Origin of the sequence: Alcaligenes sp. NLF5-7, from assembly GCF_024266725.1 — a bacterium.
Taxonomy (GTDB): Bacteria; Pseudomonadota; Gammaproteobacteria; order Burkholderiales; family Burkholderiaceae_B; genus Alcaligenes; species Alcaligenes phenolicus.
Map to the genome: position 1 here is coordinate 403,701 of NZ_CP100755.1, position 57,164 is coordinate 460,864.

General features: G+C 56.6%; 55 protein-coding genes, 3 tRNA genes and 1 pseudogene (2 of these 59 cut by a window edge). 33 read left to right on the forward strand and 26 right to left on the reverse strand.

Features of this window, described 5'->3' with window-relative positions; genetic code table 11:
* On the reverse strand, window positions 1-1,207 hold the 5' portion of the coding sequence (gene prpR / locus MID00_RS01925) for a propionate catabolism operon regulatory protein PrpR (RefSeq protein WP_254499593.1). 707 nt of this gene lie to the left of the window's left edge; the window shows 1,207 of its 1,914 coding nt (coding positions 1-1,207); its start codon is at window positions 1,205-1,207; its stop codon lies beyond the left edge, outside the window.
* Between the two features lie 254 nt (window positions 1,208-1,461).
* Between prpR and prpB the strand changes: the two genes are divergently transcribed.
* The 11 genes from prpB to efp all read left to right on the forward strand — a co-directional run bounded on the left by prpB (window position 1,462) and on the right by efp (window position 14,528).
* The gene (gene prpB / locus MID00_RS01930; RefSeq protein WP_026484284.1) at window positions 1,462-2,361 is read left to right on the forward strand and encodes a methylisocitrate lyase; all 900 of its coding nucleotides are present in this window, start codon (window positions 1,462-1,464) and stop codon (window positions 2,359-2,361) included.
* 104 nt (window positions 2,362-2,465) lie between these two features.
* Window positions 2,466-3,629: a 2-methylcitrate synthase gene (gene prpC / locus MID00_RS01935; protein WP_009457712.1), complete on the forward strand. Its 1,164-nt coding sequence runs from the start codon at window positions 2,466-2,468 to the stop codon at window positions 3,627-3,629.
* An 88-nt stretch (window positions 3,630-3,717) separates the two neighbouring features.
* Window positions 3,718-4,119, forward strand: coding sequence for a hypothetical protein (locus MID00_RS01940; RefSeq protein ID WP_009457714.1), 402 nt, complete (start codon window positions 3,718-3,720; stop codon window positions 4,117-4,119).
* Between the two features lie 11 nt (window positions 4,120-4,130).
* Window positions 4,131-4,406, forward strand: a complete 276-nt coding sequence (locus tag MID00_RS01945; protein ID WP_115634098.1) for a GNAT family N-acetyltransferase — start codon at window positions 4,131-4,133, stop codon at window positions 4,404-4,406.
* Window positions 4,407-4,545: 139 nt separating this feature from the next.
* A complete protein-coding gene (gene acnB, locus MID00_RS01950) occupies window positions 4,546-7,131 on the forward strand; it encodes a bifunctional aconitate hydratase 2/2-methylisocitrate dehydratase (protein WP_022983544.1) in 2,586 nt (861 codons plus the stop codon).
* 321 nt (window positions 7,132-7,452) lie between these two features.
* Window positions 7,453-8,619, forward strand: a complete 1,167-nt coding sequence (locus MID00_RS01955; RefSeq protein WP_009457721.1) for a TRAP transporter substrate-binding protein — start codon at window positions 7,453-7,455, stop codon at window positions 8,617-8,619.
* Window positions 8,620-8,757: 138 nt separating this feature from the next.
* Window positions 8,758-9,390: a TRAP transporter small permease subunit gene (locus MID00_RS01960; RefSeq protein WP_009457722.1), complete on the forward strand. Its 633-nt coding sequence runs from the start codon at window positions 8,758-8,760 to the stop codon at window positions 9,388-9,390.
* Complete coding sequence (locus MID00_RS01965) at window positions 9,387-11,309, forward strand: TRAP transporter large permease subunit (RefSeq protein WP_254499594.1); 1,923 nt, start codon at window positions 9,387-9,389, stop codon at window positions 11,307-11,309. Before MID00_RS01960 ends, MID00_RS01965 begins: the two co-directional genes overlap by 4 nt.
* A 236-nt stretch (window positions 11,310-11,545) precedes the next feature.
* A complete protein-coding gene (locus MID00_RS01970) occupies window positions 11,546-12,757 on the forward strand; it encodes a DUF2863 family protein (RefSeq protein WP_254499595.1) in 1,212 nt (403 codons plus the stop codon).
* 1 nt (window position 12,758) lies between these two features.
* Window positions 12,759-13,898, forward strand: coding sequence for an elongation factor P maturation arginine rhamnosyltransferase EarP (gene earP, locus MID00_RS01975; protein WP_254499596.1), 1,140 nt, complete (start codon window positions 12,759-12,761; stop codon window positions 13,896-13,898).
* A 72-nt stretch (window positions 13,899-13,970) separates the two neighbouring features.
* Window positions 13,971-14,528, forward strand: coding sequence for an elongation factor P (gene efp, locus MID00_RS01980; RefSeq protein WP_003802564.1), 558 nt, complete (start codon window positions 13,971-13,973; stop codon window positions 14,526-14,528).
* Between the two features lie 92 nt (window positions 14,529-14,620).
* Here the strand turns inward: efp and MID00_RS01985 are convergent, their stop codons facing one another.
* Window positions 14,621-14,821, reverse strand: a complete 201-nt coding sequence (locus MID00_RS01985) for an SDR family oxidoreductase (protein WP_254499597.1) — start codon at window positions 14,819-14,821, stop codon at window positions 14,621-14,623.
* A gap of 14 nt (window positions 14,822-14,835) precedes the next feature.
* Between MID00_RS01985 and MID00_RS01990 the strand changes: the two are divergent.
* From MID00_RS01990 to MID00_RS02010, 5 genes and pseudogenes are all read left to right on the forward strand, one after another.
* A pseudogene (locus MID00_RS01990) lies at window positions 14,836-15,338 on the forward strand (TRAP transporter large permease subunit); the annotation flags it as partial.
* 11 nt (window positions 15,339-15,349) lie between these two features.
* Entirely contained in the window at window positions 15,350-15,640 is a 291-nt protein-coding gene (locus MID00_RS01995) for an SDR family oxidoreductase (protein WP_254499598.1), read from the forward strand.
* Between the two features lie 158 nt (window positions 15,641-15,798).
* Entirely contained in the window at window positions 15,799-15,960 is a 162-nt protein-coding gene (locus MID00_RS02000) for an SDR family oxidoreductase (RefSeq protein ID WP_254499599.1), read from the forward strand.
* On the forward strand, window positions 15,957-16,181 hold the full coding sequence (locus tag MID00_RS02005; protein ID WP_254499600.1) for an SDR family oxidoreductase: 225 nt from the start codon (window positions 15,957-15,959) through the stop codon (window positions 16,179-16,181). The genes MID00_RS02000 and MID00_RS02005 overlap by 4 nt, the downstream gene beginning before the upstream one ends.
* A 177-nt stretch (window positions 16,182-16,358) precedes the next feature.
* The gene (locus MID00_RS02010; protein WP_144433386.1) at window positions 16,359-16,889 is read left to right on the forward strand and encodes a hypothetical protein; all 531 of its coding nucleotides are present in this window, start codon (window positions 16,359-16,361) and stop codon (window positions 16,887-16,889) included.
* An 841-nt stretch (window positions 16,890-17,730) separates the two neighbouring features.
* Here the strand turns inward: MID00_RS02010 and MID00_RS02015 are convergent.
* Both MID00_RS02015 and MID00_RS02020 read right to left on the reverse strand, forming a co-directional pair.
* On the reverse strand, window positions 17,731-18,879 hold the full coding sequence (locus MID00_RS02015) for an iron-containing alcohol dehydrogenase (protein WP_254499601.1): 1,149 nt from the start codon (window positions 18,877-18,879) through the stop codon (window positions 17,731-17,733).
* A 134-nt stretch (window positions 18,880-19,013) separates the two neighbouring features.
* Window positions 19,014-20,540, reverse strand: a complete 1,527-nt coding sequence (locus tag MID00_RS02020) for an aldehyde dehydrogenase family protein (RefSeq protein ID WP_254499602.1) — start codon at window positions 20,538-20,540, stop codon at window positions 19,014-19,016.
* 242 nt (window positions 20,541-20,782) lie between these two features.
* Between MID00_RS02020 and MID00_RS02025 the strand changes: the two genes are divergently transcribed.
* The gene (locus MID00_RS02025) at window positions 20,783-22,660 is read left to right on the forward strand and encodes a sigma-54-dependent Fis family transcriptional regulator (RefSeq protein WP_254499603.1); all 1,878 of its coding nucleotides are present in this window, start codon (window positions 20,783-20,785) and stop codon (window positions 22,658-22,660) included.
* On the opposite strand, the gene MID00_RS02030 is transcribed toward MID00_RS02025, so the two are convergent.
* From MID00_RS02030 to MID00_RS02070, 9 genes are all read right to left on the reverse strand, one after another.
* Window positions 22,611-23,087 (reverse strand): DUF1178 family protein, encoded by a 477-nt coding sequence (locus MID00_RS02030; protein ID WP_022983538.1) that lies wholly within the window; start codon window positions 23,085-23,087, stop codon window positions 22,611-22,613. The genes MID00_RS02025 and MID00_RS02030 overlap by 50 nt on opposite strands.
* A gap of 87 nt (window positions 23,088-23,174) precedes the next feature.
* Window positions 23,175-24,860 (reverse strand): ABC transporter ATP-binding protein, encoded by a 1,686-nt coding sequence (locus MID00_RS02035; RefSeq protein WP_254499604.1) that lies wholly within the window; start codon window positions 24,858-24,860, stop codon window positions 23,175-23,177.
* Window positions 24,857-26,311 (reverse strand): ABC transporter permease, encoded by a 1,455-nt coding sequence (locus MID00_RS02040; RefSeq protein WP_254002802.1) that lies wholly within the window; start codon window positions 26,309-26,311, stop codon window positions 24,857-24,859. The genes MID00_RS02035 and MID00_RS02040 overlap by 4 nt, the downstream gene beginning before the upstream one ends.
* Window positions 26,312-26,318: 7 nt before the next feature.
* Entirely contained in the window at window positions 26,319-27,296 is a 978-nt protein-coding gene (locus MID00_RS02045; protein ID WP_009457740.1) for an ABC transporter permease, read from the reverse strand.
* Entirely contained in the window at window positions 27,296-29,482 is a 2,187-nt protein-coding gene (locus MID00_RS02050; protein WP_083054027.1) for an ABC transporter substrate-binding protein, read from the reverse strand. The genes MID00_RS02045 and MID00_RS02050 overlap by 1 nt, the downstream gene beginning before the upstream one ends.
* Window positions 29,476-30,048 (reverse strand): thermonuclease family protein, encoded by a 573-nt coding sequence (locus MID00_RS02055; protein ID WP_254499605.1) that lies wholly within the window; start codon window positions 30,046-30,048, stop codon window positions 29,476-29,478. Before MID00_RS02055 ends, MID00_RS02050 begins: the two co-directional genes overlap by 7 nt.
* A gap of 102 nt (window positions 30,049-30,150) precedes the next feature.
* Window positions 30,151-30,489, reverse strand: coding sequence for a hypothetical protein (locus MID00_RS02060; RefSeq protein ID WP_254499606.1), 339 nt, complete (start codon window positions 30,487-30,489; stop codon window positions 30,151-30,153).
* A gap of 15 nt (window positions 30,490-30,504) precedes the next feature.
* Window positions 30,505-31,752: an acyl-CoA dehydrogenase family protein gene (locus tag MID00_RS02065; protein ID WP_254499607.1), complete on the reverse strand. Its 1,248-nt coding sequence runs from the start codon at window positions 31,750-31,752 to the stop codon at window positions 30,505-30,507.
* Window positions 31,753-31,793: 41 nt separating this feature from the next.
* Entirely contained in the window at window positions 31,794-32,798 is a 1,005-nt protein-coding gene (locus MID00_RS02070; protein ID WP_254499608.1) for a magnesium and cobalt transport protein CorA, read from the reverse strand.
* Between the two features lie 92 nt (window positions 32,799-32,890).
* Here MID00_RS02070 and MID00_RS02075 point away from each other — a divergent pair, with 92 nt between their 5' ends.
* The 7 genes from MID00_RS02075 (at window position 32,891) to MID00_RS02105 (ending at window position 37,570) form a co-directional block, all read left to right on the forward strand.
* Complete coding sequence (locus tag MID00_RS02075) at window positions 32,891-33,271, forward strand: DUF423 domain-containing protein (protein WP_009457750.1); 381 nt, start codon at window positions 32,891-32,893, stop codon at window positions 33,269-33,271.
* 57 nt (window positions 33,272-33,328) lie between these two features.
* The gene (locus MID00_RS02080; RefSeq protein ID WP_254499609.1) at window positions 33,329-34,366 is read left to right on the forward strand and encodes an adenosine deaminase; all 1,038 of its coding nucleotides are present in this window, start codon (window positions 33,329-33,331) and stop codon (window positions 34,364-34,366) included.
* Window positions 34,359-34,976, forward strand: a complete 618-nt coding sequence (locus MID00_RS02085; RefSeq protein ID WP_254499610.1) for a DNA-3-methyladenine glycosylase — start codon at window positions 34,359-34,361, stop codon at window positions 34,974-34,976. The genes MID00_RS02080 and MID00_RS02085 overlap by 8 nt, the downstream gene beginning before the upstream one ends.
* Before the next feature lie 58 nt (window positions 34,977-35,034).
* Window positions 35,035-35,349, forward strand: a complete 315-nt coding sequence (locus MID00_RS02090; protein ID WP_022983535.1) for an I78 family peptidase inhibitor — start codon at window positions 35,035-35,037, stop codon at window positions 35,347-35,349.
* Between the two features lie 6 nt (window positions 35,350-35,355).
* On the forward strand, window positions 35,356-35,763 hold the full coding sequence (locus MID00_RS02095; protein WP_035270861.1) for a PaaI family thioesterase: 408 nt from the start codon (window positions 35,356-35,358) through the stop codon (window positions 35,761-35,763).
* Between the two features lie 179 nt (window positions 35,764-35,942).
* Entirely contained in the window at window positions 35,943-36,542 is a 600-nt protein-coding gene (gene wrbA, locus MID00_RS02100; RefSeq protein ID WP_009457766.1) for an NAD(P)H:quinone oxidoreductase, read from the forward strand.
* Between the two features lie 14 nt (window positions 36,543-36,556).
* Entirely contained in the window at window positions 36,557-37,570 is a 1,014-nt protein-coding gene (locus tag MID00_RS02105) for a glutathione S-transferase family protein (protein ID WP_022983534.1), read from the forward strand.
* On the opposite strand, the gene MID00_RS02110 is transcribed toward MID00_RS02105, so the two are convergent.
* Entirely contained in the window at window positions 37,564-38,733 is a 1,170-nt protein-coding gene (locus MID00_RS02110) for an alpha-hydroxy acid oxidase (protein ID WP_009457768.1), read from the reverse strand. The genes MID00_RS02105 and MID00_RS02110 overlap by 7 nt on opposite strands.
* Window positions 38,734-39,024: 291 nt before the next feature.
* Between MID00_RS02110 and MID00_RS02115 the strand changes: the two genes are divergently transcribed.
* A tRNA-Arg gene (locus tag MID00_RS02115) sits at window positions 39,025-39,101 on the forward strand.
* Between the two features lie 201 nt (window positions 39,102-39,302).
* Here the strand turns inward: MID00_RS02115 and MID00_RS02120 are convergent.
* A complete protein-coding gene (locus MID00_RS02120) occupies window positions 39,303-39,776 on the reverse strand; it encodes a hypothetical protein (protein WP_009457769.1) in 474 nt (157 codons plus the stop codon).
* A gap of 320 nt (window positions 39,777-40,096) precedes the next feature.
* On the opposite strand from MID00_RS02120, the gene MID00_RS02125 reads away from it, so the two are divergent.
* Together MID00_RS02125 and MID00_RS02130 are read left to right on the forward strand one after the other, a co-directional pair.
* Window positions 40,097-40,173 (forward strand) — tRNA-Arg (locus MID00_RS02125).
* A 342-nt stretch (window positions 40,174-40,515) separates the two neighbouring features.
* Complete coding sequence (locus tag MID00_RS02130) at window positions 40,516-40,851, forward strand: hypothetical protein (protein WP_009457770.1); 336 nt, start codon at window positions 40,516-40,518, stop codon at window positions 40,849-40,851.
* An 81-nt stretch (window positions 40,852-40,932) separates the two neighbouring features.
* Here MID00_RS02130 and MID00_RS02135 read toward each other — a convergent pair whose 3' ends face one another.
* From MID00_RS02135 to MID00_RS02145, 3 genes are read right to left on the reverse strand one after another with little or no spacing between them, the layout of a single operon-like run.
* Window positions 40,933-42,369, reverse strand: a complete 1,437-nt coding sequence (locus MID00_RS02135; protein ID WP_009457774.1) for an NAD(P)(+) transhydrogenase (Re/Si-specific) subunit beta — start codon at window positions 42,367-42,369, stop codon at window positions 40,933-40,935.
* Window positions 42,366-42,686, reverse strand: a complete 321-nt coding sequence (locus MID00_RS02140) for an NAD(P) transhydrogenase subunit alpha (RefSeq protein ID WP_009457776.1) — start codon at window positions 42,684-42,686, stop codon at window positions 42,366-42,368. The genes MID00_RS02135 and MID00_RS02140 overlap by 4 nt, the downstream gene beginning before the upstream one ends.
* Before the next feature lie 4 nt (window positions 42,687-42,690).
* Window positions 42,691-43,809: an NAD(P) transhydrogenase subunit alpha gene (locus tag MID00_RS02145; protein ID WP_009457777.1), complete on the reverse strand. Its 1,119-nt coding sequence runs from the start codon at window positions 43,807-43,809 to the stop codon at window positions 42,691-42,693.
* A gap of 656 nt (window positions 43,810-44,465) precedes the next feature.
* On the opposite strand from MID00_RS02145, the gene MID00_RS02150 reads away from it, so the two are divergent.
* The 3 genes from MID00_RS02150 to MID00_RS02160 are packed head-to-tail and all read left to right on the forward strand — an operon-like array spanning window position 44,466 to window position 48,209.
* Window positions 44,466-45,515, forward strand: coding sequence for an ABC transporter ATP-binding protein (locus MID00_RS02150; RefSeq protein WP_022983533.1), 1,050 nt, complete (start codon window positions 44,466-44,468; stop codon window positions 45,513-45,515).
* A gap of 5 nt (window positions 45,516-45,520) precedes the next feature.
* Complete coding sequence (locus MID00_RS02155) at window positions 45,521-47,188, forward strand: iron ABC transporter permease (protein ID WP_254499611.1); 1,668 nt, start codon at window positions 45,521-45,523, stop codon at window positions 47,186-47,188.
* Window positions 47,189-47,204: 16 nt separating this feature from the next.
* Window positions 47,205-48,209: an extracellular solute-binding protein gene (locus tag MID00_RS02160; RefSeq protein WP_250756836.1), complete on the forward strand. Its 1,005-nt coding sequence runs from the start codon at window positions 47,205-47,207 to the stop codon at window positions 48,207-48,209.
* A 242-nt stretch (window positions 48,210-48,451) separates the two neighbouring features.
* Here MID00_RS02160 and MID00_RS02165 read toward each other — a convergent pair whose 3' ends face one another.
* Entirely contained in the window at window positions 48,452-49,045 is a 594-nt protein-coding gene (locus MID00_RS02165; protein WP_250756835.1) for a phenylacetic acid degradation protein PaaY, read from the reverse strand.
* A 113-nt stretch (window positions 49,046-49,158) separates the two neighbouring features.
* Between MID00_RS02165 and MID00_RS02170 the strand changes: the two genes are divergently transcribed.
* The 3 genes from MID00_RS02170 (at window position 49,159) to MID00_RS02180 (ending at window position 51,902) form a co-directional block, all read left to right on the forward strand.
* A complete protein-coding gene (locus MID00_RS02170; RefSeq protein WP_022983531.1) occupies window positions 49,159-49,416 on the forward strand; it encodes a hypothetical protein in 258 nt (85 codons plus the stop codon).
* Between the two features lie 220 nt (window positions 49,417-49,636).
* Window positions 49,637-50,707: a nitrilase gene (locus MID00_RS02175; protein WP_009457793.1), complete on the forward strand. Its 1,071-nt coding sequence runs from the start codon at window positions 49,637-49,639 to the stop codon at window positions 50,705-50,707.
* 211 nt (window positions 50,708-50,918) lie between these two features.
* The gene (locus MID00_RS02180) at window positions 50,919-51,902 is read left to right on the forward strand and encodes a helix-turn-helix domain-containing protein (RefSeq protein WP_254499612.1); all 984 of its coding nucleotides are present in this window, start codon (window positions 50,919-50,921) and stop codon (window positions 51,900-51,902) included.
* Window positions 51,903-51,942: 40 nt separating this feature from the next.
* Here MID00_RS02180 and MID00_RS02185 read toward each other — a convergent pair whose 3' ends face one another.
* The 7 genes from MID00_RS02185 to tilS form a co-directional block, all read right to left on the reverse strand.
* Window positions 51,943-52,302 (reverse strand): hypothetical protein, encoded by a 360-nt coding sequence (locus tag MID00_RS02185; protein ID WP_009457799.1) that lies wholly within the window; start codon window positions 52,300-52,302, stop codon window positions 51,943-51,945.
* A gap of 89 nt (window positions 52,303-52,391) precedes the next feature.
* Window positions 52,392-53,315 carry a prohibitin family protein gene (locus MID00_RS02190; RefSeq protein ID WP_009457801.1) on the reverse strand — a complete coding sequence of 308 codons (924 nt, stop codon included), beginning with the start codon at window positions 53,313-53,315 and terminating at the stop codon, window positions 52,392-52,394.
* A complete protein-coding gene (locus tag MID00_RS02195) occupies window positions 53,305-53,445 on the reverse strand; it encodes a hypothetical protein (protein WP_022983530.1) in 141 nt (46 codons plus the stop codon). Before MID00_RS02195 ends, MID00_RS02190 begins: the two co-directional genes overlap by 11 nt.
* Before the next feature lie 172 nt (window positions 53,446-53,617).
* Window positions 53,618-54,178 carry a hypothetical protein gene (locus MID00_RS02200; protein ID WP_230940584.1) on the reverse strand — a complete coding sequence of 187 codons (561 nt, stop codon included), beginning with the start codon at window positions 54,176-54,178 and terminating at the stop codon, window positions 53,618-53,620.
* A 415-nt stretch (window positions 54,179-54,593) separates the two neighbouring features.
* Window positions 54,594-54,686 (reverse strand) — tRNA-Ser (locus MID00_RS02205).
* A 60-nt stretch (window positions 54,687-54,746) separates the two neighbouring features.
* Complete coding sequence (locus MID00_RS02210; protein ID WP_022983529.1) at window positions 54,747-56,000, reverse strand: aspartate kinase; 1,254 nt, start codon at window positions 55,998-56,000, stop codon at window positions 54,747-54,749.
* A 167-nt stretch (window positions 56,001-56,167) separates the two neighbouring features.
* On the reverse strand, window positions 56,168-57,164 hold the 3' portion of the coding sequence (gene tilS, locus MID00_RS02215) for a tRNA lysidine(34) synthetase TilS (RefSeq protein ID WP_254499613.1). It continues 89 nt past the right edge of the window; 997 of the gene's 1,086 nt are visible here — the last part of the coding sequence; the start codon falls outside the window, past its right edge; the stop codon is at window positions 56,168-56,170.

A 57,164-nucleotide genomic window follows, 5' to 3' on the forward strand; every position in this document is an offset into this window, starting at 1 on the left:
CCACATACCCGAACAGCTCGCTTTCCAACAGGCTGTCCGGGAAAGCCGCGCAGTTCACGGCCACAAAGGGTTGCGCGCGTCTGGCGCTGGCGCTGTGAATGCCTTGAGCCAGCAATTCCTTGCCTGTGCCGCTTTCACCAATAATCAAGGTTGTGGCTGTACTTTGAGCGCAAGCCTGGGCTTGAGCACGCAGCTTGCGCATGGGCGAGCTTTGCCCCACCAGATCAGATAGCTCGTAACGGGCATGACGCGATGCGGCTTGCTGACTGCGTGAACGCAAGCTGCGGTCCAGTCGTTGAATCGCTGCCGGGTCCTGGCAAAGCAGCACTGCCCCGCTCAAGCGCCCCTGCTCCAGAATCGGCATGCGGGTCACGATCGCGGTACGGCCACCTACTTGCTGCACCGTATCCAACTGCACTTCCAGACTGCGCAGCGTGCCAGCCAGATCCAGCTCGGGATACAAGGAACCCAAACGACGGCCAATCATGGCTTGAGCCGGTTGGCCCAACCAGGCTTCCATCGCCGGGTTGACGGTTTCAATCCGCTCGTCCCTGTCCACTGACACCACGCCGTCACGCAACTGCGCCAGAATCGTATTCAAGCGATCCCGGCGAGCAGCCTCAGCGCGAGCCACACGAGCCAGTTCGATAGCGGATTCCAGGGCCTGTCGCACCGCTCCTTGTGAATACAGCAGCACGCCTTCCATCTGATTCTCGCGCGCCAGATCCACCACAAGACCGGGTGCCAGCACCCACTCCACGCCCAACTCTTTCAAATCCTGGACACAGCTACGTGCATCAGCCTCGCTGCGATAGCTGCGTAACTCCACAGGCAGATCAAAACGCTGCACGAACTCCATCAGCTCCAGCGGCATTTCACCATAGGTCACCACCGCTTTGCGCTCTGCCTGTGCCGAGGCCAGGCTGCCCATAATGTCGAAGCCACCGGGATGGACCAACACCACCGGCAAGTCCAGATGTTCGCGCAAATAACTGCCGTTGGAACCGGCGGACACCAGCACGTCGATTTCGCCTGTTTGTCGCAAAACCTGCACGGCCTCCACGGCCTCGCCATAGGCTTTGTCCACAATCAGTATTTCGGCCTGAGCGCGAAACTGCGGCACCAGCTCTTCCAATAGAGAACGCAGTCCATGCAAGCCAAAAGCTACCAGACGCAGACGCGCAGGCGGGGAGGAAGGATAAGGCATATGGTTTCACCCGGGCTTCAATAATGCGACATTGTTTCAAATTACGTTTCAATATTGAAACACAAAAAAGAAAAAGACAATATTCCTGGAAGGGAGCGACGACATCGCTCCACGCGAGAAATCCCCGCCTCCTCTGGGTTCAGGCTTTTCATCGCCCCCATATTTGAACTTGGCACAGCATTTGCTTTCGTAGAACCAACCCATCGCAGCACTACGCTGACGACATTTTTATATCTTGTGATCTGGAGCCCCAAATGAGCCAAAACCAACTGACATCGGCAGGCGCCCGTTTCCGCCAGGCCCTGCGTGAAGAACAGCCTTTGCAAATCATCGGCGCCATCAACGCCAACCACGCTTTGCTGGCCCAACGCGCCGGCTACCGCGCCATCTACTTGTCGGGTGGCGGTGTCGCGGCTGGCTCTTTGGGCTTGCCTGATCTGGGCATCAACACGCTGGACGACGTGCTGACCGACATTCGTCGCATTACCGATGTGTGCGATCTGCCTTTGATGGTGGACATTGATACCGGCTTTGGCGCTTCGGCCTTCAACATTGCCCGCACGATCAAAAGCCTGATCAAGTTCGGCGCTGCCGCTTGCCACATTGAAGACCAGGTGGGTGCCAAGCGTTGCGGTCACCGCCCCGGCAAAGAAATCGTCAGCACTGGTGAAATGGCCGACCGCGTGAAAGCCGCTGTTGACGCACGTACCGATCCAGAATTCTTCATCATGGCTCGTACAGACGCGATTGCCGTCGAAGGCGTGGACGCTGCTCTGGAACGTGCCCAGGCTTGCGTGGAAGCGGGTGCAGACGGCATTTTTGCTGAAGCCTGCTACGACCTGGACACCTACCGTCGCTTTACCGAAACCCTGAATGTGCCTGTGCTGGCCAACATTACCGAGTTCGGTCAGACCCCGCTATTCACGGTGGAAGAACTGGCGTCGGCCAATGTCGCCATGGTGCTCTACCCCCTGTCCGCTTTCCGCGCCATGAACAAGGCCGCCGAAACTGTCTACCAAGCGATCCGTCGTGACGGACATCAAAAAAATGTCATCGATTTGATGCAGACTCGTGAAGAACTGTACGATCGTATCGGCTACCATGCTTACGAGCAAAGCCTCGACAAGCTGTTCCAGAAAAACAAGAAGTCCTGAGCCACCACAGGCTCCCGCCCGGCCCCTTGACTGGGCCGTCGCGCGGGTAAAACCCCATTCAGCAGCCAGCCTCGTGCTGGCTGCCCAGCAACCAGGAGACCTTTATGAGCAGTACTGAGAACACCCCTAGCACTGGCTTCAAGCCCAAGAAATCTGTTGCCCTGTCTGGCGTTGTTGCAGGCAATACCGCCTTGTGCACGGTCGGTCGCAGTGGCAATGATCTGCACTACCGCGGCTACGATATCTTGGACCTGGCCCAGGCTTGCGAATTTGAAGAAGTGGCTCATTTGCTGATTCACGGCAAATTGCCCAACCGCGACGAACTGCGCGCGTACAAGCAAAAGCTCAAGCGTCTGCGTGGCCTGCCTCTGGCCCTGCAAACCGCGCTGGAAACCCTGCCTGCCCACAGCCACCCCATGGACGTGATGCGTACTGCCGTGTCGGTTCTGGGTTGCGTGCTGCCTGAAAAAGACGACCACAACCTGCCCGACGCACGCGACATCGCCGACCGTCTGATGGCTTGCCTGGGTTCGGCCCTGCTGTACTGGTACCACTACAGCCACAACGGCGAAATGATTGACGTCCAGACCGACGACGACAGTATCGGCGCGCACTTCCTGCACCTGCTCCACGGCGAGAAGCCATCGGCCGAGTGGGAAAAAGCCATGCATGTCTCGCTGAACCTGTACGCCGAGCACGAGTTCAACGCCTCCACCTTTACCAGCCGCGTTATCGCCGGTACGGGTTCGGACTTCTATTCCGCGATTGCCGGTGCGATCGGTGCCCTGCGCGGCCCCAAGCACGGCGGTGCCAACGAAGTGGCTTTTGAAATCCAGAAGCGCTACGAGAACCCCGACCAGGCAGAAGAAGACATCCGCAAGCGCGTGGAAAACAAGGAAGTCATTATTGGCTTCGGTCATCCCGTCTACACCATCTCCGACCCACGCAACGAAGTGATCAAATCGGTGGCCAAAGAGCTGGCCGTGGCCGATGGCAACACTCGCATGTTCGACATTGCCGAGCGTCTGGAAAGTGTGATGTGGGAAGTGAAGAAAATGTTCCCCAATCTGGACTGGTTCTCGGCCGTGTCCTATCACACCATGGGTGTGCCTACTGCCATGTTCACGCCTTTGTTCGTGATCGCGCGTACGGCTGGCTGGGCGGCTCACATCATTGAGCAGCGCGTGGACAACAAGATTATTCGTCCTACCGCCAACTACATTGGCCCTGAAAACCAGAGCTTTGTGCCTCTGGACCAGCGCCCATAAGTCACAGATCCTGGGCTATTATTTGCCTGTGATCTAACCCACGGCCCCGCTGCATTGCGCACGCGGGGCCGTCTTGCTGGTGACTTCCATGCTCTCTGAATTTGTACGCTACGCCCTGCCGCTGGCCGGCACCTTGATGATTGCCTGTGCCTTGACCAGTCTGGTCTCCGGTGCGTATTTACTGCTTTTCAATCTGCGCCGCAGCAACCAGGTGTTGCGTCATCCCTATCTGGATCAGTACCCCTGGGAAAAACTCAGTTTTTCGCTGAAGGCAGGCGTACTGCTGGATTATTTTTTACGTCTGAATTTCCCCAAACGCCAAAGCTCGCTGTTTGGCAATGCCAATCGTCTGCTCAAGCACGTACAGCCCGACGACGTTCCCATGGGCGTCAAATGGCCCCTGATGGGACTGTGGGGCGGCTGCTTTCTGGGCATGATCGCCATGCTGGCTGTTTGGATTCTGATCGCCCTGCACTCCAACCCCACTTGAAGGAGCCTGCCATGACTACCGAGATCCACCACGACCCGCAAGCGCGTCTGTTTTACTGCGACATTGAAAACCGCCGCAGCGTGATCGAATACGAACTGGACGATGCTGTCATGAGCATCACCCACACCCGTGTGCCGCCCGAGCTGGAAGGCCGCGGCATTGCGGGGCAACTGACCCGCTTTGCGCTGGAAACGGCAAAAAACCAACAGTGGAAAGTACGCCCCATTTGCAGCTATGCCGTGGTCTATTTCCGCCGTCACCCTGAATACGCCGACTTGCTGGCCTGAGCCCGATAACAGTCAGCTTCTCGTAAGTCTTATATAAGATATAAGACCATTGCTTCGCTGCGCGCTTCAAATTACAATTGGGGCAACACGCGATTTATTGCATTTTCATATCAACCATTTACCGATAGGCACCCGCACTATGCTGGACTCTTACCGCGAACATGTTGCCGAGCGCGCTGCTCTGGGCATTCCCCCGCTGCCTTTGTCGGCTCAGCAGACCGCCGAGCTGATCGAGCTCATCAAGAACCCACCTGCCGGTGAGGAAGCATTTCTGGTCGACCTGCTGACGCACCGCGTCCCCGCCGGTGTGGACGATGCTGCCAAAGTGAAAGCCTCCTACCTGGCCGCCATCGCGCTGGGCACAGAAACCTGTGCTTTGATCAGCCGCGAGCGTGCCACTGAGCTGCTGGGAACCATGCTGGGTGGCTACAACATCAGCCCGCTGATCGATCTGCTGGATTCGCCTGAACTGGGTCAGATCGCCGCCAACGGCCTGAAAAACACCCTGTTGATGTTTGACTCTTTCCACGACGTTCAGGAAAAAGCCGAAAAAGGCAATGCCTTTGCAAAAGAAGTGCTGCAAAGCTGGGCCGACGGCGAGTGGTTCACCAGCCGTCCTGAAGTTCCAGAAAGCCTGACCGTGACCGTTTTCAAAGTCACCGGCGAGACCAACACGGACGATCTGTCCCCCGCCCCTGACGCCTGGAGCCGCCCGGACATTCCGCTGCACGCTCTGGCCATGCTGAAGAACCCGCGCCCAGGTATCGAACCTGAAGAGCCCGGCAAGAAAGGTCCTGTCAGCTTTATCGAATCCCTGAAAGAAAAGGGCCACCTGGTTGCCTACGTGGGCGACGTGGTCGGTACCGGTTCTTCGCGTAAATCGGCCACCAACTCCGTGTTGTGGTTCACCGGCGAAGACATTCCTTTCGTTCCCAACAAGCGCTTTGGTGGCGTGTGTCTGGGCAGCAAGATTGCTCCTATCTTCTACAACACCATGGAAGATGCCGGCGCTTTGCCTATCGAACTGGACGTTTCCAAAATGGAAATGGGCGACGTGGTGGAACTGCGTCCCTACGAAGGCAAGGCCTTCAAGAATGGCGAACTGATCTCCGAATTCCAGGTCAAGTCCGACGTCCTGTTTGACGAAGTGCGCGCCGGTGGCCGTATTCCCCTGATCATTGGCCGTGGCCTGACTACCCGTGCTCGCGAAGCACTGGGTCTGCCCCCAACCACCCTGTTCCGCCTGCCACAAAGCCCTGCCGATTCCGGTAAAGGCTTCTCCCTGGCCCAGAAGATGGTTGGCCGTGCTTGCGGTCTGCCTGAAGGCCAGGGCGTGCGTCCCGGTACTTACTGCGAACCACGCATGACTACCGTTGGTAGCCAGGACACGACTGGCCCAATGACTCGCGACGAACTGAAAGACCTGGCTTGCCTGGGCTTTTCGTCCGATCTGGTAATGCAGTCCTTCTGCCACACCGCCGCTTACCCCAAACCTGTTGACGTTAAAACTCACCACGAACTGCCTGCTTTCATCAGCACACGCGGTGGTGTTTCCCTGCGTCCAGGCGACGGTATCATCCACTCCTGGCTGAACCGCATGTTGTTGCCCGATACCGTGGGCACTGGCGGCGACTCGCACACCCGTTTCCCTATCGGCATCAGCTTCCCCGCTGGTTCCGGTCTGGTGGCCTTTGCCGCTGCTACCGGCGTGATGCCTCTGGACATGCCAGAATCCGTGCTGGTGCGCTTCAAGGGCGAAATGCAGCCCGGCGTCACCCTGCGTGACCTGGTTAACGCCATTCCTCTGTACGCCATCAAGCAAGGCTTGCTGACCGTCGAGAAAGCCGGCAAGAAGAACATCTTCTCCGGTCGCATTCTGGAAATCGAAGGTCTGCCCAACCTGAAGATCGAACAGGCTTTCGAGCTGTCCGACGCTTCGGCCGAGCGCTCCGCTGCTGCATGTACCGTGCGCCTGAGCAAAGAGCCCATCATCGAATACCTGAACAGCAACATCACGCTGCTCAAGTGGATGATTGCCAATGGCTACGAAGACGAGCGCACTATCTCCCGTCGTATCAAGGGCATGGAAGCCTGGCTGGCCAACCCGGAACTGCTGGAGCCCGATGCAGACGCTGAATACGCTGCTGTGATCGACATCGATCTGGCTGAAATTCACGAACCTATCGTGGCTTGCCCGAACGACCCGGACGACGTGAAGACGCTGTCCGACGTGTCCGGCACCGTGATCGACGAAGTGTTTATCGGTAGCTGCATGACCAACATCGGTCACTTCCGTGCCGCTTCCAAGCTGCTGGAAGGCAAGCGCGACATTCCAACCCGTCTGTGGGTCGCTCCTCCGACCAAGATGGACCAGCAACAGCTGAGCGAAGAAGGCCACTACGGCGTTCTGGGCGTAGCTGGTGCTCGTATGGAAATGCCCGGTTGCTCGCTGTGCATGGGTAACCAGGCACAGGTTCGCGAAGGCGCCACCGTCATGTCCACCAGCACCCGTAACTTCCCCAACCGTCTGGGCAAGAACACCAACGTGTTCCTGGGTTCGGCTGAACTGGCTGCCATCTGCTCGCGTCTGGGCCGCATCCCGACCCGCGAAGAGTACCTGGCCGACATGGGCGTTCTGCAAGCCAATAGCGAAGACATCTATCGCTACATGAACTTCGACCAGATCGAAGAGTTCAAGGAAATTGCTGACTCCGTAGGTCTGTAAGCCCTAGCGCTTGCAAAAAACGCCTTCGCCGCTTCATGCGGCGAAGGCGTTTTTCTTTGCCTGTTTGAAATGACTTCCCTCTCAAGAGGCCTGTAAAAAGCCTGTTCAGCACAGCCCACCCGTCGCTAAAGGTGCACTCACTCACGCTTATCTGCCCACGGGTATACCCCTATCATCATTGTGGTTACTCCTTATGTACGGCCAGTGTTCGAATCGCATATAAAGCTGAAAGCAAACTGAAAGAAAACTGAAATAACGCTGAAAAATCAGATTGCTGCAGTTTGCTCTCGAACGCTCACAGCCACTTCGGAGACACACCCAATGAGAAACAGGATCAAAAAAAGCACCGCGCCTCAAGCACAAACTGGCGCATCCCGGCGCAAGTTCCTGAGCGGTGCTGCAGCCGGCACCGCGGCTGCAGCAACGATGGGCTTTCCTGCCATCGCTCGCGCGCAGGGTCCCATCAACTTCCGCTTCCAAAGCACTTGGCCCACCGTCGACATCTTCCACGAATTCGCTCTTGATTTCGCCAAGAAGATCAACGACATGACCGGTGGAGATCTGAAAATCGAAGTTTTGCCCGCAGGGGCTGTTGTACCGGCCTTTGGCCTGCTGGATGCCGTCTCCAAGGGAACGCTGGACGGGGGCCACGGCGTGCTGGGTTACAACTACGGCAAGCAGAACGCCCTGGCCTTGTTTTCGTCAGGACCGGCCTTCGGCATGGACGCCAATATGGTCCTGGCATGGCACAAGTATGGCGGTGGCAAGGAGCTACTGGCCAAGCTGTACGATGCCATCGGTGGCAATGTCGTCTCCTTCCTGACCGGCCCGATGCCCACGCAACCGTTCGGCTGGTTCAAAAAACCCATCACCAAGACTGAAGATCTCAAGGGTCTGAAGTTCCGCACCAATGGCCTGGCTATCGACCTGTTCACTGAAATGGGCGCGGCCGTCAATGCTTTGCCGGGCGGTGAAATTGTTCCGGCACTGGACCGCGGCCTGCTCGATGGTGCGGAGTTCAACAACGCCGCCTCGGACCGCGCTCTGGGCTTTCCGGACGTGTCCAAGGTCTGCATGTTGCAAAGCTTTCACCAGGCCTCGGAAACCTTCGAGATCATGTTCAACAAGGACAAGTACAACGCCTTGCCGACACAGCTGAAAGCCATCGTCGACAACGCTGTGGAGGCCGCATCGGCCGACATGTCCTGGAAAGCAGTTGACCGTTACTCGCAGGACTACCAACGCCTGCAAAAGGAAGACGGCGTCAAATTCTACAAAACGCCCGACACCATCCTGCAGCAACAGCTGGTCGTGTGGGACCAGATCGTTGCCAAGAAGGCCGAAACCAACCCCCTTTTCAAGGAAATCGACGCATCGCAACGAGCGTTCGCGGCACGCGCCATGGCGTGGGACATGGACACCAACAATAACCGCCGTATGGCCTACAACCACTACTTCGGTCGCAAGGCTCCCCAAGCCAAGAGCTGACCCCTAACGGCAATTGCACTGCGTCATCCCGTCCAGCCGGATGTGGATGACGTCTCCTTCCCCACTCCAGGCCGGCCGCGCCCCAAGCCGCAGCCGACACGCATCAGACCCTTTCCGCGCTAGCAAGGTGAACCTACCATGCAGAAAATTCTGGTCTTTATCGACCGGTTCAATACGTGGATAGGCCAGTTGTTCGGCTGGCTAGTCCTGGCATTGACCCTGTTCGTTTCCTTCGAGGTCTTCTCTCGATACGTACTCTCCAACCCGCACGCCTGGGCCTTTGACATGATGAACATGCTGTACGGTGGCCTGTTCATGATGGCCGGTGCCTACACGCTCTCCAAGAACGGCCATGTGCGCGGGGATGTGCTGTACGGCTTTTTTCCACCCCGCCTGCAGGCAGCCCTGGATCTGATCCTGTACATCCTGTTCTTCATCCCTGGTGTGGTCGCCATGTTCTGGGCCGGTTACTACTTCGCAGCCGAGTCCTGGGCCATCACGGAGCACTCCAATATCACGGCCAACGGACCGCCCATCTACCCGTTCAAGGCCATCATCCCGCTGGCCGGTTTCTGCCTTCTGCTGCAAAGCTTCGTGGAAATGGTGTATTGCGTACGCTGCCTGCGAGACGGGAAATGGCCTTCGCGCGACAAGGACGTTGAGGAAGTCGATGTCGACAAGCTCATGGATATGGTGGACGTCAAAAGCGATGACATTGAGAAACTGGATGCCTTTGTCACAGGCGACGGCAAGAAAGGGAGTCCAACATGAGAAAAGAAATCTGGTTCGGGCTCACCCTACTGATCAGCATCGTCCTGAGCATTGCCATCCTCATGCCAGCGCCAGCAGACATGAGCAACGGCCATTTGGGCCTGCTCATGCTGGCGCTGATTGTCGTTACCATCATGCTGGGCTTTCCCACCGCCTTCACCCTGATGGGGATGGGGGTGATCTTTACCTGGCTGGCCTATCGCGACATGGGCACGCAGCAAGCAATCCAGCAGACCCTGGACCTGATGGTTCTGCGCACCTACGCCGTCATGACCAACGACGTACTGATTGCGGTGCCTCTGTTCATCTTCATGGGTTACCTGGTTGAACGCGCCAACCTGATCCAGAGCCTGTTCCAGGGCATGCACCTGGCCATGGCACGAATTCCAGGTTCGCTGGCTGTAGCCACCATTGCCACCTGTGCCATCTTTGCCACGGCCACGGGCATTGTGGGGGCCGTGGTGACTCTGATGGGGCTACTGGCCATGCCCGCCATGCTGCGGGCGGGTTACAGCGTGCAGCTAACGGCTGGCTCCATTACCGCTGGGGGCTGCCTGGGCATTTTGCTGCCCCCCTCCGTACTCCTGATCCTGTACGGCGCCGTCGCGGGTGTCTCGGTCGTGAAACTGTATGCCGGGGCCTTTTTCCCCGGCCTGATGCTGGCTGTCCTGTACGTGGTGTACGTCATCATTCTGGCCAGGCTCAAGCCCAGTGTCGCGCCTCCGCTTTCCGCGGAAGACCGGATCGTGCCTCTGCCAGCCTTCGCACAAACCATCAAGGAGACCATTACAGACCGTGCTGTACCCGGCCTGATCAACGCCATGAAGGGGCCTCGCAACGTCGACGTGCCCATGAAGCTGCTGGTCAAGAATCTGGCCGTGGCCTTGCTGCCCGCTGTGATCTTCATCGCTGTCATGGGCTTTAGCTATCAGTCGGTCACTGCACCCAAAGTAGCCGAGCACTACGAGCTGCAGGAAATGGGCGGCGGTTTCAATAACTTCGACAGTGACTACAGTGGCGGTGGGCTGGCAGAACCTCCGGGTGCTGGCGGTTTATCCGAACCTGAAGGCAGCGAGCCACTCGTGGCGCTGGGTGCCAGCGAACCGGGCGCAGAAGCTCCCGCAGCTGCAGCAGAGGCAGCCGAAGAAACAACTACGACAGAGCGCCAAGCCGCGCCAATGACATTCTGGATCTTTCTGATCGTGGGCAGTCTGGCCTTGTTGTGCTACTACGCCATGCTGAACTTCGCACGGCTGGAAATCTTCAAGATGCTGCTCAGCTCCTTCTTTCCGCTGACCATGCTGATCCTTGCCGTGCTGGGCAGTATTATCGCTGGCCTGTGCACTCCCACCGAGGCGGCGGCCTTGGGTGCCTTGGGCGGCATCCTGCTGGCCTTCGCCTATCGCCGCTTGAATTTCTCCATGGTGCGCGAATCGGTGTACCTCAGCGCCAAGACCAGTGCCATGGTCTGCTGGCTGTTCGTCGGTTCCAGTATTTTCTCGGCCGCCTTCGCCCTGCTGGGTGGTCAGGAACTGATCAATGGCTGGGTGCTGTCCATGGATCTGACACCCATCCAGTTCATGATCCTGGCGCAGATTGTTATTTTCCTGCTGGGTTGGCCGCTGGAATGGACAGAGATCATCATCATCTTCATGCCCATCTTCCTGCCACTGCTGGCGCACTATCAGATCGACCCCCTGTTCTTCGGCCTGCTCGTCGCCCTGAACCTGCAAACCGCATTCCTGTCACCACCGGTTGCCATGTCGGCTTTCTACCTGAAGGGCGTCTCGCCACCCCATGTCACCCTGAACCAGATTTTCCTGGGCATGATGCCCTTCATGGGTATCCAGATCCTGGCGATCATCATCCTGTATCTGTTCCCCGGCATCGGCCTGTGGCTACCTAGCGTGTTGTACTGATCGCAACCTGCCAACATCGGACCGGGCCCGACACCTCCCCCGCTATCACAGGGGAGGCGCCGGGTGCATGGAGGCGGCCCCTCGCGTACATGCCTGATAAGTCACAAATTATCGCCAGCCTCTATTTTGCAAGCACCAGAACTCTACCAGCCATCCCCTAGGGGCTACCCTCATTCACACACCCCGGTCGTGGCAAAGGGTAAACTAGCTTGTCCCTCTCTCGGTTTTGTATGTCCATGTCGCAACTCAATTCCAAACTGCTCGCCCAACAACCCAAAGAAATCCAGCGTCTGATCAATTACACCGACGCACTGGTACGTTCCGGCTCGCAGATCGAAGATCGCTATTGGCAAGGGCTGACTGCTCAATTGCTGGACAAGCTCTATAGCGGACGCCGCAATACAGCGGTTGAACAGACACTGGAACTGCTGGGCAGCCAGCAACAAAACCAGCATTACGAAATCCTGATGGAGCTGGCCGAGTCCCACGCCGAATGCCAGCAAATCGAGCATGACGGCGTGCTGTACGACGCCCTGCTGTTTTCAGCCCCGCTGACCGCCTGGACACGCTATCAACTTCCTCAGGGAATCCTGAAACCCCAGCAACACAAGGAACTGGAAGAGGCCTTGCGCGCCACAGTTCTGGCCGAAGGCACGATGTGCGCTCTGCTGCCCAATCTGGTCAATTACGACGAGATGCCGCAGACCTACCAGCAGGCTTACGCCTGGACGCGCAGCCTGACCGCGCAAGCCCTGGGCCGCAGCCAGGAGCCTGCTCCACTGAACAAACCCGAAGAAGCCAGCAGCCTGTTGGCCGACGCCCGCTTTCTGGTTGGTGTGGTTATGGCTCCGGTCGGTCAGCCCCTGTTTCGCTGGCAGCAATCCAGCGACAATCTGCAAGCCGACCATCTGCGCTGGGTAGAGCAATGGGTGGAGCGTTACTCCGCCATCGTCACACCGTTATTTACCGGCTGCCAGCTGCAGTTCCTGGCTCCCAACGCTTATTACGTCAATAACCGCGAGTCGGACCGCGAGATTCGCCCACTGGCCCTGAAGGCCGGTATCACCTGGCTGCAAACAGCCGTGAAGCTCTCGCCCGACCATTTGCGTGCGGTCATCGTTGCTTGCGGTGAAGAACAAGTGGAAGAATATCGCGTGGGCTTTAGCACCATTTCCTCGCCCACCGTGATTTATGGCTGTATCTGGCCTGTATTGAGCCAGGAAGAGGCCGAGTCCTCTTTCCACAGCGACGACCATATCGACATTCCGGACGTGATTGCCGCCCTGCTCAGCACCCTGGGTCTGGTCCAGATTCAGCGCCTGCCCGGCCTGCACTCCACCGAGACCTGCGACGATTGCAACGCGCCCTTCTTCCCGGACATCAACGGCGAGATGCAGCACCCGGAACTGCCGGACGAAATCGATCTGGACCCCGTACAGCTGCACTAAATTGAACACCGCTACTGCTTCCCAACCTGTATCCATAGACCTGTTTTGCCGTGTTATCGACAATCTGGGGGATATAGGCGTGTGCTGGCGGCTGGCCCGTCAGTTAGCTGCCAAACCCGAGGTCGCCCAGCTACGCCTGTGGGTAGATGATCTGCACAGCTTCAGCCGTATCCAGTCCGAAATTCAAAGCGAACGGCAAAGCCAGCAACTGCAGGGCGTAGATATTGAGCATTGGCACGACGCGCGCCAAGAATACCCCGCAGCACATCCCTTCGTGATCGAGGCCTTTGCCTGCGAACCGCCCGAAGCCATGACACGGCAACTGACGGCAGATAGCCATGTGTGGATCAATCTGGATTACCTGAGCGCCGAACCCTGGGTACAGGGCTGCCACGGCCTGCCCTCCCCACAAGCCGGTGGTGCGAACAAATATTTTTTCTTTCCCGGCTTTGTCCCGCAAACAGGGGGGCTGCTGCGTGAAAGCGATCTGCTGGCCCGTCGCGATGCCTTTCAACAGGACGATGTCGCCTACCAGGCCATGCTGAGTCGTCTGGGCGTGGCGCAGGAGCACATTCAAGCCCTGCTCCAGGGCGAGATGCAGCAAATGTTCCTGTTCTGCTATCCCGATGCGCCCGTCCTGGCCCTGCCCGAAGTGCTATCTACACTAAAGCAGAAAACCCTGCTGCTGGTGCCCGAGTCTGTTGCCCAAGGTATCCCGGATCTGGAGCAAGGCCACTTGCAAGTTCAGCGCATCCCCGCTGTGAATCAGGCCGATTTTGATGCCCTGCTCTGGCGTAGCGCGCTGAATATTGTGCGTGGCGAGGACTCCCTGGTACGCGCCATCTGGGCCGCTCAGCCCATGCTGTGGCAGCCTTACGTACAGGAAGAACAGGCCCATCTGGACAAGCTGCAAGCCTGGCTGGATACCGGCAATTTGCCCAAGCCGGTTCAAGCCCTGCATCTGGCCTGGAGCAGTGCCGATCAGGCCGGTGCCGCCACTGCCTTGAGCCGCTGCCTGGACCCCAAGGTGTTGCGTCTATGGCAACAAGAAGCCCGTACTTATAGTGAAAAACTGGCTGAACAAGCCGATTTGGCCAGCAGTTTGCTGAGTTTTTACACCCAAGTCGCCCGAAAACGCTAAAATAACGGATTACCTCTTAAAAGCTCCCTGACACTGCGTTTGGCGGAGCCTGTCCCATTCGGAGTTTTTTTAATGAAAACCGCACAAGAACTGCGCGTTGGTAACGTCGCGATGGTTAATGGCGACCCTCTGGTCGTTCAGAAAACGGAATACAACAAATCCGGTCGCAACTCCGCCGTTGTCAAATTGAAGTTCAAGAACCTGCTGACCGGCTCGAACAGCGAAGCCGTGCACAAAGCTGACGAAAAATTTGAAGTGGTCCAGCTGGAAAAGCGCGAATGCACTTACTCCTACTTTGCTGACCCTATGTACGTCTTCATGGACGAAGAGTACAACCAGTACGAAATCGAAGCTGAAAGCATGGGCGACGCCCTGGATTACCTGGAAGAAAACATGTCCGTTGAGGCCGTTTTCTACGAAGGCCGTGCTATTTCGGTTGAACTGCCCACCATCATCGTGCGCGAAATCACCTACACCGAACCTGCCGTGAAAGGCGATACCTCCGGTAAAGTGCTGAAGCCTGCCAAGATCAACACGGGCACCGAAATCAGCGTGCCTTTGTTCTGCAACATCGGCGACAAGATCGAAATCGACACCCGCACTGGCGAATACCGCAGCCGCGTGATGTAAGAAAGACGTCGTGCCGCCCAGTGCGGTACGCGCAAAAAAGGGGCTGTTTTTACAGCCCCTTTTTCCTGCCTGCTCGAATCACCACATCATCCTCAGGCCAGCAAGCCGGTGTTAACAAAACCACCGTCCACGCTGATGACCTGCCCGGTCATATAGGCTGTTTTTTCGGTATCCAGCAAAAAGCAGATCGCCTGCGCTACCTCACGCGGCGTGCCATAGCGATGCATGGGCACGGCAGATTTCCAGGTTTCCTGCACCTGCTCCGTGTGCACCTGCATGGCCAATGGCGTCATGATGTGGCCGGGGCATCTACCGCCAGTTCGACTGGCGCAAGCTCTACCCCCATGCTGGTGGATACCGCTGTTCTGTCAGGAGCCATCCTGATCATCATCGGCGCAGCCTCCGGCATGGCCTGGGCCCTGACCCAATCTGGCTTCTCCCGCGAGCTGGCCCAATTCATGCAAACCCTGCCCGGAGGCCGCATGGGCTTCCTGATTGTGTCGGTGATCGCCTTCATCATCCTGAGCAGCCTGCTCGAAGGCATCCCCGCCATTGTGCTCTTTGGTCCGCTGCTGTTCCCCATTGCACGAGTCATGGAAGTGCATGACGTGCACTTCCATGATCGTGATTCTTTCCATGGGCCTGGGCCTGTTCGCACCACCCTTCGGCGTTGGATACTACACCGCTTGCGCCATCGCCCGCGTCAACCCGGATGAAGGCATCCAACCGATCTGGGGCTACATGCTGGCCCTATTGATTGGCCTGGTTTTTGTGGTCGCCTTCCCCTGGATTTCGATTGGTTTTCTGTAAGCGATATGGCTATGACACAGCAGCACAACTCCGCCGTTTTTACGCAAAGCCTGCAAGACAAAACAGTAGTGTTTTTTGGGGCGGGCGCGCCTTTAGAGGATTGGAGTAACGGGAAAGCGGCGGCGGTGGCTTATGCCAGGGCCGGGGCGCAGGTGGTTTGTGTGGATAAGGATTTGGCAGCGGCTAAACGCAGCGCGGATCATATTCTTGAGGAAGGTGGAGAAGCGCTGGCTTTGGAGTCAGATGTTTGTAATACCGAGACGGTAGAAAAAACAGTGACCTTAGCTATAGCGCATTTCTGAAAAATCGACGTTCTCCATAACAACGTAGGCATTGCACCTGCGGGTGGACCATTAGATATAGATGACGCTCTTTTTCAGCAGACCATGGGTATCAATGTCGGATCTATTCTGCGCACACTCGCGCAGTATTACCGCACTTTCTGAAACAAGGCTCGGGAGTGATTACTAATATATCTTCCCTGGCTTCAATCTGTTGGAGTGGCTACTCTTACTTCGCCTATTACGCGTCTAAGGCGGCGCTGAATCAGGCTACTGTTGCTACGGCATTGGAGTTTGCTAATAAAGGAATACGGGCGAATGCCATTTTCGCCGGGGGGTGATTGATACGCCACTGGTTTATCAGCAGATTGCTGCCCAGTATGATTCGATTGAACATATCAAGGAGCAGCGGGCTAATGCGGTGCCGATGAAGAGGACAGGGACACCGTGGGATATTGCGAATGCAGCGGTGTTTCTTGCTTCGGATGCGGCGGGGTTTATTACGGGGGTTTGTCTGCCGGTGAATGGAGGGCATTCTTGTGCTATGCCGGGGATGAAATGAGCAGTTAACTCCGAACAATACAAATAATTTCCGAATCCCCTTACCAAAAAACAACCTAGCAGCCCATGAATTTTCTTTGCCACTTAACCAATAACCCATAATCATATAGACCAAAAAAACAGGTCGAAAAATCTGAACTCAATAGACCATTAATAAATACAGTATATTTTTTCATACATGAAATTTAATCCTTATCCCGCAATTGAAATACCCAAACAGAAAAATGGGCTTATTGCCGCAGACCGCTTATCTCTTCAGGACTTTTGGAAGGCCGTAGATTCGGTTTTTGACGAGGCTGTCTCATCCGGGGTTGGGTGCTATATTTTTTCTATTAGAGCGGGAAAAGGGGCGCTACCTTGGTACGTAGGACTTGCTGAGAAACAATCATTCAAAAAAGAATGCTTTACTGCCCATAAAATTAATCATTACAACAATGCTATTTCAGCAAGAAAGGGTACCGCGCTTCTAACTGTAGTCCCAAGGTATACACCGAGCAATAAAATATCCACACCAAACCCCAGCGGGTATAAAGATATTCAACAGCTCGAAAAAATGCTTATAGGAAATTGCTTGACCCGTAACAGAGATCTATTAAACTTGCGCGACACTAAACTCCTAAGAGAAATGATTGTCCCTGGATTAATCAACACCCCTCCGGGTAAGCCACCTAAAGAAATACAGGCTTTTAAGACCCTGCTTGGTCTATAGCGCACATATAGCATAGTCCGATCCATGCTCCAGCCCGATGCAGTTTGATCAAAATTTTCTCTACCTTTAATCTAGGGATATTCGCCTACCCAATGCTGTCTTCGGCTATAAGCGGTCATTCCTTCATTATTTTTTGACGATCATAAAAAGGGCGTAATCTGTAGATTTTTAGGATTTCCTAAATAATTTTCTTGAGATTCCACACTCTCATTTTTATCGATAGATTCTTTTTAATGAGAGCGACGAGATTTTTTTATTTCGCCTAAATCTAGTTAGTCAACCACAGGTAAATTACATGAAGTGTCCAAAGTGCAAGTCAGAGAATATTGATAAGCGCAACTACGGCAAGCGCACAGGCGCTGTTGTGGGCGGTATTGGTGGAGCAGCTGGGGGTGCTGCCACAGCCCTCGGTGGCGCAGCTGCTGGCGCAAAAGCAGGGGCCTTAGTCGGAGCTTTGGGCGGACCTGTTGGCATTGCTGCTGGTGCATCCATTGGATCAGTGGCCGGCGCAATTGCTGGTGCGCTTGCGGGAGGTTCAGTGGGCGCAGCTGCCGGATCAGTAGCTGGACAGGCTATTGATGAGCACGTTCTGGATAACTTCAAGTGCCTTAGCTGCAGTCACACTTTCAATGAGGCTTAAGGCAGAGTGTCTGACCCATCGTTGCAACGGATACTCGACCCGCATGAGGCAGGCCACTTAGCATTTTCGTTGGTTACTTAATTGTCTGCTGTGAGTCAAGAGCAGTTATACCAAATACGCCCCTTCGACTCCTTATCATCCAGAAAGCAGAGGGGAAGAGCTGAAAGCTCTTCCCCTTTTCCTCCCCTACACCTACTTAACTTACCTCACCCCAAACGCCTCCTCAAAAATCCCCATAATCGTCTTCTTATCCGTCTGAATCGGATTAGTCGCTCCACAGACATCCTTGAGCGCGTTATCTGCCAGAACCGAAAAATCCTCCCGCTTCACACCCAGCTCTTCCAGCGACTTCGGAATCCCCACAATATCCGCCAGCTTTTTAATCGCTGCGATGACATCCAGGCCTTTCAGATCTGGATTGTTATCTGATAGCAGCTTGCCGATTTCATTCAGGCGTTCCCCCGCCACCTGCATATTAAAAGCCTGCACATGCGGCAGCAGCAGTGCATTACAGACACCGTGCGGCAGGTCGTAGAAGCCGCCTAGCTGATGCGCCATGGCGTGCACATAACCAAGCGATGCGTTATTGAATGCCATGCCTGCCAGGAACTGCGCATAGGCCATTTGTTCACGGGCTTTCTTATTATGCGGCTCGCGCACAGCAACGGGCAGGTATTTTGCGATCAGTTCTACCACTTTGACCGCACAGGCGTCGGTGATGGGGGTGGCAATTGTGGAAACGTAGGCTTCGACTGCGTGGGTCAGTGCATCCATGCCAGTGGCGGCGGTTAGCGATGCGGGCATGCCTTCCATCAGGTCGGAGTCGTTCACTGACAGGAACGGTGTGATGTGTCGGTCAATGATCGCCATTTTTACGTGGCGGGTTTCGTCGGTGATGATGGTGAAGCGCGTCATTTCCGACGCTGTACCTGCTGTGGTGTTGATAGCCAGCAGCGGCAATTGCGGCTTGGCGGACTTATCTACGCCTTCGTAGTCAGCGATCTTGCCGCCGTTGCTGGCGACCAGGGCTACGCCTTTGGCACAGTCATGCGACGAACCGCCGCCCAAGGAAACAATCAGATCTGCGCCGTGTGCTTTCAAGGCGTCCAAGCCGGCATTCACGTTACCGACGGTGGGATTAGGCTGCACCTGATCAAAAATCGCGGTATTGATGCCCTGTGCAGTCAGCTTGTCAGCCACCAGTTTCGCCATACCCAGCTTGGCCAGATCGGCATCAGTAATGATCAGAGCTTTTTTGAAGCCCATTTTCCCGACAATCGGCATGGCCTGGTCCAGTGCGCCGGGGCCAAGAATATTGTGCGAGGGGATAAAGAATTCCGAGACTGTCATGGTGCGTATTCCTTATTAATGATCGAAGAGAATCCCTGCGACCTCGGGGGTATACGAACTGAGAGCGCGCAAGGAGGGAATCCCCCCATATTGCATGGGGGGAGGTCTTACAACACTACGAATAGATCAAAGGATCAGAAGAAGCCCAGGGCGTTCGGGCTGTAGCTGACCAGCAGGCACTTGGTTTGCTGGTAGTTATTGAGGGCCATCTTGTGGGTTTCGCGGCCGATGCCGGATTGCTTGTAGCCACCGAAGGCAGCGTGGGCGGGGTACAGGTGATAGCAGTTGGTCCAGACGCGGCCAGCTTCGATGCCACGGCCTACGCGGTAGGCACGCGAGCCGTCGCGGCTCCAGACACCAGCGCCCAGGCCAAACTCGGTGTCGTTGGCGATGGCAATGGCTTCTTCTTCGTCCTTGAAGGTGGTCACAGCGGCCACCGGTCCGAAGATTTCTTCCTGGAAGGTACGCATGCTGTTTTTACCCAGCAGCATGGTTGGGCTGATGTAGTAGCCATTATCCAGGCCCTCACCCAGACGATTGCGTTCGCCGCCAGTCAAGGCTTGTGCGCCCTCTTCTCGACCGATATTGATGTAGCCCAGGATGCGCTCCATCTGTTTCTCGGACACCTGCGCGCCCACCATTGTCCCGGCATTGAGCGGGTTGCCGGTCTGAATACGTTTGACTCGCTCCACGGCACGCTCGATAAAGCGCTCGTAGATGGATTCCTGAATCAGGATACGCGATGGGCATGTGCAAATCTCGCCCTGGTTCAGGGCAAACATGCTCAAACCTTCCAGGGCTTTGTCCAGGAAGGCATCATCAGCCTGCATCACGTCTTCAAAGAAGATGTTGGGGCTCTTGCCGCCCAGCTCTACCGTAGCGGGGATCAGGCGATCAGCTGCGGCGTGCAGGATTTCTCGGCCGACGGGGGTGGAGCCAGTGAAGGCGATTTTGGCGATGCGCTTGGAGTTGGCCAAGGCATGGCCTGCTTCTTTACCGTAGCCGGTGACCACGTTCAGTACGCCAGCGGGCAGCAAGTCACCGATGATTTCCATCAGCAGCAAAATGGAAGCGGGGGTTTGCTCGGCGGGTTTCAGGACGATAGGGCAACCGGCGGCCAGGGCAGGAGCCAGTTTCCAGGCGGCCATCAGTAGCGGGAAGTTCCAGGGGATGATCTGGCCGACGACGCCGATAGGCTCGTGGAAGTGGTAGGCAACAGTGGTGCTGTCCACATCCGAGATGCTGCCCTCTTGTGCGCGCAGGCAACCGGCAAAGTAGCGGAAATGGTCGACGGCCAAAGGCAAGTCAGCCGCGCGGGTTTCACGGATGGGTTTGCCGTTGTCGATCGTTTCGGCAACCGCCAGACGTTCCAGGTTTTGTTCGATACGGTCAGCAATGCGCAGCAAGACGGCGGAGCGCTCGGCAGGCGGGGTATTGGCCCACTGGTGGCGCACCTTGTGCGCGGCGTCCAGAGCCAGTTCAATGTCCGCTGCACCCGAGCGGGCTACCTGGCAAAACACCTGCCCGGTGACGGGCGAGACGTTATCAAAATACTCGCCTTCGACCGGCGGCACCCAACGTCCACCAATGTAGTTGTCGTAACGGGATTTGAAAGGGAATTCCAGATCCAGGCCCATGGATTTGAGATCGGACAGATTCATGATGTCTCCTTATTGATTTAGTTCGGTGCCACAAGACGTGCACCGCAGGGAAAGGTTAGGGGTGCCTTTATCCTGATTTAACTAAAGCAAATAACGTGCCAAACTAGCTAGCGATTGTCCCGACTCGATCCTGAGCTCGCCCGCCTCCATAATGGAACGACCTCCAGTCGCAGGCTGCGACAACTACTGTCGCAAAACGCGAGCACTGTCGCAGAATGCGACACCCCTCCCGGAGCACACTCATGACTTCTCTACACTCGTTTTGCCCGCAGACCAACGAAACCATGTGGCGTCAGTCCTGGGAGCGCTGTCAGACGATGGAGTCGGAGTTAAGCGCGGAACCTCGGGACATGAGCCAAGGTGCGCTGCGACAGTTGCTGGAACAACAGCATCACTTGTTGCATCACTCCTCGGCAGCGGTACAGGATCTGGCGGCGCTGGTGCACCCGCATCGCAGTCTGGTTTTATTGTGCGACGCACAAGGCACGGTGTTGCAACAGGCGGGGGACCCACACTTTCTGCAGCGGGCCGAACAGGTTGCCTTGCGTGCGGGTGTGAGTTGGGCGGAGAACCATCGCGGCACCAATGCTATCGGTACGGCTCTGGTCTGCGCACAGCCCATCAAGATTCACGGCAGCCAGCACTATCTGCCTGACAACCGGATTCTTAGCTGCCACGCCGCCCCCATTTACGACCCTTACGGCAAGATTATTGGAGTGCTGGATATTTCCGGCCCTTCGGAGCTGGAACATCACTACGCGCTGGATTTGGCGCAGCTGTACGCCCGCCAGATCAGCCGCCAGATGCTGGAGTCACTGTGCACGCCATCCCGCCGTCTGCTGCATCTGCATACAGACCCCGGCCTGCTCAACAGTGCTTTTAGTGGGCGACTGGTTCTGGAGGACGACACCATTGTGGCGGCCGATGAGTTGGCCGCCCGCATGTTGCGCCAGGACTGGCAGGAGCTACCCGGCCAGGACTTAAGTTCGGTACTGGAACAGGCAAAAAGCACGAGTCGACCTGTAACGCTCCACCTGAGCACAGCGGCTAAAACCCCGGCTCCAGCCCGTGCGGTGCTGGCTCGGACTGAGACGGCAGAAACTACACAACTGTCCCCTCAACAGGAAAAAGCTTTGGAGCCGGCTTTGCGCGCCATGCAGATGGGCTTGTCCATCTTGCTCAGCGGTCCTAGCGGCTCGGGCAAAGAGCGTATGGCGCGTGAGCTGCATCGTCGTCACAAGTCGCAATCCGGTCCTTTTGTGGCGATTAACTGCGCCGCCCTGCCCGAAACCCTGATCGAAGCCGAGCTGTTTGGTTATGAAGCCGGTGCGTTTACAGGTGCACGCCGTCAGGGCTATGCAGGCAAATTGCGTCAGGCCCATGGCGGAGTGCTGTTTCTGGATGAAATTGGCGATATGCCAGTGGGTTTGCAAAGCCGTCTGCTACGGGTTCTGCAAGAGCGCGAGGTGCAGGCACTAGGTTCGGAACGCACACACAGGCTGGACTTCCAGCTGATCAGCGCCAGCCATCAACCGCTGGAAAAACTGGTGCGTGATGGCCGCTTCCGTGCCGACCTGTACTTCCGACTGCAAGACTATATCTGCACAGTCCCCAGCCTTAGGGAACGCAGCGATCTGGGCGACTATATTTCCAAAGAACTGGCTATTCTGGCACAAGGCCAGGCTGCTCCACAGCTACATCCCGAAGCCCTGCAAATACTGCAGGACTACGACTGGCCGGGCAATTACCGTCAGTTGCGATCGGTGCTGCTGCAAATCATTGTGCAAGATTCTCCGGGGCGGCTCTGGTTGGCCCAGGACCTGCCTGCCTTGCCGTGCTTGAATGCAGAACACCCGGTGCTGGCTCAAGAACCTGCCATCCCGGAGGTCCGGAGCATTACGGAAACCAGCTCCCTTGACTCCCCAAGGCCACAAACCCTGAAGGAACAGGAATACGCTGCCGTGCAGCAGGCTTTGAAACAGCATCAGGGAAATATTTCACAGGCGGCACGCGCCTTGGGACTGCATCGCAGTACCTTGCACCGCAGGCTGAAAGAGATGTCGCAGTTATTTACTGCAGGCGGTCATCATCCAGAAAGTCCGGAATCGGCATGGCAATAATGCCGTCGTCGGCCAGTTCCTGATACTCCTGCACCGTGGCCTGACCACGGATTGCGCGCGGCTCAATGTCGCCCTCGTGCATGCGCCGTGCTTCCTGGGCAAACTGGGTGCCCACATCGTCTGACTTGCGTATCACCGAACGCAGCTCTTGTAAAAGCTGACCTTGAATCGCCCGCATTTGCGCTTCGGTAGGCATGGTTGAAGGCAAGGGAGGCGGAACTGGAGCACTGGCAGGGGCGCCAAGGCTTTCCTGCGCACCTACATTGATACGTGGAGCCGAAAGTTTGCGTTTGACCTCGTGGCTGTCGCAGACGGGGCAACACAAAAGCCCGCGACTGATCTGCTCATCGTAACTTTCGCGTGAGCTAAACCAACCCTCGAACACATGGCCGTGTTCGCATTCAAGATCAAAAACCTTCAGACTCATAATGTGTTTATCAATGGGCGGACAGACCGCCGTATTGTGACATAGAAGTGCCGGACTAAATATGGCAAGTCCGGCATGTGGCGCGGCTTAACGGGGAACAGCGGCCAGCAGACGCTGCGTCAACTCTTCCTGCGGATGGAACAGAACGTGCTGTGCGCTGCCCTGCTCCACGATGCGTCCCTTGGCCATGATAGCAATTCGATCGGCCAGATACTCCACAACCCCGAAATTATGGGTAATGAATAAATAAGCCAGACCCAGTTCCATTTGTAACTCACGCATCAAATCCAGAATTTGCGCTTGTACGGACACGTCCAGGGCCGAGGTGGGTTCATCGCAAATCAGAACGGCGGGCTCTACCGCCAAGGCACGGGCAATAGCGATGCGCTGACGTTGCCCGCCGGAAAACTCATGTGCGTAACGATCCAGGGCATTCTTGGGTAGACCGACTTGGTCCACTAAAGTTTCAATTCGTTTGCGACGCGCCTTGGCATCCAACTCGGGACGCAGCGCCGTCAGACCTTCCAGGAGGATATCGCCCACCATCATGCGTGGGTCCAGCGACCCATACGGGTCCTGAAAAATGATCTGCAAGCTTGAGCGCAATTGCCGCAAGGCCTTGCCTTTCACTTGCAAGACGTTCTGCCCCTGCATCTGCACCTGCCCGCTGATCTGAGCCTGATGATCCAGCAAGCGCATCAACGTACGTGCGACCGTGCTTTTACCGCAGCCCGACTCGCCGACCAAAGCCAGGGTTTCGCCCTTGTGCAGTTGCAGGCTCAAGTCTTTGACCACGGGAATGACAGGCAGGCGTCGCCACCAGGAACCAGCCTGCTTATAGGAAACAGACAAGCCCTGAATATCCAGCACCAGCTCTTTGCCGCTATTGCGCGGTGGGACTGCTTCAATGGGCGCAGGGGCACGGGACAAGGGACGCCCACGTTTCTCAAAAGTGGGAATGGCATTGAGCAATTCACGAGCATAAGGATGGCTAGGGCGTAAAAAGAACTGGCTTGCCAGCCCGGCTTCCACTATTTGTCCGTGCCGCATCAAGGCCACATAGTCGGCATACTGTTTGACCAGCAGCAAATCGTGCGTAATCAGCAAGATAGCCAGGCCCATCTCTTTCTGTATATCGGCCAACAACTGCAGAATCTGCGCCTGAACCGTTACATCCAGCGCGGTAGTTGGTTCGTCAGCCACCAGCAAATCAGGTTCCGCCGCCAAGGCAATGGCAATCATGATGCGTTGCTTCTGGCCGCCGGAGAACTGGAATGGAAAGTCATCGTAACGCTGTGCGGCACCGGGGATGCCGACTCGCTCCAGCCATTTGATGGCCCTTGCCCTTTCCTGCCCCGCAGGAGCCACACCATGACGACGAATCACCTCGCTGATCTGCCGGCCAATGGACATGACCGGATTCAGACTGGTAGACGGCTCCTGAAAAATCACGCTGATGCGTTTACCGCGCACATCCTGCATTTGCTGTTCAGGCAAAGGTGGCAGTTCCAACCCGTCCAAGGCAATTTGACCAGATTGCATCCAGGCGGCTTCGGGCAAGAGGCGCAGGAGCGCCATGGCCGTCATGCTTTTGCCGCAGCCGGACTCCCCCACCAAGGCAAAGGTTTCACCGCGCTGCACGGCCAAAGACAGATTACGCACCACACTTTGCACACCGGCATCGGACTGCACACGCAGTTCCAGACCCTCGATACTCAGCACGGCAGGCGTTGCAGCGGGCTTCACGGCGGAGACATCTTCAAGCTCGCTCATACCTTGGCTCCTCCTGGACGACGTACTCGCAAAGCCTTGAAGCGACGAGTACGAGGGTCAAACGCCGTTTGCACCGCATCGGCAAAAATGTTCGCAGACAGTACCAAACCCAGCATCATCACAAAAGCCCCGGCCAGGCCCCACCAGATGATCGGGTCGCGGGACAGCTCGCTACGGGCCGCATCAATCATGCGCCCAAAGGATGGCATGCTGGGGTCCACACCAATACCCAGATAAGACAGCACAGCTTCGTACAGCACCAGGCCGGAGAACTCCAGAATCAGGGTGATCAGCACAATGTGCATGACGTTAGGCAGCAGGTGACGGAACATGATGCGCAGATGACCGACACCAAAGGCTTGGGCTGCCTGAACGTAGTCCAGCTCGCGCAGCTTCAACACCTCGGCCCGCAGCAGACGACACAGGCCCGCCCAGCCGGTCAAACCCAGAATCAGGCACAGCATGAACAAGCGCAGATCTGCGCGAGCGGCCACGGTGTCGAAGCTGTCGGGATGGGTGTCGATATAGACCTGCATCATCAACACGCAAGCGGCGATCAGCAGCACGCCAGGGATGGAAGTCAGCGTGGTGTAAATGTATTGAATGACATCATCCACCCAGCCCCGGAAGTATCCAGCGGCCAAGCCCAGAATGATGGCAGGTGGCAGCATGGCGAAGGTGGTCAAAGTGCCAATCACCAAAGCCGTGCGTACACTTTTCAAGGCTTGCCAGATGATGTCGTTACCCGTGCGATCCGTGCCCAGCACGTAGTAATTCGCGCTCAGGCTCAGCACCAGGCATAGCAGTATCACCAGCACACAGGCGCTGAACCAGACCAGTCGCCAATTCACCAAGCCCTGCCCTTGCCACCAATAACGCCAGGCCGCGCCCCAACCCGATTCCATGGATTGCTTGCGCCCCCAAAGCGTCAGCAGAACAGCCAGTAGCACGCTGCCCAGCACACCCCAGGCCAAACCTTTGGCGCCTAGCTGCAAAATATCGTGTCTATGCGCGGCAGGCGTATCCATACCCACCCCGGCATTAACCAGACGCGGAAAGTCCCGCACGGGCTTGCCATCTATCAGCATGCTTTCTTTGGTCAGCTGAAAGCGGGCCAAGGGAGCGGAATAGGTTTTTTCCACCTCGGCCAGCCCGGCTTTTTTCAGAATATCGTCCAACGCAGAACGGGCGACGGGGGCATAGCTGGCTGTGCTGGCTTCCTGCCCAGGGGCAGCCGGCAATAAAGGCCGGTAGTGGATGGAGTCCAGCAGACCAATCAGCAGGAAAAAGACCAGAAAAACAGCAGCACACATGGCCGAGGGCGTGCGTGCCACACTGGCCCAGGCCGAGCGCAAGGCAGGCCGCTTGACGACGCGCCAGGTGTAGAGCGCCATGGCCAGAAACAGTGCCAGCACAAAGGTATCGGTCCAGAGAAAGACGAACTGTGGCATGGCGGGCTCAACTAAAACGAATGCGGGGGTCAACCAGGGTGTAGGAGATATCGGCCAGAATCAAACCGGCGATATAAAGCATCGATCCTAAAAACACCATGGCACGCACAATGGAGAAGTCCTGGGCATTGATGGCATCAATGGTGAAGCTGCCCAGACCCGGAATACCAAAAAAAGACTCGGAAATCAGGCTGCCCATGAACAGCAGGGGCAAAGCCGATACGGTACCCGTCAGAATGGGCAAGAGCGCATTGGGCAAGACATGGCGGAACAAAACGGTAGATTCCGCCAGCCCCTTGGAGCGCGCCGTACGCACATAATCACGGCTGGCCTCTTCCAGGAACAGGCTGCGGTAAAAGCGGGATTCTGCGCCGATGCGCGACAAAATCCCCACCAGCACCGGCAAGACCAGAAAGCGCCAGTTATCCATCCCTTCCACCCAGCCCGAAAACGGCACCCAGCGCAGCACCCGTGCAAACAGCCATTGCCCGGCAATGATGTAGAACAGGCCCGAAATGGACATCAACACGACGCACAGCACAACGGCTGAAAAATCCAGTCGGGTTCCCCGAAAGAACACCATCAGCAAGGCAAAACTGATGCACACCCATAAGCCCAAAAAGAAGGTCGGCAAGGCCAGCGCCAAACTGGGCCCCATGCGTTGCTTGATCTGATAGGCAATATCCTGCCCCTGGTCGGACAAGCCAAAATCCAGGCGCAACAAAGGAACCGAGCGCTCGTAGAAAATCGTGTCGGTAAAGGTTTTGGAGCCCTCCGCCTGCGCGTTATAAAACAGCGGCTTGTTATAACCGCGCTCTGCCTTCCAGTTTTCAATGGCCGTCTGGCTGACGCGCTGCCCACCAATGGACAAACGGGCCATATCGTCAGGCGTGTTCACGGCAAAGAACAACACAAAGGTCAGCAGATTGACCCCTATCAGAATCAGCACGCCATACAGAATGCGCCGCAGCATATAGGAAAACATCAGTCTTTCTCCTTGCGCAGAGCCACATGGCGACGACGCGCCTGAGCCTGCGAGCGCACCACCCACACCAGGATCAAGGCCAGCAAGCCCAGCGGAATGGCGGGCCACCAGACGGGGCGATTCCAGCGATCAATTCGCTCCACACGCTGTTCGGGGTCGATACGGTAATACTGGATGCTGTCGCGCACCATCATGGACGGCTTGGCATTGCGCACCCAGCTTTGGTAGGCTCCACCCGCATTGGGCACATAGCCAAACATCCAGGGGGCATCATGCTGGACCAGATGGATCATCTGCTGCACCACCGCCTGCTTGTCAGGGCCGTCGTTCAGAAAGCGCATTTGCTCGTACAGGCGATCAAACTCCGCGCTTTGGTAATTGGCGGCGTTCTCACCACCAAAATCCTTCTTGGCCTGGGGGCCATACAGCAAGGTGAAGAAGTTTTCGGCATCCGGGTAGTCGGCTACCCAGCCCCACAGAAATAGCTGTGCCGCGCCCCGCTTCATCTTGTCCTGAAAGCGGTTGTAATCGGTAGCGCGCACTTCCAGCTGCAAGCCTACCTGGGCCAGCTGACGGCGCATCCAGTCCACCGTGGCATCCGAGCCCATACCCATCATGGAGTCGTAATACAGAATCAAGGGCTTGCCGGTACGGCTGTCCCGTCCATCGGGATAGCCCGCCTGTCGCAGCAAATCACGCGCTTCGTCCAGACTGCGGCGTTTCACCACGCCATTGTCCTTGGTGTAGACATAAGGGTTGGCACCCTGGGGCAGCGGCTGATAGCCCGGCACGCCAGGCGGCAAAGGACTATGCGCGGCTTCTCCTTGGTCATTCATGAAAATGGAAACGTACTGCTCCCAGTCGAACACAATGCTGATGGCCAGGCGCAGCTTGCGGTTTTTCTCGAACTGCTCGGGCGTATCGCCCTGGCCGACCACCGGGTCGTGCCAGTTAAAGCCCATGTAAAACAATTGCGCTTCAGGTGCCGTGCGCAATTGCAGGCCGCGCTCCTGATACAGATTGGCTTTGTCGACCGAGTCCTGCGCGGCTACTGTCATGGCGACACCGTACTCGCCCCGCTCCACCTGCGGAATGTCGTAATAGCCCTGCAGGAACTTGCCCATCAAAGGGACGCCCTCTTTTTCCAGAGAGAACACCACTTTATCCAGGAAAGGCATGGGTTTGCCGCAATCTTCCAGTAAACCAGCAGCCTGGTCGCCGGGCTCGCCCACACAAGGGTATGGCTCCCCCCGATAATTGGGGTTACGGCTCAGAACGTGACGACGATTGGTCAGGGATTCCGTCAGCATGAATGGGCCTGTGCCCACGGGCCAGCTATCCAGTGTCAGATTGTGCTGCGCCATGCGCGGCTGGCTATAAAAGCGCTCGGCCTCCCAGGCCATGGGCGCGGTAAAGGTCATGGCCAGCCAGTACTTGAACTGTGGGTACTTGCCATTCACCTCGATGCGCAAGGTGTGTTTATCCAGCGCTCGCACACCTGGCAAGGTGTAGGGCCGCAAATCCAGCCATTGTGGACGCGGCTCCTGCTTGTCGATACGGGCCAGTTCTTCGCTGAACTCCTTGAAGCCCCGGATGTGCTCGGCCATCACACCCAGCACAGGAGAGGCCAAGCGCGGGCTGGCCAAACGCTTGAAGGCGTAAACGTAATCGTGAGCCGTCAGCTCGCGCGAGCCGGTATGGGCGAAGTCGGCAATGCTGAAAGCATCGTTCAGGTCCGGCGCCCGCATGGGGTAATAGCGGTACTCGCCCTGTTCATCCAAGGCAAAGGCCGGATGCGGCTGAAAGCGAATGCCTTGCTTGATGGGAATATCGTAACGGCTGACTGCCACCTGCTCGCCCGGCACATCAGCAGGCAAACGATTACCCTGCTCATCAAGGTATACAGGCTCTACCAGCTCGGCCGCCGCCTTGGGAATCAGGCGGTAGGGACGGTCCAGATAGTGATAGCCGTACAGTGGCTCGTAAATCGAGTAGGTAAACGGCGTCTCGTCACCGGAGTAGGACAAGGCTGGGTCCAGGTGATTGGGAGAACGGGTCGTGAACGCGCTGTACAGCGTGTTTTCTGCTGCACTGTGTTCGTGATAAGGGCTGTTAACGGGCTTGGAGCAGGCTGCCAATCCGACGCACAACAGAGCCAGTCCGAGCCGCCGCAAAGGGCTTAGCATTGCCCTTGCTGCCAGCAGTCATAACGCCATTTCCATGGCGGAACAGGATTGGGCTCAGACCAGATGCCTACACCGGCTTCCTTGGCTTCGCGCTCCAGCTGATCAATACGAGGGTCGCGCAGGAAGCGGCCGCGTTTTTCACGATTGGCCATGGCCATTCCAGCCCGTACCAGTTTCTGGTTGGCGGTTTCGCCATCGGCCAAAGGCACATCGCATACAGCGCGACCGTGGCGGTCGCGCTCATAGCAAGACAGGGTCAAATGTTTACCGGAAACCAAATCCGACAGGAAGCGCCGCGAGGCCACCGCAAAGGGCTGGCCGGGACGACGGCTGTCTTTGGTGGTTTCGGGAGCATCGATACTGGCCAGACGCACGCGCACCTGCCTGTTATTGCTGGGCAAAATCGTCAGCGTATCGCCGTCGGCCACCCGTACTACGCGTCCGGTCAACTCGAAGTGTTGAGCCTGAACAGGCAAGGCCCAGACAGCCATCACAGCCGTCAAGCCAGCACAAACGGCTGTGCGCCGCGTCAAAGAAGAAAAGCCGGACAGGGAAAACACAGTCATGATGCGGACAACACTCCAGGCGGGTAGCAGAAACTAGGCTAACAAATTATAGATACTGCGCACCGCCTGTCCAGAGCAATGTCCCTAGTAGGCAGGCCTGCGTCAAGACGCCTGCAGGCGGGGCCAGATGCGATGCAAATACCAGGAAGCCTGCTCCACACCTTCCAGCCCGAATACGGTAGCCGGACCTTGTTGCAGACGATGGGTCGCGAACAGATCCGCGACGGCATCGGGAGCCACCTGGCGCATCAGGCAGGCTTGGTACAGCAGGGCCAGTTTCTGCGTCCAGACACGGCCTCCCGCCTGGGAAACCGTGCTCAACAAATCCTGCGCCGCTTGGCCCAGTTCCGCATCATCTCCCGTACGGGCACGCAAGTCTGCCTGCAAGGCCTCCAGGACACCTTCCTGACTCAAGGCGCGCTGCACATCCAGGCACATCACATTGCCTGAACCTTCTCAAATAGAATTGACAGGAGCTTCGCGCAGCAAGCGTGGCATGGGGCCATCCTCGATATAACCGTTGCCGCCCCAGGTTTCCATGGCTTCGGCACACAGGGCGATGGCCCGACGACATACCCAGAACTTGGCAGCCGGGGCCAGCACGCGTAGCACCGCCTGCGCCACGGGATCATCAGCCCGCTCCTGCAAGTCCACCAGGAACAGGGCCAGATGGGTGGCCGCTTCGCTTTCCAGGCTCATATCCAGCAATACCGCCTGCATCAAGGGCTGATCGATCAACTGTTTGCCAAAGCAGCGTCGGTGCTGACAGTAATGCAGGGACTGCACCAAAGCCTGCCGCATCAGGGCGGCACTGCCCAGCACGCAATCAATACGGGTACGGGCCGCCATTCCGGCCAGCAGAGCAATACCGCGACCGGCTTGGCCCACGCGCCAGGCCAGTGCACCATCAAAATCAATTTCGGCACTGGCGTTGGAGCGGTTGCCCAATTTGTCTTTCAGCCTGCGTATATACCGGCGATTCAAGCCATATTCGGTATAGCGCGGCATCAGGAAACAAGAAAACTGCTCGTGCTCACGCGCCAGTACCAGATGCCCGTCCGCCTGCGGCACGGAGAAAAACCATTTGTGCCCGTAAAGACGAAACGCCTGAGCCTGGGGATGCGCTTCAGTGGTGCAGCCGCGCAGATCAGAGCCGCCCTGCATTTCCGTCATGCCCATACCCAGCAGCACGCTGCTTTTTTCTGTCATCAACTGATCAGAAGAATCGTACTGATTGATGTCCAGCTTGGCCGCCCATTCCTGAAACGGATCAGCCTGCAGTAAGGGCGCAGCGGCGCGCGTCATGGTCAAGGGACACAAGGTGCCCGCCTCAATCTGACCATGCATGTAAAAGCCCATGGCTCGTTGCAGGTGCCGGCCAGGTTCGGACTGATGGGGCCAGATATGCAGGCCCTGCTCCATGCCCAGGCTCATCAATTGATGCCAGGCGGGTTGAAAATCCACCTGATCAACTCGTTGCCCTTGAGCAGACCAGCCTCGCCATTGCGGCGGCTGGCGATTGGCCAAGGCACCTTGCTCGCGCCAATGGGCAGAGCCCAGTTTCTGGCCGTAGTCCGCCAGCGCTTGCCGGGCCTCCTGGGAGGCCAGCTTGCTTTGCCAATGTTGTAAAGCCGGATCTTCGCCAAACAGATCGTCATTCATCAAATCCGGCACCTGATTCTGTAACTGCTGTTCCAGACCCATCTCGCCTCCTTGATTCCGGCCGTCCTGCCCCGTCTCTTAATCTAGAGCCATTTGGCCTTTTTGAATTTCCAGTACAAAAATCCGCACACGCTGCCCATCAGGCCCAAGGCCAGGGGGTAGCCCAGCGTCCATTCCAGCTCGGGCATGAATTTGAAGTTCATGCCGTAAATCCCCGCCACCGCGGTCGGCACGGCCAAAATGGCCGCCCAGGCCGCCAGCTTGCGGGTAGTGTCAGTCTGCTGCATCTGCCCTATCATCAAGCCACCTTCAAAGGCGAAGGCCAGGGCTTGCCGCAGGCTGTTAATAAATTCAGAAGTGCGGGCAATGCGGTCTGCCACTTCACCGAAATATGCCCGACTTTCCGCATCCACATACGCCAGCTCGATGCGCGACAAACGACGGCTTAGCTCCGCCAATGGCGTTACCGCGTTATACACGCGCAGCAAATCGCGCCGTAAACGATAAATACGCCGTACATCGTTTTCCTTGAAGCCCCGAATCAGAAATTGCTGTTCAATGGCCTCTACCGCCTTTTCGGTTTGTTCCAGGCAAGTCTGGTACTGGTCCACAATCAGATCCAGCAACTCCGAGGCGACAAAATCACTGCCCCGCTCCAGCAAGGCCGGTGTGCTTTCCAGACGGGCACGCAGCTCTAAATAGCTGCTGTTGGAACCACGCCGCACCGTCAACAACAAGCCGTGGGCAATCAGAATCTGCGTAGTACCAAAAAGTGGGCGCAGATCTTTCAGGCCCAAGGTTACCGCCACCACAATCAGGCAATTGTTGAACTCCAGCAATTTGGGACGACGATGAGGGGCAATCAATTCTTCAACGGCATTGTCTGGCAGACCCAGTTGCGCCCCTACTTCGCGCAAGGTCGCCTCGCTGGGGTCTTTCAAACCAATCCAGATAAAGCCGTCCTTCAAGGGATCGTGTACAGGCAGGTGATGAATATCCAAAGCCTGTGCTGGCTGGCCAGACTGATAGCGATACGCGGCCACCACAACGTCTTGTGCATCAGGGGCGACCGGAGCTATTTCTTGCATGCTGTCTCCTTGCAGACAAAGCCAATTTTTTTGTTCGATAATAGCACTGGCCTCCCTCCGCGCTGTGACCGCAGCGACTTGCAAGGAACGACATGAAATCACGATCCATTCTGTGCCTGGGCACACTGATTATGGCCTTGGGCGTAGGCCTGGGCGCCTTTGGTGCCCACGCCCTGCGCGCCATGGTTGACGCTTCGGCATTGGCAACCTGGCACACGGCCGTACTGTATCAATTGCTGCATGGTCTGGGCTTGCTGCTGATTGCCGCGTTGGGCTCGCAATTGAATGCGACCTGGCAGTCGCGCAGCGCAATTCTGATGCTGGCTGGCGTACTGATTTTCAGCGGCAGCCTGTACATTCTGGTGCTTAGCGGCGTGAAATGGCTGGGCGCGATTACCCCTATTGGCGGAGTAGCCATGATTCTGGCCTGGCTCTTTCTGGCCATTGCCGCCCTGCGTGGCAAGGACGCCTGACCCCAGGCCTTTGCCTTCGTATAATGGGGCGCATATTCTGCCTACCAGGAGCGCCCCGTGTCTGATTCCGCCTTTTCCCTACGCGAATTTACCCGCCAACTGCCCAAGGCTGAACTGCACCTTCATATCGAAGGCACGCTGGAACCGGACTTGATCTTCAAGCTGGCCCAGCGCAATCACATTACGCTGCCCTATCCCGATCAGGCCAGCCTGCACGCCGCCTATCAGTTCACCGACTTGCAGTCCTTTCTGGACCTGTACTACGCCGGGGCGGGGGTTCTGATCACCGAGCAGGATTTCTTTGACATGACCTGGGCCTACTTTCTGCGCGCCCAGGCCGATGGCATTGTCCACACGGAAATCATGTTTGACCCGCAGACGCACACGGCACGCGGGATCGCCATGGAAACCGTGTTTGCCGGGATTGCCCGCGCCGCCCGCCAGGCCAGATCCGAGTTGGGGATCAGCAGCTATCTGATCTTGAGCTTCCTGCGCCACCTGAGCGAAGCCGAGGCGTTTGACACCCTGGAAGCCGCCTTGCCCTTGCGCAAGCAGTATTCCGACCTGTGGATTGCAATTGGCCTGGACTCCTCGGAAAAGGGCAACCCGCCCGCCAAATTCGAGAAGGTTTATGCCCGTTGCCGAGAGCTGGGTTTCCGACTGGTCGCCCACGCGGGTGAGGAAGGCCCGGCCAGCTATGTACGCGATGCCCTTCAGCTTCTGAAAGTAGAACGCATCGACCATGGCGTGCGCAGCCAGGACGACCCGGCCCTGATGCAGTATTTGGCCGACCACGCCATTTCCTTGACAGTCTGTCCGCTGTCCAACATCAAGCTCAAGGTTTTTGATAGCCTGCACCAGCACAATCTGAAGCATTTGCTGGATCGCGGCCTGAATGTCTGCGTGAACTCGGACGACCCGGCCTATTTTGGCGGCTATCTGCTGGACAACTACCTGCAAACCGCCCAGGCCCTGAATCTGCGGGAGGCCGATTTACGCACTCTGGCAGCCAATAGCTTGCGCTCCTCCTTTTTACCCAAGGAGCAAAAGCAGGCCTGGTTGAACAAGCTGGAGCAGATTCCCGGAAATGACTGAATCCGCGCTGTACCTGCCACGTGCGTTCTTTGCCCGTGATCCGCGTTACGTTGCCCTGGAATTGCTGGGCAAAACCCTGGTTTTGAATGACGAGCGCGGGCAGCGCTGCGCCACCATTGTAGAAACCGAAGCCTATCTGGGCCCCCAGGATCAGGCCGCCCACAGCCGACGCGGTATCACCGAGCGCACGCGACTGATGTTCGGCCCGGCAGGCTACGCCTATGTGTATTTGATCTACGGCCTGCACCACTGCATGAATATCGTCAGCGGTGTTGAAGGCGATGGTACGGCGGTCTTGCTGCGGGCGGCGCAATGGACGTCGCCCGAGGATGGCCCGTCCCTGTCAGGCCCCGGACGATTGTGCAAAGGGCTGGGTATAGACAAAGCTTATAACGGTGCAGATGCCTGCGCCCCTGCCATGCATTGGCTGGACGCCCCCGCCCCGCCGCCAGAGCAAATTCTGATCAGCCCACGCATCGGCGTAGAGTACGCGGGCGCCTGGGCCAAGGCCCCCTTGCGCTACTCGATTGCCCAGCATCCCGAGGTGTCCGTCAAGCCGGGCAAAACCACCACAAAACGCAGTGTCAAAGGCCTTAAACGCCCCGCCTAGAACAGGTATTATTAATCCTTCAAGCTGAATGCTTCCCAGCTGCTTTTAAGGATTTCCCATGCGACTCTCCGTACTACTTAGCGTCCTTCCCGCCGTTTTGCTGGCTGCTTGCACGGCCACGGGCAATAGCGCGCAAACAAGTTCGACCTCTTCGTTCAGCGACTCTTCTGGTGGTCTGTGCAATGCGGACGCCTTGAATCCAGCCGGTCAAACCGCCAGCCAAAGCCAAGTTGAACGTCTGGTCAAACAGGCCGGTGCGGCAAAAGCCCGCGTCCTGGCTCCGGACCGCATGTACACCACGGACTACGACCCCACCCGTTTGAACATCCGCGTGGACGAACAAAACAAAATTACCTCTGTTTACTGCGGCTGATCCCTGATGACTCTTGAGCAAAGCCAACACTTGCTGGACACGCTATTTGCCCCTTGGGTGCAAGCCCTGAAATTGCGTGTAGAAAACATGAATGAAGACGGCGTGGTTCTACGCCTGCCTTTTTCAGATCAATTGACGCACGTGGCCGGTGTAGTCTGCGGTCAGGTGTATATGGCGGCAGCCGATACCGCCATGGTGCTGGCCGTCAGTCAAAGCCTGGGGGAGTTTCGCCCCATGACTACAGTTTCACTGAACACCAGCTTTGTACGCCCGGTTAGCCAGGGGGATGTGCTGGTACACGCCCAAGTGCTGAAGCGTGGCAAAAGCATGGTCTTTGGCGACATCAAGCTGCTGGACGAGCAAGGTCGACTGGCCGCCCACGCCACCACCACCTACGCCCTGCTGCCAGGCTGATGCTCCTCGGGACGGCCACCCGCTTTGCAAGACAGACTCTGACACAAAACAATCCGTCCAGGGGTTTGGCAGAGCGGGCGTGGCACGACTATCATCGTCATAGCAGCTGCGCCCCGGCTTAGCCCTGTGGCCGCTGCCCCGTCCGATTCCTTGTTGATCGCTTTTCTGGAGAAGTTCAAATGGCAAAAGTCCTGGTTCTCTATTACTCCGCCTATGGCCATGTAGAAAAAATGGCCCAAGCGGTTGCCGAAGGTGCACAAAGCGCTGGCGCGACGGTGGACATCAAGCGTGTCCCCGAACTGGTCCCGGAAGCCGTGGCCCAGAAAGCGAATTTCAAGCTGGATCAAGCCGCCCCGGTCGCCACTATTGGCGACCTGGAAAACTACGACGCCATCATTGTCGGCACCGGCACCCGTTTCGGGCGCATCAGCTCGCAAATGGCCAGTTTTCTGGATCAGGCCGGTGGCCTGTGGGCGCGCGGCGCACTCAATGGCAAGGTAGGCGGTGCCTTTACCTCTACCGCCACCCAACACGGAGGGCAGGAGCTGACGCTACTGTCCATTATTCATAACCTGATGCACTTTGGCATGATTGTGGTGGGCCTGCCTTACAGCTTTGCAGGCCAGACACTGCTGAACGAAGTGACTGGCGGCAGCCCCTACGGCGCGTCCACCATTGCCGGTGGCGACGGTTCACGTCAGCCCAGCCAGAACGAGCTGGACGGCGCCCGCTACCAGGGCCGTCATATCGCTGAAATTGCAATCAAGCTGAAAGGCTAAAACGGAGTACACAGATGGGCATGATGATAGATGGACAATGGCATAGCAAAGAGCCTGTCAGCAGCACCCAGTCCGATACATTTCAACGTGCCCAGTCTGCCTTCCGGGACTGGATTACCGCCGACGGCGGCCCCGGCCCGGACGGCCAGGCAGCGCAGCCTGCCCAGGCCAATCGCTATCATCTGTATGTCTCGCTGGCCTGCCCCTGGGCGCATCGCACCCTGATCATGCGTGAATTAAAGGGGCTGCAAAAGCTGATTTCAGTGTCAGTGGTGAACCCCATCATGGGCGATCAGGGCTGGACCTTTGAACCGGCGGAGGGCGTGGTGCCGGACCTGGTCATGGATGCGCAGTTCCTGCATCAGCTCTATGCCAAGGCGGACCCGAAATTCACAGGGCGCATTACCGTGCCCGTACTGTGGGACAAGCAGCGCGGCACAATCATCAATAACGAGTCGGCCGAGATCATGCGTATTTTCAATAGCGCCTTTGATACTTTGGGCGCGCGCAGCCTGGATATGGCACCTGCCGAGCTGCTGGGCGAAATCGACCAGATCAATGCCCATGTGTATGACACCGTCAATAACGGGGTCTACAAAGCAGGTTTTGCCCGCTCACAAGCCGCCTACGACACAGCAGTTCATGCCCTGTTTGACAGCCTGGACGGGCTGGAGGCTCGCCTGAGCCAGCAGCGCTACCTGACTGGCACGCAACTGACCGAGGCCGACTGGCGCTTGTTCACTACCCTGATTCGCTTTGATCCGGTCTATGTTGGCCATTTCAAATGCAATCTGCGCCGTCTGATTGATTATCCGAATCTGTGGAACTACATGCTGGAGCTGTACCAAATGCCTGGCGTGGCCAGCACGGTCAGCCTGGATCACATCAAGACCCATTACTACAGCAGTCACCGCCATCTGAACCCGACGGGCATTGTGCCGGCTGGCCCTGTACTGGATCTGAACGGGCCCCACGGACGAGGTCATTTACCCGTCCAGCCAGGGCCCTTGCATATCGGGCTTCAGTAACCGGGGCGATCGAAAATATCGGGATTGAGCAAGATGGAGCGGTCTACCTGATTGATATCGGTACGACCGCAAAACGCCATGGACACGTCCAGCTCATTCGCCATCAGTTTCAGCAAACGGGCCACACCGGCCTGCCCCGCCGCACCCAAGGCATACAGGAAAGCACGGCCAATCATGGCACCTTGAGCGCCCAAGGCGCGGGCACGCAACACATCCTGACCGCTGCGAATACCACCATCGACCAGCACTTCGATCTTGTCACCTACCGCCTTGCTGATCGCAGGCAGGCAGGAAATTGAGGATGGCGCGCCATCCAGCTGACGGCCACCGTGATTGGACACGATCAAGGCATCAGCCCCGCTATCCACGGCATAACGTGCATCGTCCGCATCCATAATGCCTTTCACAATCAGCTTGCCGCCCCAGGCATTCTTGATCCACTCGATATCTTTCCAGTTCAGGCTCGGGTCGAACTGCTCGGCCGTCCAGGTCGACAAGGAGCGCAGATCCGACACTCCCTTGGCGTGGCCGACGATATTGCCAAAACTGCGACGATGCGTGCGCAGCATATTGCGGCACCAGTACGGCTTGGTCGCCAGATTCAGCAAATTAGGAATAGTCAGGCGTGGAGGCGTGGTCAAGCCATTCTTGATGTCCTTGTGACGCTGGCCCAAGACCTGCAAGTCAAGAGTCAACACCAGGGCCGAGCAGTTGGCCGCTTTGGCACGCGCAATCAGGTTTTCAATAAAGCTGCGATCACGCATCACATAAAGCTGAAACCAGAACGGGGCACGGGTAGCCTGGGCCACGTCCTCCAGCGAGCACACACTCATGGTGGACAGGGTGAAAGGAATACCAAAATCCCGTGCGGCCAAAGCCGCCAGCATTTCACCATCGGCGTGCTGCATGCCGGTCAGGCCGGTAGGGGCAATAGCCACGGGCATGGCAACATCCTGGCCCAGAAGCTTGGTCTTCAGACTGCGATGGTCAATGTCCACGGCCACACGCTGTTTGAATTTCAGTTTGTGAAAATCCTGCTCGTTCGCATGATACGTGCCCTGCGTCCAGGAGCCGGAGTCGGCGTAGTCATAAAACATCTTGGGCACGCGGCGTTTGGCCGCCAGGCGGAAATCTTCAGTGCAGGTAATTTTCGACAGATCCATTACATTGGGCTCCAAAACAATGGCGTAATAATGCGACTTTGTGCCCTGCGGGGCAAGTCATCCGGGGCAGACTGTTCGAAGTTTCTGTCTGGCGCGCCTAAAGGACCACCAAGACGAGCCCCCAAGACCAAAAATAAAGAGATTCACTGTTGTCCCGCTGCACGCCTTGCCATCTCTGGCTTTACAGCCTGCCAGCCGACCCCGAAAAACATAAAAAAAGACGATTTCAGTAAAATTTGTTGATATTTTGGTGACAAGTAAAAATAGCCGTGCTATATTTCTACTTCTTTAGCGGCTGTAGCTCAGTTGGATAGAGTACTTGGCTACGAACCAAGGGGTCGTGGGTTCGAATCCTGCCAGCCGCGCCATATTCAGTAAAAAAGCCATTTCTTCGGAAATGGCTTTTTTGCTTTCTACTCGGATATCAGACGGCACCACTACACTGCCGAGCGTCGCTCAAACCTGCACCCACAATAGCAATAAGCAATACGAGCAGGCTTGAACGAAGAAATAGAACGAGCAATAGCGGTTATGGCTTTATATAGTTAGGAACTCTATTGCTATGAGCCTTATCGCCTTTCAGACAACTCAATACCCGCACCGTCACCAAAGCCATCGTGCACCCATGCTGTCACGGGGACGGCATAGCTCCACCCACCCGCTTTCCACCAGCACTCTGCAAACCACGCTTGGATAGTATTGGCGGCAATACTCAAGCCATCAAACTCGTCATCCAGGAAATAGTCTTCGTGGAAGGCGTCCATCTTGCCCAAACCCAGAGAAAGCTCCATGGCCCTACCGGGGAAAATGGAAGGGTCGTTGCTGTCTACTTTATTATTGTCACCACGGTAGTAAATCCATGCCGACGGAGTTTCCAGGCCGTCTTCACCAAAGAAGATTTGCACCTCGGCATCCGCGACACTATCTGGCACAGGCAAGGCAAACAAGGTACGCAGTTCAGCAATAAAATGCTTTGAGGCGCGCTCCAAACACCGTTTATAACGCTGCTGAAACTGTGCCGGACTCAAGCCGAATGGAACCATGCCTGTAACTCCTGATGCAGCTAAACTGCTGCTAATTAACTGGTGACAGCCGCATCATCACGTTCGATTCTGACGCAACCGCACAAAGAGTAATGGCTCCACTCCCCAAGCAGCAAGTCACTCTTGCATCGGCAAGGTCATCCATACCCTGGCTTAAAAACACTACAAAGTGCCGGGTTAAATCCGCAGCCCCCTGCCCCGCACACCCCTCCAAATCCTTATTTTCCCGTGTTTTCAGAAAAATTTCGCACTTATTTCAAGAAAAATGCTTTCTAGGCTTGTCATGCTGATAAATAGTCTGCTATAGTTTCACTTCTTTAGCGGCTGTAGCTCAGTTGGATAGAGTACTTGGCTACGAACCAAGGGGTCGTGAGTTCGAATCTTGCCAGCCGCGCCATATTCAAGTTGGTTTCTTCACGGAAATCAGCGACCAGAGTTAGAACTCGTGGGGTCAAACCCAATGGATGAGACTCTGAAAAGATCAGCCCTGATGACATCGTCATCAGGGCATTTTCTTTGCCTGCTGCTTTTACCCTGCATACCGCCGCTTACCTGCAAACAGATCAAAACTCCACGACTGCAGACCGGGCACAATGTCTGTTGCACTTTCCCGCCCCTACGGCCTCAACCGTAAAGGGACAAGCGGTGTAAAGTAGCGACTTCCGCCCAGACAGAGCCTGCCTGCTCTTGTTAGACCACAGTGTCTGCGCGGACCTCCTCTTAATCGACAGGATTGACCATGTTTGAGCGCACAAAACTTCTTTTGCCTTTAGCGGCCCTCCTTCTGGCCAGCGCCAATAGCTACGCCCAGGATAGCGGCCCTGCCATTCAGCTGGCGCAAATGGGCGGAGCCATGCACGCTGCCGCCGAAGTTTGCGGTGACTACAGCCAGACCCAGCTTGATGAGATGAAAAAACAGCAGAAATCCTCTATTCAAAGCATGGGCCTGAACGACGAGGACTTTGATAAAGCCTTTGAGCAAGGCCTGGACCGCGGTCGTCAGGATCTGCAAAAAGCCACTGCCGAACAGCGCAATCAGATGTGCGAGCAATTGCGCTCCGGCCCCAAGTTCTAAATTCGCTCTGCCCAGCAAGAAAGCGCTCTGGCCCGCAAGAACCAGAGCGCTTTTTACTGCCAGCGCGAAGACGGACTTGTCTTACAGCGCTTTGACCATATCTTCGATGGTCTTTTTGGCATCGCCAAACACCATCATGGTCTTGTCCATATAGAACAGCTCGTTATCCAGACCAGCATAACCAGCAGCCATGGAGCGCTTGTTCACGATCACGGTGCGAGCTTTGTAGGCTTCCAGAATCGGCATGCCCGCAATCGGCGAAGCCGGATCGTTCTTGGCGGCCGGGTTGACCACGTCGTTGGCACCCAGTACCAGCACCACGTCCGTTTGAGCAAACTCGCTATTGATGTCGTCCATTTCAAAGACCTGCTCGTAAGGCATTTCGGCCTCGGCCAGCAAGACGTTCATATGGCCAGGCATACGACCGGCGACCGGGTGGATGGCGTAGCGCACATTCACACCCTGGCTGGTCAGCTTGTCCGACAGCTCTTTCAAGGCGTGTTGAGCACGGGCCACGGCCAAACCATAACCAGGCACAATCACCACGGACTCGGCATTGCTCATCATGAACGCGGCATCTTCAGCACTGCCGGATTTCACCGAACGATTACCCTGATCTGCACCACCCGCAGCCGCTTCCGGATTGGCACCAAAACCGCCCAGAATCACGTTGAAGAAGGCGCGGTTCATGGCCTTGCACATGATGTAAGACAGAATCGCACCGGAGGAACCCACCAGCGAACCGGCAATGATCAGCATGGAGTTGTTCAGGGAAAAACCAATCCCTGCTGCTGCCCAGCCCGAATAGCTGTTCAGCATGGACACCACCACGGGCATGTCTGCGCCGCCAATCGGGATGATCAGCATCACGCCCAGCAGGAAGGACAAGGCCAGCAGCACACCAAAGGCCCACCATGCCTGGGTCATCACAAAGATCACGCCGCAAGCCAGGGCCAGCAGACCCAGCAGCAGGTTCAGCATGTGCTGACCTTTGAAGGTAACGGGTGCGCCCTGGAACAGTCGGAACTTGTACTTGCCCGACAGCTTGCCAAACGCGATCACCGAACCGGAGAAGGTAATGGCACCGACCAGCGCGCCCAAAGCCAGCTCCACACGGTTACCCATGGGCAGAGCCACCTCGGCCGAGCCAATGCCGAAGGCCACCGGCTCCAGCACCACGGCAATCGCAATGGCTACCGCCGCCAGACCAATCATGCTGTGCATGAAGGCCACCAGTTCCGGCATCTTGGTCATCTCGACACGGCGTGCCATGACGGTACCCAGCACGCCACCAATCACCAGACCAATCAGAACCCGCAGCAGACCAGAGAGCTCTTTGCCTTCAGGGGCCAGGCTATAAATCAGCACGGCTGTGGTCGCAATGGCCAAGGCCATCCCCACCATGCCAAACAAGTTGCCACGACGCGAACTGGCTGGATGCGACAAGCCTTTCAGGGCCTGAATGAAACACACCGAGGCCAACAAATAGCACAAGGTAACGGTATTCATGGAAATCATGACTGCCCTTCCTTGGGCGTATTTTTAGCGCCCTTCTTTTTGAACATTTCCAACATGCGGCGGGTTACCAGGAAACCACCAAACACGTTTACCGAGGCCAGCGCGGTGGCAATAATGCCCATCGCCTGCGCCCAAGGGCTTTCGGTCAGGGCCGCTGCCAGCATCCCGCCCACAATAATGATGGCCGAAATCGCGTTGGTCACCGCCATCAAGGGCGTGTGCAAAGCGGGCGTCACTGTCCAGACCACGTGGTAACCCACGTAAATGGCCAGCACAAAGATGATCAGGTTAATGACCAGGGGAGAAATAATATCCATGGCGTCAGGCTCCCTGCTGTGGAAAGAGTCGTTTGCCACCCTGTACAACACGGCTGGCATTCACAATGTCGTCGTCCGCAGGGATATGCAGCTCGTCAGACTGATCCTTGAGCATCAAGCCCAGGAACTGTTGAATATTGCGTGCATACAAGGCAGACGCATCCGCAGCCACACGGGCCGGGAAGTTGGTCTCGCCCACCAGGGTCACGCCATATTTCTCCACAATCTGGTCGGCTTCGGTCAAGGCGCAGTTGCCGCCACGGGCCGCAGCCAGGTCAATAATGACCGAACCTGCCCGCATGGACTGCACCACTTCCTCGGCAATCAGACGCGGGGCGGGCCGCCCCGGAATCAAGGCCGTAGTAATGATGACGTCGGCCTGGGCACAACGTGCCGCCACCACCGCCGCCTGCCGTTGCAACCAGGAGGCAGGCATGGGACGGGCATAACCGCCTACCCCTTGTGCCGCTTCGCGCTCTTCATCGGTCTCGTAGGGCACATCAATAAACTTGCCGCCCAAGGACTCGATCTGCTCACGCGCGGCAGGACGCACATCAGAGGCTTCTACCACCGCCCCCAGACGACGTGCCGTGGCAATCGCCTGCAAACCGGCCACACCCGCGCCCAGCACCACGACACGGGCCGCTTTGACGGTACCCGCCGCGGTCATCATCATGGGAAAGAACCGGGGATATAAGGTGGCTGCTTTCAGCACAGCGGCATAACCCGCGATATTGGCCTGCGAGGACAGAACGTCCATGCTTTGCGCCCGCGTGGTACGCGGGATCAGCTCCAGGGCGAACGCCTGGCAGCCCGAAGAAGCCAGCCTGTCCAGACCCTGACTTTCGTAAGGGTCCAGCATACCGACGACCACATGCTCGGCACGCAAACGCGCCGAATCAACATCAGCCGGGCCCACTACCAGCAGCACGGTGGCTTGATAGGGATCTCCTATCGTTGCCCCTGCTGCCTCGTAATCGGCATCCGAGCTGGCAATCCCCTGTCCGGCACCCGCCTCGATAATCACATCATGGCCCGCCTTGCGGTAAGCCTTGATGGTATCGGGCGTGGCCGCTACCCTCTTTTCCCCGGTCCCCCGGGGGCTTAGTACACCCAGTCGCATCTTCAATCTCCAGTTAATTAACTAACTTCTACGATCTCTGACGACGTGCAGTACCCGGATGGGTGAGTCTGTCACCACGTGGACACGACCCAACAACCTCTCCGGCCCGGTGTGTGTTTGCCCTCAACACCGGAACACCATCTATAAATTCGGATGTGCAAAAAACAGGCCTGGTGAAGACCGGCCTGAACAGGATAGAAACCTACCCTTTAGTGTCCCTCTCCCACTCCTGCCCCTTGCAGGAAACTGTCATTCTTTTTGAACTCACTATAAGGGCCTTTATTTGACACAAGAAACCCCGACCCGCACTAGACCGCTTTAGACGAAAAAGCAAGACACATTACTACCACCTGATTATCGCAATATGATGCCTGTTCGACGGGATTTTTTTTTCTTGCCCACTGGGTAACACTGAGTAGATCAGCCTTTGCTACGGACTTAGACGCCTGATAATTAAAACTACAAGCATTGGCCTGCTGCTAAGATAGCAACTTCCTATAAAACTTGTCACTAACTTGTAATTAATGTTCGTGTTCACGCCCCGGTGATGTTTGCGTCGCTACTGGCCGCTGAACCACTTCTTTTCAAAGCCTAGGCAACCGCCCCCTTGATGCGCGGTTTACCTGCACTACTCAGTCCCAGGCTGATCTATCCCCATGGCAGACATCCACATCGATCACGTAGTGAAACGCTACGGCAGCAATACCATCATCAATGAACTGAGCCTGCAAATCCGGCATGGCGAGTTCTTCACTTTATTAGGGCCCAGCGGCTGCGGCAAAACAACCTTGCTGCGCATGATTGCCGGTTTCATCATTCCTGATGAAGGCCGCCTGTTTCTGGACAAGGAAGACATTACCTACCTGCCCGCGCACAAGCGTGAGACCGGCATGGTGTTCCAGGACTACGCGCTGTTCCCCGATAAAACCGTGTTTGACAATGTGGCTTACGGCTTGCGGGTACGCAAAGTCAGCAGCAGCGAGATCAAGAAAAAAGTCGCCTACATTCTGGAGCGTGTGGAACTGGGTGGCATGGGCGAGCGTTACCCAGCTGAGCTGTCCGGAGGCCAACGCCAGCGTGTAGCCCTGGCCCGCGCCCTGGTGATTGAACCCCGTGTTCTGCTGATGGACGAGCCTTTGTCCAACCTGGATGCCAAGCTGCGTATTCAAATGCGCCAGGTCATCCGCGAATTGCAGCAGGAATCCAATATCACCGCTATTTTCGTGACGCATGATCAGGAAGAAGCCCTGTCCATGTCGGACCGTATTGCCTTGCTGCGCCAGGGCCGTATCGACCAGCTCGATACCCCCGAAGCCATGTACTCCACACCACGCACTGCCTATGCCGCCGACTTTATCGGCGCAGCCAATCTGATCGACACCCTGGGCGTGCATGTGGAGGACGGTCACACCACCGTCAGCATTGCGGGTGGGCACATTCTGGTGAACAACCCGCCCCCTGTCGGCCAAGTGCTGCTGGCAGTGCGCCCCGAAAACATCACCCTGCATACCGAGGCTCAGGCCAGCAGCATTCCGGCTCAAGTCGTGGCTCGCCAGTATCTGGGAACCAAAACGGCCTACAGCCTGAAGCTGAACGACGGCAAGCAAATTATTGCCGACGTTGCCGCTGCCCAGGACCCGCATCTGTCTGCAGGTGCTTCGGTGAACCTGAGCTTTAGCCCTGAATGTCGTCTGGTCGAGGCGTAAGACCCATGGCTATTGCTGCAAGACCCCTGGCCCTTCGTTCTCCCTGGTTCCTGCCCGCCCTGGTCTGTCTGGTGGTGCTGGTGTTCTGGGTTGTCTGGCCACTCGCCTCCCTGTTCTATCAAAGCGTGATCGACCCGGCAACAGGCCTGCCCAGCCTGCACGGCTTTGAAACCTTCTTTAGCGACCCTCGCTATGTTGAGGCCTTCTTCAACACCATCAAGCTGGGGCTGATCTCCACGATAGGTACGCTGCTGCTGGGTGCGCCGCTGGCCTATGTGGTGGCTCGCTACGACTTCCCCGGCAAGGCCATTGTGGCCATCCTGCCCCTGACCACCATTGTGCTGCCGGACATCATCGTCTCGCAGGCCTGGCTGATGCTGCTGGGCAATAACGGAGTGGTGCGTCTGGCCCTGGAAAGCATTGGTATTGACCTGCCCAGTTTCTACGGCTGGTTTGGCATGTCCTATGTGCTGATCCTGAACGATTACACCTATGTGTATATCGGTATGCTGGCTGCGCTCAAGGCCATTGACGGCACGCTGGAAGAAGCCGCCGTGAACCTGGGCGCCAGCAATTTCAAGCGCGCGCTCAGCGTCACCTTCCCGGTGCTGATGCCTGCCCTGCTGGTCAATGCCATGATTGTGTTCACGCTGGCCGTGGACAACTTCTCCATCCCCATGATTCTGGGTGGTCAGGTCGATGTGCTGTCCTCGCTGACCTACACCACCTTTCTGTCCGAGATGAGCGGTAACCCCACCATGCAAGGTGTGCTGGCCGTGGTGTCCGTGATTCTGGTCGGTGCGGTATTGTTCATCCAGAAGCGGGTCCTGGAGCGCAAGACCTTCCAGATGCAGCAAGGCCGCGCCCCGCGCCCGGTTCGCGCTCAAGGCCTGGCCGGTATCCTGCTGACCGTGGGTGCGGTGCTGTTTGTGACCTTCTCGCTGATTCCGGCCTTTATCGTGCTGATTGGTGCCTTCACCAAAGCCAGCGGCCCGGTCATGCAATACGGAACCTTCACGCTGGACAATATGGAGCGTGCCCTGCGCTACGCTCCCGAGCCCATTTTGAACTCGCTGATGCTGGCCAGTGTCGCCACTATTGCAGGCACCTGCTTTGCCACGATCTGCAGTTACCTGATCGTGAAAAAGCGCCTGTTCGTGGTAACCGCGCTGGACTATATGGTGATGCTGCCTTTGGCCATTTCCGGCACCGTGCTGGGTATTGCCCTGATCCAGACCTACAACAGCGGCATGCTGGTGCTGACTGGCACCTGGGTGATCATGGCCGGTGCGTACTTTGTGCGTAAAGTGCCCTTCTCCATTCGCTCGGCCTCGGCCTCGCTCTACAACATTCCCGACTCTATCGAAGAGGCCTCCATCAATCTGGGTGTCAGCCCCTTCCAGAGTTTCTTCAAAGTGGTTCTGCCCTTGATGAAGCCCGCCATTCTGGGTGCGGCCATCCTGATGTGGGTCACTTCGCTGGCTGAAATTTCCGCCACTATCGTGCTGTATTACGGTGGCATGGAGACCATGCCCATCCAGATGTTCCGTCAGATCGACGCTGGCTTCCTGGCCCGCGCTTCGGCCTATGGGGTGATCTTGATGGTCGTGATTCTGGTGCCGATTTATCTGGCTATCCGTTTTCTCAAGCTGGATCTGTTTTCCAGCCGCTAATCTAAAAAGGCTCACTATGCTGACTACACGTTTTCTGAAAACTGGTCTGGCACTCTCCCTCAGTGTCGGCGCCCTGTCCCTGTCCGGTGCCGCCCTGGCCGCCAATGCCGTGATGTACACGCCCAATAATGTGCAAACCATTGATACGGCGCTGGAAATTGCTCGCAAGACCGCGTCTGACCTGTCCATTCAACAAGTGACCTCGGGCGCTGGTGCCTTGATGAAGCGTATCGAAGCCGAAGCACAGAACCCGCTGGGTGACGTGGTATGGGGCACTGGCTACGGCACCATGGCGGCTTTCCAGCAGAACTTTGAAGCCTACGAATCGCCCGAGAACAAGGCCATTCCTGAAGCCTTCCACGGCAAGGACAGCCTGTGGACCAGCTCCAACGCCCACGTCATGGTCATCATGGCCAACGAGCGCCAACTGAAAGGCCAGGCCGCTCCAAAAACCTGGTCCGATCTGTTCGATCCTCAGTGGAAAGGCAAGGTCATTATTGGTGACCCCGCATCATCGGGCAGTGCCTACGACCAGGTTTATGGCATCTACCAACTGTACGGTGCAGAAGGCCTGCAAAAGCTGGCAGCCAACGTGATCGTGTCCAAGAGCTCGGGCCAGGTCTACAAAAGCGTGGCTAACGGCGAGTACCCCTTGGGCGTGACCATGGAATACGCGGCCTACGCCTACGTGGCCGGTGGTCAGAAAGGCATTGAGCTGATCTACCCTGAAGACGGTACCTTCATCGCTCCTGAAGGCGTAGCCGTAATCAAGAACCCCAAGAACGGCCAGGAAGCGGCTCGCAAACTGGTCGACGTTCTGCTCTCCAAAGAAGTACAGGAAGCCGAGCTGGTGGAGAACTTCCGCCGTCCTACTCGCAGCGACATCAATGTGGCCGAGCTGACCAAGTTGCCTAACCTGGATCAGATCAAAGTGGCCAACATCGATCCTTTGAAGGCTGCTGCCGAGTACGAAACGGTCATCGAAGCCTGGAAACAGGCTTTGGCTGCAGCTGGCAAATAAGCCGGAGAAATTCAGAGCGCAATAGCAATGCGTGGTGGGCCTGCCCCACCCGCCTGCTGATCCGCACTGAATGGAAAAACCCCTTGATGCTGGATTCTCCTCCGGCCCTAAAGGGGTTTTTTATTGCCTGAAATACGTGAGCAAAAACGACTGCTTGGTGACATATTCCAAGCACTTTCAGACCGGCTCCGAAACTGCGTTGCGCTCGGCAAGCAACAATCCTGGAGAAAGACCGAGCTGCCTTACTTATCCACTGGATAAATCTGATCTTCACGCAGGCGTGGGCGATTGGCTTCCACTTCGGTCAAAGGCTCCACACGCTGCATCGTAGCCAGTGAACGCTGGGCCAGACGCTGATACATGCGTGTGCCGAAAAACTTGCCATCAATGGCTTTCTGATCCAGTTCCTTGACCACCGTGGCCGGAGACCCAGCCACCAGACTGCGTGGTGGCACTTGCATACCTTTCTTCACAAAGGCCATGGCGCCGATAATGCTGTCTGCACCGATGTCGGCAGCATCCATCACCACGGCATTCATGCCCACCAGCACGTTACGACCGATCACGCAGCCGTGCAGCACTGCTCCATGTCCGACATGACCGTCCTCATGCACCACTGTGTCTTGGTAAGGCGTACCGTGAATCACACAGGTATCCTGAATATTGGAACCGGCCTTCATGATGATGCGCCCGAAGTCCCCGCGCAAACTGGCCGAAGGACCGATATACACGCCCTCGCCAATAATGACGTCACCAATCAGTACAGCGGTAGGATGAACATAGGCCGTGGGGTGAACCACTGGCACCAGCCCATCAATAGAATAAATATTTTGCATACCTGCCTCGTACAAAAAGCCTGCACCCACAGCCGGCACAAGGTCCGGCCAAAAATACGATCATAGCTGCTGCAGACCGATATAATGCGCCGTACTCTTTCTTTTTGCATCCTATGAGCATGTTGTATTACTGGCTGGCCTTTTCCCTGGGCATGGTGTTTTACGCCGCCTACTTGTCGCAGTCCTTTTTGCTGTCGCAAGGCATCATCTATATGAAGGAAAAAGATCAATCGCCGCCCCTGCTCTGGTTGTTCACCCGCCTGATCGGCTTTATCCTGCGTGCCATTCCCGGCCTGCTGATGCGCCCTATCCCCCTGATTTTGTGGGTCGTGGGCCTGGGGCTGACAGTGCAATACAGTTTCGCACTTTAAACCAGACGGGCCGCACTTTTCTCGTTCACTGCACGGACATCCGGGTCAGGATTGGGGGCTTCCTGCCCGCACGTCTGCGACTCCCAGTCAAGCCTTCTGCGCCTGTCAGTCAATTCAGCACTGTCCTCCCCTCCTAAACTGACACAAAACAGGATGGCCGGGCTCTGTAAGCAGCACGGCCTGGCGATCAAGATCGCGGATACCGCGACAAGGAGGATGTATGCAGACAAGGAAAATCGTCCGGGCAGCCGCCGTACAGGCCGCCTCTCCCAACTACGACCTGGCAGCAGGTGTTGATAAAACCATTGAACTGGCTCGACAAGCGCGTGATGAAGGCTGCGACCTGATCGTATTTGGTGAAACCTGGTTGCCAGGCTATCCCTTCCACGTCTGGCTAGGTGCACCGGCCTGGTCACTGAAATACAGCGCTCGTTACTATGCCAATTCGCTCTCGCTGGACAGCGCAGAGTTTCAGCGCATTGCCCAGGCTGCGCGAACCTTGGGCATTTTCATCGCATTGGGCTATAGCGAACGCAGCGGTGGCAGCCTGTATCTGGGCCAATGCCTGATCGATGACAAAGGCGAGATGCTATGGTCACGCCGCAAACTCAAACCCACGCATGTAGAGCGCACCGTATTTGGTGAGGGTTATGCCCGCGATCTGATTGTGTCCGACACAGAACTGGGACGCGTCGGCGCTTTATGCTGCTGGGAGCATTTGTCGCCATTGAGCAAGTACGCGCTGTACTCCCAGCATGAAGCCATTCACATTGCTGCCTGGCCGTCGTTTTCGCTATACAGCGAACAGGCCCACGCCCTCAGTGCCAAGGTGAACATGGCCGCCTCGCAAATCTATTCGGTGGAAGGCCAGTGCTTTACCATCGCCGCCAGCAGTGTGGTTACTCAAGAGACGCTGGACATGCTGGAAGTGGGTGAGCACAACGCCTCTTTGCTGAAAGTGGGCGGTGGCAGCTCCATGATTTTTGCACCGGACGGGCGTACTCTGGCTCCCTACCTGCCTCATGATGCCGAAGGCTTGATCATTGCCGATCTGAATATGGAGGAGATTGCCTTCGCCAAGGCGATCAATGACCCCGTGGGCCACTATTCCAAACCTGAAGCCACCCGTCTGGTGCTGGACTTGGGGCACCGCGACCCTATGACTCGAGTGCACTCCAAAAGCGTGACCAAGGCGGAGGCTCCCGAGCCAGGTGTGCAAAGTACGATTACCTCATTCGCTATCAGCCATCCCCAGGACTCGGACGCACTGCTAGTGCAAGAGCCGTCCTGATCCCAAGAGATGACACGGCCCGGACAGCTTGCCCGGGCCGTGACTCCTTCTGCTCCCCAGTCCTGCATCCGCGTCGTCCTGGTCTGAAATTATCGACCCCTGCCACTCTTTCTGGTCTGGCTCAAACCAGAGATCTTGCCTGATACTTAGTCAGTCCAGTTGACCGCGGTCCCTGCTGTCAGCCTTCGGACCCAAGACGGAGAGATCATCAATGGAGCAATGGTCCACCACGGCAGTTCCCGCTACCCGGCGCGCCCCCTATTGGATGGAGGCCGTCAACAAAGCTTATGTGCAGCTGGAGTGCGCCGTCCCCTCCCGTTCCGCTACCCCTTTCTTCGGGGCCATTACGCGACGGGAACTGGCAGAGGTCAGCCTATCTCGCATCTCCTCGACCACCCAGACCGTGCTGCGCACGCCGCTGCAAATTTCCAGAGCGTCCGAGGATATTTTTCTGCTCAGTATTCAAGTGGCAGGAGCGGGACAACTAATTCAGGATGAAAAGACCGCTACACTGAAACCCGGCGATCTGGCCCTGTACGACTCCACACGCCCCTATCAACTCCTGTTTGACCAGGACTTTGAGCAGTATGTCCTGTCTATGCCCGGCTCCATCCTGCGCAAGCGTTTGCGCAATGCCGAAGATATGACAGCCTGCAAAATAACCAGCGCCCAATCCGGCACGGCACGACTGCTCTCCTATATGGTGAGCGAGCTGATGGCCTGCCCGCCAACCGGCGGGCCTATTGTGGATCTATCACTTGCCGACAGCCTGGTCGGTATTCTGGTGGCAGCGCTGGCCGAGAATCTGGGCAGCCCGTCCTTAAAGGACGATACGGGATCCGTGCGGCGCGACCGGATCAAAGCCTATGTATTGGAGAATCTGCGCGACCCCGAGCTGAATATCGGCAAGATTGCCAAGCGCCTGGGCCTGACAGCCAGCACTGTGCATCGCGCCTGGGAAGGCGAGGCCGATTCACTGACAAACTGGATTTGGTCCATGCGCCTGCAAGGCGCTGAACAGGATTTGCGCCGTCTAGCCCATCACCACAAGACCATCACTGAAATTGCGTATCACTGGGGCTTCAGCAGCTCTGCCCATTTCAGCCGGGCATTTCGGCAGCGCTTTGGTGTGCCGCCTAAAGAGGCCCGCGAAAGTATGCGGGCCCAGGTCCAAACAAACACGATGCCTATCTGATCCGGCGGTCCGGCGGTCCGGCGGTCCGGCGGTCCGGCGATCAGGCAATCGCCTTGCCGTCATTCAGAGCCAGCAGGCCCTTGATCAGACGGTACAGAATCCACACGCTGACAATCACGATGGTCACGAAACCGACCAGAATCGCCATCAACAAGAAAGACAGCGCCACACCAAGCAATCCCCACCAGAACGTACGGATTTGCCAATCAAAGTGCGACTCCAGATAGGTGCCGCGCACTTCATCGCGCTTGATGTAGTTGATGATGATGGCGACCAGGGCGGTGATGCCGCCAAACATGGACAAGATGTACAGCGCGTAATTGATCAGAGTCAGATTACGCAGACTGACCAACTGGTTTGTACCGTCGCCTTGTGGGACCGGGTTCCTTTCCTCATTCATCCGTAACTCCTTGGAAAAATAAACGGTAGCGTTACCTATCCCGTAACGCTACCGAAGAAAACCTGTTCAGGTCAGTGACTGCCTGGAGATTAACGCAGTCCAATAAATGGCATGGCGGAACCGGGAACCAGACTTTCTGGCAACTTACCGTCCCATTTTTCCACAGCATTCAAATTGACCAGATTGGTATTCTGGGCCAATGCCTGGGCCCTGGCAGAAATGGCCTTGGCTTCGGCGTCACCACGCAGGCGAATACCGTCAGCTTCGGCCATGTAGCGTTCGCGCTGAGCGCGGGCTTCTGCTTCAGCCTGAACCACTTTGATTTCAGCCTGAATGGAAGCAGTTTCTTTTTGCTGGCGGGTGGTTTCAATTTGAACCTGGGCCAACATGCGGTTTTCAATCGATTGCTCATAGGCTTTGGAGAACGACACTTCCTCAACCTGCACGCCCATCATTTGCAAAGGAGCGGACTCCAGGGTCACGCGCATGGCTTCGTTGATGTCAGCACCCAGCTTCTCGCGATTCTGAATCGACTGAGCAGCAGTGTACTTACCAAACACGTTCTTGATCACATCCAGAGCCTTGCGTTCCAGCAAGCGAGCTTCCAGGGCATCGAGTGAACCGTACTCGGAATACAGCTGAGCCACATCAGTTTCAGGCACGCGGTATGTTACCGAAGCCACCATGGAAGCGGACTGCTGGTCAAAGCTGTACGCCTCAAGCTGCATGCGAACCGTGTGATCACGTACCGAAATGGTACGTACCGTGTCAAAGAACGGAACCTTGAAGTCCAGGCCAGGTTCGGCCACGCGAACCAGCTTACCGTTACGAAGCACCACGCCACGTTCACCCTGGTCCACCTGCAAGAACGAGCCCATGGAGGCCACAATCAGGATCAGGAAAATAACAACCGCCGCCCCCAGGAAACTCAGTCCCTTGGAGTAATTGGCAGGGCCACCTTCTGGCTTTGTTTTAGCGGCCAGTTTAGTAAATGGATTTTTATCAGTGCTCATCACGGCTTCCTTTATGTGGCTGACGCGTCTGGTCTTTTAATTGACGACGTTCCACCATCAGTTGCCGTATGCCTTTGGCAATCAGGTAGGCCAGCACAGCGGCCCCCAACAAAATCAAGATGATACGCATGACGCTTCAGTCTTCCCACTAGATTTCAATCAGAGCGCAATTATCCCCGATTCCCTCTGTCACGCTCAGAAAAGAAGCGTCAAAATATGACAAATGGACAGTATTGCTGGTAACAAATCTTGAACAGACGCCATTGCGACGCCCGAGAAAATGGAAAAAGCGGATTAGTTGCTTATTCTAGGGAAGCCAGGGCAGCGTCCAGTTCAGCCAGATGAGCCTGTACCGGCGGCACATCGCTACGGGTTGCAACCAGACGCAGGATATGGTTTTTACTGATCTGGAAGGTGCGCATCAACTGCTCCAGTTCAGCCGTAGAGTATTGGCGTGCGTTATCGCGCAAGGCCGCTTCCAGCGCATCCAGTTGCTCGTAAACCGAGTCCAGATCTTCGCGCTCCTGGATATAGAGACGAGTCAGCCAGATATGGCGTCCCACGCTATCCCATTGCTCCAGTCCGGCAAAGCCATACTTTTGCGTCAGGCTGTTCAATTGACGGTAAATGTCCGAACCGCGCTCGACCTGATCCACCTCCAGCATGGGTGGGAAACCGTCTGGCAGCCCGCCATCCCAAACCGGTTCGCTACGCTCTACGGTTTGCAGCACCGGCAAGATCTCACCCAGGCTTTGCACATAACGAGTCACAACCTGGTCATCCAATGCCAGCTCAGTTGACGATGCCAAAAAAGGCAGGCCCATCAAGGCCATGCTACAGATACAGAGGACTCGTTTAATCATCGCTCGCCCTAAAAAACAAGACCACCCGTCTTGAACGACGTAAAACACATTCGTCGATTGTAAGCACGGGAATGACTGCTTTTCTTTGTCTGTGCCAAAAACGACACAGCCTTTTCAATCCTCTACCGCCTTGGGTTGAAAAGTCTTGCACTTTAAAAATTCATGCTGTTTGAAACGCTGCCGCCAAGGACTCTCTACGATTTCACTTTGCCTGAATTGGCAAAAATAAAAAAGTAACAATTATTTTTTTCTTGTGTTTGGAAAGGCGTGATGCCGTCTTGTTGTCGCTCTTGCTGCCTGAACCAGAGCCAGGTTTGCACAAAGCCAAACTTGAGCGCGGGTCCGAACACGGGCGGCGCTATGCGACAGACAATAAAAAAAGCCCTTGAAAACAAGGGCTTGATTTAATTCCAGCTGGCGGAGACGGAGGGATTCGAACCCTCGATACGGGTATAAGCCGTATGCTCCCTTAGCAGGGGAGTACCTTCAACCTCTCGGCCACGTCTCCAGCTCTAGGAAAGAAGTAACTATAGCATTTTTAAAAAACCAATGCAAATAGCTAAAGGGATTATTTTTCCTGATCCAGCTCGAACGTCTTGTGCAGAGCACGCACCGCCAATTCCATGTACTTGTCGGCAATAATCACCGAGGTCTTGATCTCGCTGGTGCTGATCATCTGGATGTTGATGCCCTCTTCGGACAAGGCGCGGAACATGGAGCTGGCAATACCAGCGTGGTTACGCATGCCAATACCGACGATGGACACTTTGCACACGGCTTCGTCAAATACGATTTCGCCAGCACCCACAGCCGGGCCGACCTGGTTCATCAGCAGTTCCTTGGTACGCAGCGCGTCATTGCGGCTGACGGTAAAGGAAAAGTCTGTGGTGCCCTGAACCGACAGGTTCTGCAAAATCATGTCGACTTCGATGTTGGCCGCTGCGATCGGGCCCAGAATGGAATAGGCCACGCCGGGGGTGTCAGGAACGGCACGCAGGGTGAACTTGGCTTCATCACGGCTGAAGGCGATGCCAGAGACAACGGCAGCTTCCATTTTTTGGTCTTCCTCGAAAGTAATCAGCGTACCCGAAGACATTTCTTCTTCGAGCGAAATCATGGGGTCGGTCATGGAGGACAAGACGCGCACAGGCACCTTGTACTTGCCAGCAAATTCCACAGACCGGATTTGAAGAACTTTGGAGCCCAAAGAGGCCATTTCCAGCATTTCTTCAAAGGACAGCACTTTCATGCGACGTGCTTCGGGCACGACGCGTGGGTCGGTGGTGTAGACACCATCCACATCGGTAAAGATCAGGCATTCGCTGGCCTTCATGGCAGCGGCAACAGCCACCGCGGAAGTATCCGAGCCACCACGACCCAGGGTCGTGATATTGCCTTCATCATCCACACCCTGGAAGCCGGTCACAACGACCACACGGCCTGCGTCCAGATCCTGGCGAATGCGGGTGTCATCAATAGAACTAATGCGGGCACGGGTGTAGGCATTGTCGGTCTTGACGGGAACTTGCCAACCGGCATAGCTGCGGGCGGGAACGCCCTGGGCAGCCAAGGCCATGGCCAACAAAGCGCTACTGGCTTGTTCGCCCGTAGCGGCCAGCATATCCAGCTCGCGCGGATCAGGCTGAATGCTCAGTTCTTTGGCCAGGCCTAGCAAACGGTTGGTTTCACCGGACATGGCCGAAGGAACCACCACAACTTGGTGCCCGGCGGCATGCCATTTGGCAACCCGACGCGCCACATTCTGGATGCGCTCGATCGAGCCCATCGACGTGCCGCCATATTTATGTACGATCAGGGACATCTTTTACTCTGCATCAAAGGGCTAAGGTCTGGGATAGACACAAAACCCAACTATTCTAACGACTTTCTGTGCCCCAAGCGCAGGCTCTACCACATACACACGCAAAAAAACACATACTTTGTCGACTCAACACCATAGCCCACGCTCCTGCCACAGGCCACCCCAAACTACTTACTTGCTTGATCGGCCACCCGGCCTGCTTGCTGGTCGCCTGGACCGGCAGATTCGATCTGCACCCGGCCTCGCACACAGCGCACCAGGTTCTGTCCATGCTTCCACATCAAATTTCTGTCGTGCCCCCGGGCATGCAGCCCGCGCAGTTGCTTGAGCAGTTCTGCCAGACGCGCTTGCGTAGGCAAGCCAGCTCCCTGCTCCTGCAACCAATAACGGAGCACCAGGCTTTGCCGCGCTGGCTCCAGGCTACGCCACGCCACCAAACTGAAACTGCGTCCTGTTTCATCAGGTTCCAGTGTCTGCCAGTCCTGGCTGGCCACACTATCCAATACTTCCTGCGTTTCGCGGCTTAGCTGGGCTTGACGCTGCAAACGGCTTTGCCAGCCCGGCCAGCGCGCGTCGAGTACAGGCGTGAGCAAATCGCGCACTGCGCCACGGGTGTAATCAGGATTGATATTGGTGGGATCTTGTACCGCATGCCAGCCCGTGGCTGCGGCAAACGCATCACTGGCTTGAAGAATAAGTGCCCTGGGCTGCTCCAGCCAGGGTCGCCAGTACTGCAATTGATCGCGCTGCATACGGGGTGCCATCGCCCCCAGACCGGTTGTACCCGTGCCTCGCAGCAAACGCATCAGAACCGTTTCGGCCTGATCATCTTGATGATGAGCCAGCAGCACATGCTGCAAGCCAACAAAGTGCGCCAGTTCAGCCAGGCCTTGATAGCGGGCATCTCGCGCGGCGGATTCCATGCCATCTGCGCTTAGACGGCGGGACTGTACCTGGACCCGCAAGCTGTGACAGGGTCGCTGCAAACGCGCAGCCAAGTCATGCACATGCGCTTGCCACTGATCGGCAATGGCTTGCAGGCCGTGATGAATATGGAAAAAATGAAGTGTGACTTTGCGGCGGCTGGCCCAAAGATGGGTATGTACCGCCAGCATTGCCGAGTCCGCACCACCACTTAAGGCGACAGCGACGCTATCGCCGCTT

Bases quoted from the DNA above. Each gene is read 5' to 3' on its own strand.
- prpB (WP_026484284.1), top strand. From the start codon at position 1,462: ATGAGCCAAAACCAACTGACATCGGCAGGCGCCCGTTTCCGCCAGGCC.
- prpC (WP_009457712.1), top strand. From the start codon at position 2,466: ATGAGCAGTACTGAGAACACCCCTAGCACTGGCTTCAAGCCCAAGAAA.
- MID00_RS01940 (WP_009457714.1), top strand. From the start codon at position 3,718: ATGCTCTCTGAATTTGTACGCTACGCCCTGCCGCTGGCCGGCACCTTG.
- MID00_RS01945 (WP_115634098.1), top strand. From the start codon at position 4,131: ATGACTACCGAGATCCACCACGACCCGCAAGCGCGTCTGTTTTACTGC.
- acnB (WP_022983544.1), top strand. From the start codon at position 4,546: ATGCTGGACTCTTACCGCGAACATGTTGCCGAGCGCGCTGCTCTGGGC.
- MID00_RS01955 (WP_009457721.1), top strand. From the start codon at position 7,453: ATGAGAAACAGGATCAAAAAAAGCACCGCGCCTCAAGCACAAACTGGC.
- MID00_RS01960 (WP_009457722.1), top strand. From the start codon at position 8,758: ATGCAGAAAATTCTGGTCTTTATCGACCGGTTCAATACGTGGATAGGC.
- MID00_RS01965 (WP_254499594.1), top strand. From the start codon at position 9,387: ATGAGAAAAGAAATCTGGTTCGGGCTCACCCTACTGATCAGCATCGTC.
- MID00_RS01970 (WP_254499595.1), top strand. From the start codon at position 11,546: ATGTCGCAACTCAATTCCAAACTGCTCGCCCAACAACCCAAAGAAATC.
- efp (WP_003802564.1), top strand. From the start codon at position 13,971: ATGAAAACCGCACAAGAACTGCGCGTTGGTAACGTCGCGATGGTTAAT.
- MID00_RS01985 (WP_254499597.1), bottom strand. From the start codon at position 14,821: ATGACGCCATTGGCCATGCAGGTGCACACGGAGCAGGTGCAGGAAACC.
- MID00_RS01995 (WP_254499598.1), top strand. From the start codon at position 15,350: ATGACACAGCAGCACAACTCCGCCGTTTTTACGCAAAGCCTGCAAGAC.
- MID00_RS02010 (WP_144433386.1), top strand. From the start codon at position 16,359: ATGAAATTTAATCCTTATCCCGCAATTGAAATACCCAAACAGAAAAAT.
- MID00_RS02015 (WP_254499601.1), bottom strand. From the start codon at position 18,879: ATGACAGTCTCGGAATTCTTTATCCCCTCGCACAATATTCTTGGCCCC.
- MID00_RS02020 (WP_254499602.1), bottom strand. From the start codon at position 20,540: ATGAATCTGTCCGATCTCAAATCCATGGGCCTGGATCTGGAATTCCCT.
- MID00_RS02025 (WP_254499603.1), top strand. From the start codon at position 20,783: ATGACTTCTCTACACTCGTTTTGCCCGCAGACCAACGAAACCATGTGG.
- MID00_RS02030 (WP_022983538.1), bottom strand. From the start codon at position 23,087: ATGAGTCTGAAGGTTTTTGATCTTGAATGCGAACACGGCCATGTGTTC.
- MID00_RS02035 (WP_254499604.1), bottom strand. From the start codon at position 24,860: ATGAGCGAGCTTGAAGATGTCTCCGCCGTGAAGCCCGCTGCAACGCCT.
- MID00_RS02040 (WP_254002802.1), bottom strand. From the start codon at position 26,311: ATGCCACAGTTCGTCTTTCTCTGGACCGATACCTTTGTGCTGGCACTG.
- MID00_RS02045 (WP_009457740.1), bottom strand. From the start codon at position 27,296: ATGTTTTCCTATATGCTGCGGCGCATTCTGTATGGCGTGCTGATTCTG.
- MID00_RS02050 (WP_083054027.1), bottom strand. From the start codon at position 29,482: ATGCTAAGCCCTTTGCGGCGGCTCGGACTGGCTCTGTTGTGCGTCGGA.
- MID00_RS02055 (WP_254499605.1), bottom strand. From the start codon at position 30,048: ATGACTGTGTTTTCCCTGTCCGGCTTTTCTTCTTTGACGCGGCGCACA.
- MID00_RS02065 (WP_254499607.1), bottom strand. From the start codon at position 31,752: ATGGGTCTGGAACAGCAGTTACAGAATCAGGTGCCGGATTTGATGAAT.
- MID00_RS02070 (WP_254499608.1), bottom strand. From the start codon at position 32,798: ATGCAAGAAATAGCTCCGGTCGCCCCTGATGCACAAGACGTTGTGGTG.
- MID00_RS02075 (WP_009457750.1), top strand. From the start codon at position 32,891: ATGAAATCACGATCCATTCTGTGCCTGGGCACACTGATTATGGCCTTG.
- MID00_RS02085 (WP_254499610.1), top strand. From the start codon at position 34,359: ATGACTGAATCCGCGCTGTACCTGCCACGTGCGTTCTTTGCCCGTGAT.
- MID00_RS02090 (WP_022983535.1), top strand. From the start codon at position 35,035: ATGCGACTCTCCGTACTACTTAGCGTCCTTCCCGCCGTTTTGCTGGCT.
- MID00_RS02095 (WP_035270861.1), top strand. From the start codon at position 35,356: ATGACTCTTGAGCAAAGCCAACACTTGCTGGACACGCTATTTGCCCCT.
- wrbA (WP_009457766.1), top strand. From the start codon at position 35,943: ATGGCAAAAGTCCTGGTTCTCTATTACTCCGCCTATGGCCATGTAGAA.
- MID00_RS02105 (WP_022983534.1), top strand. From the start codon at position 36,557: ATGGGCATGATGATAGATGGACAATGGCATAGCAAAGAGCCTGTCAGC.
- MID00_RS02110 (WP_009457768.1), bottom strand. From the start codon at position 38,733: ATGGATCTGTCGAAAATTACCTGCACTGAAGATTTCCGCCTGGCGGCC.
- MID00_RS02120 (WP_009457769.1), bottom strand. From the start codon at position 39,776: ATGGTTCCATTCGGCTTGAGTCCGGCACAGTTTCAGCAGCGTTATAAA.
- MID00_RS02130 (WP_009457770.1), top strand. From the start codon at position 40,516: ATGTTTGAGCGCACAAAACTTCTTTTGCCTTTAGCGGCCCTCCTTCTG.
- MID00_RS02135 (WP_009457774.1), bottom strand. From the start codon at position 42,369: ATGATTTCCATGAATACCGTTACCTTGTGCTATTTGTTGGCCTCGGTG.
- MID00_RS02140 (WP_009457776.1), bottom strand. From the start codon at position 42,686: ATGGATATTATTTCTCCCCTGGTCATTAACCTGATCATCTTTGTGCTG.
- MID00_RS02145 (WP_009457777.1), bottom strand. From the start codon at position 43,809: ATGCGACTGGGTGTACTAAGCCCCCGGGGGACCGGGGAAAAGAGGGTA.
- MID00_RS02150 (WP_022983533.1), top strand. From the start codon at position 44,466: ATGGCAGACATCCACATCGATCACGTAGTGAAACGCTACGGCAGCAAT.
- MID00_RS02155 (WP_254499611.1), top strand. From the start codon at position 45,521: ATGGCTATTGCTGCAAGACCCCTGGCCCTTCGTTCTCCCTGGTTCCTG.
- MID00_RS02160 (WP_250756836.1), top strand. From the start codon at position 47,205: ATGCTGACTACACGTTTTCTGAAAACTGGTCTGGCACTCTCCCTCAGT.
- MID00_RS02165 (WP_250756835.1), bottom strand. From the start codon at position 49,045: ATGCAAAATATTTATTCTATTGATGGGCTGGTGCCAGTGGTTCACCCC.
- MID00_RS02170 (WP_022983531.1), top strand. From the start codon at position 49,159: ATGAGCATGTTGTATTACTGGCTGGCCTTTTCCCTGGGCATGGTGTTT.
- MID00_RS02175 (WP_009457793.1), top strand. From the start codon at position 49,637: ATGCAGACAAGGAAAATCGTCCGGGCAGCCGCCGTACAGGCCGCCTCT.
- MID00_RS02180 (WP_254499612.1), top strand. From the start codon at position 50,919: ATGGAGCAATGGTCCACCACGGCAGTTCCCGCTACCCGGCGCGCCCCC.
- MID00_RS02185 (WP_009457799.1), bottom strand. From the start codon at position 52,302: ATGAATGAGGAAAGGAACCCGGTCCCACAAGGCGACGGTACAAACCAG.
- MID00_RS02190 (WP_009457801.1), bottom strand. From the start codon at position 53,315: ATGAGCACTGATAAAAATCCATTTACTAAACTGGCCGCTAAAACAAAG.
- MID00_RS02195 (WP_022983530.1), bottom strand. From the start codon at position 53,445: ATGCGTATCATCTTGATTTTGTTGGGGGCCGCTGTGCTGGCCTACCTG.
- MID00_RS02200 (WP_230940584.1), bottom strand. From the start codon at position 54,178: ATGATTAAACGAGTCCTCTGTATCTGTAGCATGGCCTTGATGGGCCTG.
- MID00_RS02210 (WP_022983529.1), bottom strand. From the start codon at position 56,000: ATGTCCCTGATCGTACATAAATATGGCGGCACGTCGATGGGCTCGATC.